Annotated in this window: 81 protein-coding genes and 1 pseudogene (1 of these 82 running past the window's edge); 67 read left to right on the plus strand and 15 right to left on the minus strand. The window is 70.2% G+C overall.

What is annotated here, in order from left to right; translation table 11 throughout:
- Positions 1–4 precede the first annotated feature (4 nt).
- Positions 5–1,021, minus strand: a complete 1,017-nt coding sequence (locus ABEB00_RS33180; RefSeq protein ID WP_345624543.1) for an EamA family transporter — start codon at positions 1,019–1,021, stop codon at positions 5–7.
- 51 nt (positions 1,022–1,072) lie between these two features.
- Here ABEB00_RS33180 and ABEB00_RS33185 point away from each other — a divergent pair, with 51 nt between their 5' ends.
- Positions 1,073–1,600 carry a MarR family winged helix-turn-helix transcriptional regulator gene (locus ABEB00_RS33185; RefSeq protein ID WP_345624410.1) on the plus strand — a complete coding sequence of 176 codons (528 nt, stop codon included), beginning with the start codon at positions 1,073–1,075 and terminating at the stop codon, positions 1,598–1,600.
- Between the two features lie 176 nt (positions 1,601–1,776).
- On the opposite strand, the gene ABEB00_RS33190 is transcribed toward ABEB00_RS33185, so the two are convergent.
- Together ABEB00_RS33190 and ABEB00_RS33195 are read right to left on the minus strand one after the other, a co-directional pair.
- Complete coding sequence (locus tag ABEB00_RS33190; protein WP_345624411.1) at positions 1,777–2,514, minus strand: dienelactone hydrolase family protein; 738 nt, start codon at positions 2,512–2,514, stop codon at positions 1,777–1,779.
- 276 nt (positions 2,515–2,790) lie between these two features.
- Entirely contained in the window at positions 2,791–3,324 is a 534-nt protein-coding gene (locus ABEB00_RS33195; RefSeq protein ID WP_345624412.1) for a DoxX family protein, read from the minus strand.
- 244 nt (positions 3,325–3,568) lie between these two features.
- Between ABEB00_RS33195 and ABEB00_RS33200 the strand changes: the two genes are divergently transcribed.
- The gene (locus tag ABEB00_RS33200; protein WP_345624413.1) at positions 3,569–6,592 is read left to right on the plus strand and encodes a glycosyl hydrolase; all 3,024 of its coding nucleotides are present in this window, start codon (positions 3,569–3,571) and stop codon (positions 6,590–6,592) included.
- A 165-nt stretch (positions 6,593–6,757) separates the two neighbouring features.
- On the plus strand, positions 6,758–7,462 hold the full coding sequence (locus ABEB00_RS33205; RefSeq protein ID WP_345624414.1) for a GNAT family N-acetyltransferase: 705 nt from the start codon (positions 6,758–6,760) through the stop codon (positions 7,460–7,462).
- Positions 7,463–7,477: 15 nt separating this feature from the next.
- Here ABEB00_RS33205 and ABEB00_RS33210 read toward each other — a convergent pair whose 3' ends face one another.
- From ABEB00_RS33210 to ABEB00_RS33220, 3 genes are read right to left on the minus strand one after another with little or no spacing between them, the layout of a single operon-like run.
- The gene (locus ABEB00_RS33210) at positions 7,478–8,206 is read right to left on the minus strand and encodes a metallophosphoesterase family protein (protein ID WP_345624415.1); all 729 of its coding nucleotides are present in this window, start codon (positions 8,204–8,206) and stop codon (positions 7,478–7,480) included.
- Positions 8,203–8,478: a hypothetical protein gene (locus ABEB00_RS33215; RefSeq protein ID WP_345624416.1), complete on the minus strand. Its 276-nt coding sequence runs from the start codon at positions 8,476–8,478 to the stop codon at positions 8,203–8,205. Before ABEB00_RS33215 ends, ABEB00_RS33210 begins: the two co-directional genes overlap by 4 nt.
- A gap of 22 nt (positions 8,479–8,500) precedes the next feature.
- Entirely contained in the window at positions 8,501–9,208 is a 708-nt protein-coding gene (locus tag ABEB00_RS33220) for a nucleotidyltransferase family protein (RefSeq protein WP_345624417.1), read from the minus strand.
- A 281-nt stretch (positions 9,209–9,489) separates the two neighbouring features.
- On the opposite strand from ABEB00_RS33220, the gene ABEB00_RS33225 reads away from it, so the two are divergent.
- From ABEB00_RS33225 to ABEB00_RS33235, 3 genes are all read left to right on the plus strand, one after another.
- Complete coding sequence (locus ABEB00_RS33225) at positions 9,490–10,107, plus strand: hypothetical protein (protein WP_345624418.1); 618 nt, start codon at positions 9,490–9,492, stop codon at positions 10,105–10,107.
- A 214-nt stretch (positions 10,108–10,321) separates the two neighbouring features.
- Positions 10,322–10,516 (plus strand): hypothetical protein, encoded by a 195-nt coding sequence (locus ABEB00_RS33230; RefSeq protein ID WP_345624419.1) that lies wholly within the window; start codon positions 10,322–10,324, stop codon positions 10,514–10,516.
- Positions 10,517–10,804: 288 nt separating this feature from the next.
- Positions 10,805–11,242, plus strand: coding sequence for a hypothetical protein (locus ABEB00_RS33235; RefSeq protein ID WP_345624420.1), 438 nt, complete (start codon positions 10,805–10,807; stop codon positions 11,240–11,242).
- Between the two features lie 207 nt (positions 11,243–11,449).
- Here ABEB00_RS33235 and ABEB00_RS33240 read toward each other — a convergent pair.
- The 3 genes and pseudogenes from ABEB00_RS33240 to ABEB00_RS33250 form a co-directional block, all read right to left on the minus strand.
- A pseudogene (locus tag ABEB00_RS33240) lies at positions 11,450–11,851 on the minus strand (S1 family peptidase); the annotation flags it as partial.
- Between the two features lie 101 nt (positions 11,852–11,952).
- Positions 11,953–13,242, minus strand: coding sequence for a tyrosine-type recombinase/integrase (locus ABEB00_RS33245; protein ID WP_345624421.1), 1,290 nt, complete (start codon positions 13,240–13,242; stop codon positions 11,953–11,955).
- Positions 13,243–13,685: 443 nt separating this feature from the next.
- Positions 13,686–14,114 (minus strand): hypothetical protein, encoded by a 429-nt coding sequence (locus ABEB00_RS33250; RefSeq protein ID WP_345624422.1) that lies wholly within the window; start codon positions 14,112–14,114, stop codon positions 13,686–13,688.
- Between the two features lie 177 nt (positions 14,115–14,291).
- Here ABEB00_RS33250 and ABEB00_RS33255 point away from each other — a divergent pair, with 177 nt between their 5' ends.
- The 19 genes from ABEB00_RS33255 to ABEB00_RS33345 all read left to right on the plus strand — a co-directional run bounded on the left by ABEB00_RS33255 (position 14,292) and on the right by ABEB00_RS33345 (position 24,125).
- Entirely contained in the window at positions 14,292–14,537 is a 246-nt protein-coding gene (locus tag ABEB00_RS33255; RefSeq protein WP_345624423.1) for a helix-turn-helix domain-containing protein, read from the plus strand.
- Between the two features lies 1 nt (position 14,538).
- On the plus strand, positions 14,539–14,817 hold the full coding sequence (locus ABEB00_RS33260; RefSeq protein ID WP_345624424.1) for a helix-turn-helix domain-containing protein: 279 nt from the start codon (positions 14,539–14,541) through the stop codon (positions 14,815–14,817).
- Between the two features lie 87 nt (positions 14,818–14,904).
- Positions 14,905–15,351, plus strand: a complete 447-nt coding sequence (locus ABEB00_RS33265) for a hypothetical protein (RefSeq protein ID WP_345624425.1) — start codon at positions 14,905–14,907, stop codon at positions 15,349–15,351.
- Positions 15,348–16,067 carry a hypothetical protein gene (locus ABEB00_RS33270; protein WP_345624426.1) on the plus strand — a complete coding sequence of 240 codons (720 nt, stop codon included), beginning with the start codon at positions 15,348–15,350 and terminating at the stop codon, positions 16,065–16,067. Before ABEB00_RS33265 ends, ABEB00_RS33270 begins: the two co-directional genes overlap by 4 nt.
- Positions 16,064–16,906 (plus strand): hypothetical protein, encoded by an 843-nt coding sequence (locus tag ABEB00_RS33275; protein ID WP_345624427.1) that lies wholly within the window; start codon positions 16,064–16,066, stop codon positions 16,904–16,906. The genes ABEB00_RS33270 and ABEB00_RS33275 overlap by 4 nt, the downstream gene beginning before the upstream one ends.
- Positions 16,906–17,127, plus strand: coding sequence for a hypothetical protein (locus ABEB00_RS33280; protein WP_345624428.1), 222 nt, complete (start codon positions 16,906–16,908; stop codon positions 17,125–17,127). Before ABEB00_RS33275 ends, ABEB00_RS33280 begins: the two co-directional genes overlap by 1 nt.
- Complete coding sequence (locus ABEB00_RS33285; protein WP_345624429.1) at positions 17,124–17,336, plus strand: hypothetical protein; 213 nt, start codon at positions 17,124–17,126, stop codon at positions 17,334–17,336. The genes ABEB00_RS33280 and ABEB00_RS33285 overlap by 4 nt, the downstream gene beginning before the upstream one ends.
- Positions 17,336–17,518, plus strand: coding sequence for a hypothetical protein (locus ABEB00_RS33290; RefSeq protein WP_345624430.1), 183 nt, complete (start codon positions 17,336–17,338; stop codon positions 17,516–17,518). The genes ABEB00_RS33285 and ABEB00_RS33290 overlap by 1 nt, the downstream gene beginning before the upstream one ends.
- On the plus strand, positions 17,515–17,967 hold the full coding sequence (locus ABEB00_RS33295; protein WP_345624431.1) for a hypothetical protein: 453 nt from the start codon (positions 17,515–17,517) through the stop codon (positions 17,965–17,967). The genes ABEB00_RS33290 and ABEB00_RS33295 overlap by 4 nt, the downstream gene beginning before the upstream one ends.
- 112 nt (positions 17,968–18,079) lie before the next feature.
- Positions 18,080–18,754, plus strand: coding sequence for a hypothetical protein (locus ABEB00_RS33300; protein ID WP_345624432.1), 675 nt, complete (start codon positions 18,080–18,082; stop codon positions 18,752–18,754).
- Between the two features lie 18 nt (positions 18,755–18,772).
- Positions 18,773–18,898 (plus strand): hypothetical protein, encoded by a 126-nt coding sequence (locus tag ABEB00_RS33305; protein WP_345624433.1) that lies wholly within the window; start codon positions 18,773–18,775, stop codon positions 18,896–18,898.
- Positions 18,898–20,025: a DNA polymerase III subunit beta gene (locus ABEB00_RS33310; protein ID WP_345624434.1), complete on the plus strand. Its 1,128-nt coding sequence runs from the start codon at positions 18,898–18,900 to the stop codon at positions 20,023–20,025. Before ABEB00_RS33305 ends, ABEB00_RS33310 begins: the two co-directional genes overlap by 1 nt.
- Before the next feature lie 60 nt (positions 20,026–20,085).
- Entirely contained in the window at positions 20,086–20,733 is a 648-nt protein-coding gene (locus ABEB00_RS33315) for a hypothetical protein (RefSeq protein WP_345624435.1), read from the plus strand.
- Between the two features lie 123 nt (positions 20,734–20,856).
- Positions 20,857–21,810 carry a YqaJ viral recombinase family nuclease gene (locus ABEB00_RS33320; RefSeq protein ID WP_345624436.1) on the plus strand — a complete coding sequence of 318 codons (954 nt, stop codon included), beginning with the start codon at positions 20,857–20,859 and terminating at the stop codon, positions 21,808–21,810.
- Positions 21,810–22,625, plus strand: a complete 816-nt coding sequence (locus tag ABEB00_RS33325) for a recombinase RecT (protein WP_345624437.1) — start codon at positions 21,810–21,812, stop codon at positions 22,623–22,625. Before ABEB00_RS33320 ends, ABEB00_RS33325 begins: the two co-directional genes overlap by 1 nt.
- 105 nt (positions 22,626–22,730) lie before the next feature.
- Complete coding sequence (locus ABEB00_RS33330) at positions 22,731–23,102, plus strand: hypothetical protein (RefSeq protein ID WP_345624438.1); 372 nt, start codon at positions 22,731–22,733, stop codon at positions 23,100–23,102.
- Positions 23,099–23,314 (plus strand): hypothetical protein, encoded by a 216-nt coding sequence (locus ABEB00_RS33335; RefSeq protein WP_345624439.1) that lies wholly within the window; start codon positions 23,099–23,101, stop codon positions 23,312–23,314. The genes ABEB00_RS33330 and ABEB00_RS33335 overlap by 4 nt, the downstream gene beginning before the upstream one ends.
- Positions 23,311–23,706: a WhiB family transcriptional regulator gene (locus ABEB00_RS33340; RefSeq protein WP_345624440.1), complete on the plus strand. Its 396-nt coding sequence runs from the start codon at positions 23,311–23,313 to the stop codon at positions 23,704–23,706. Before ABEB00_RS33335 ends, ABEB00_RS33340 begins: the two co-directional genes overlap by 4 nt.
- Positions 23,703–24,125, plus strand: coding sequence for a hypothetical protein (locus ABEB00_RS33345; protein ID WP_345624441.1), 423 nt, complete (start codon positions 23,703–23,705; stop codon positions 24,123–24,125). The genes ABEB00_RS33340 and ABEB00_RS33345 overlap by 4 nt, the downstream gene beginning before the upstream one ends.
- 229 nt (positions 24,126–24,354) lie before the next feature.
- On the opposite strand, the gene ABEB00_RS33350 is transcribed toward ABEB00_RS33345, so the two are convergent.
- The gene (locus ABEB00_RS33350; protein WP_345624442.1) at positions 24,355–24,690 is read right to left on the minus strand and encodes a type II toxin-antitoxin system Phd/YefM family antitoxin; all 336 of its coding nucleotides are present in this window, start codon (positions 24,688–24,690) and stop codon (positions 24,355–24,357) included.
- A gap of 125 nt (positions 24,691–24,815) precedes the next feature.
- Between ABEB00_RS33350 and ABEB00_RS33355 the strand changes: the two genes are divergently transcribed.
- From ABEB00_RS33355 to ABEB00_RS33480, 26 genes are all read left to right on the plus strand, one after another.
- A complete protein-coding gene (locus ABEB00_RS33355; protein WP_345624443.1) occupies positions 24,816–25,715 on the plus strand; it encodes a hypothetical protein in 900 nt (299 codons plus the stop codon).
- Positions 25,687–26,406, plus strand: a complete 720-nt coding sequence (locus ABEB00_RS33360; RefSeq protein WP_345624444.1) for an ATP-binding protein — start codon at positions 25,687–25,689, stop codon at positions 26,404–26,406. Before ABEB00_RS33355 ends, ABEB00_RS33360 begins: the two co-directional genes overlap by 29 nt.
- A 20-nt stretch (positions 26,407–26,426) precedes the next feature.
- On the plus strand, positions 26,427–26,699 hold the full coding sequence (locus ABEB00_RS33365) for a hypothetical protein (RefSeq protein WP_345624445.1): 273 nt from the start codon (positions 26,427–26,429) through the stop codon (positions 26,697–26,699).
- On the plus strand, positions 26,696–27,028 hold the full coding sequence (locus tag ABEB00_RS33370; protein ID WP_345624446.1) for a hypothetical protein: 333 nt from the start codon (positions 26,696–26,698) through the stop codon (positions 27,026–27,028). Before ABEB00_RS33365 ends, ABEB00_RS33370 begins: the two co-directional genes overlap by 4 nt.
- On the plus strand, positions 27,025–27,231 hold the full coding sequence (locus ABEB00_RS33375) for a hypothetical protein (RefSeq protein ID WP_345624447.1): 207 nt from the start codon (positions 27,025–27,027) through the stop codon (positions 27,229–27,231). Before ABEB00_RS33370 ends, ABEB00_RS33375 begins: the two co-directional genes overlap by 4 nt.
- Entirely contained in the window at positions 27,228–27,533 is a 306-nt protein-coding gene (locus tag ABEB00_RS33380) for a zinc finger domain-containing protein (RefSeq protein ID WP_345624448.1), read from the plus strand. Before ABEB00_RS33375 ends, ABEB00_RS33380 begins: the two co-directional genes overlap by 4 nt.
- Positions 27,530–27,826, plus strand: a complete 297-nt coding sequence (locus ABEB00_RS33385) for a hypothetical protein (RefSeq protein ID WP_345624449.1) — start codon at positions 27,530–27,532, stop codon at positions 27,824–27,826. The genes ABEB00_RS33380 and ABEB00_RS33385 overlap by 4 nt, the downstream gene beginning before the upstream one ends.
- On the plus strand, positions 27,823–28,863 hold the full coding sequence (locus tag ABEB00_RS33390) for a DNA cytosine methyltransferase (protein ID WP_345624450.1): 1,041 nt from the start codon (positions 27,823–27,825) through the stop codon (positions 28,861–28,863). The genes ABEB00_RS33385 and ABEB00_RS33390 overlap by 4 nt, the downstream gene beginning before the upstream one ends.
- Complete coding sequence (locus ABEB00_RS33395; protein WP_345624451.1) at positions 28,860–29,945, plus strand: DNA cytosine methyltransferase; 1,086 nt, start codon at positions 28,860–28,862, stop codon at positions 29,943–29,945. Before ABEB00_RS33390 ends, ABEB00_RS33395 begins: the two co-directional genes overlap by 4 nt.
- 241 nt (positions 29,946–30,186) lie before the next feature.
- A complete protein-coding gene (locus ABEB00_RS33400; RefSeq protein ID WP_345624452.1) occupies positions 30,187–30,468 on the plus strand; it encodes a hypothetical protein in 282 nt (93 codons plus the stop codon).
- A 142-nt stretch (positions 30,469–30,610) separates the two neighbouring features.
- Complete coding sequence (locus ABEB00_RS33405) at positions 30,611–30,889, plus strand: hypothetical protein (protein WP_345624453.1); 279 nt, start codon at positions 30,611–30,613, stop codon at positions 30,887–30,889.
- A gap of 146 nt (positions 30,890–31,035) precedes the next feature.
- Positions 31,036–31,506 (plus strand): VUT family protein, encoded by a 471-nt coding sequence (locus ABEB00_RS33410; protein ID WP_345624454.1) that lies wholly within the window; start codon positions 31,036–31,038, stop codon positions 31,504–31,506.
- Positions 31,503–32,306 carry a deazapurine DNA modification protein DpdA family protein gene (locus tag ABEB00_RS33415; RefSeq protein ID WP_345624455.1) on the plus strand — a complete coding sequence of 268 codons (804 nt, stop codon included), beginning with the start codon at positions 31,503–31,505 and terminating at the stop codon, positions 32,304–32,306. The genes ABEB00_RS33410 and ABEB00_RS33415 overlap by 4 nt, the downstream gene beginning before the upstream one ends.
- Before the next feature lie 79 nt (positions 32,307–32,385).
- Complete coding sequence (locus ABEB00_RS33420; RefSeq protein ID WP_345624456.1) at positions 32,386–33,393, plus strand: hypothetical protein; 1,008 nt, start codon at positions 32,386–32,388, stop codon at positions 33,391–33,393.
- A 143-nt stretch (positions 33,394–33,536) separates the two neighbouring features.
- Positions 33,537–33,758: a hypothetical protein gene (locus tag ABEB00_RS33425; RefSeq protein WP_345624457.1), complete on the plus strand. Its 222-nt coding sequence runs from the start codon at positions 33,537–33,539 to the stop codon at positions 33,756–33,758.
- Positions 33,758–34,162 carry a hypothetical protein gene (locus ABEB00_RS33430; protein ID WP_345624458.1) on the plus strand — a complete coding sequence of 135 codons (405 nt, stop codon included), beginning with the start codon at positions 33,758–33,760 and terminating at the stop codon, positions 34,160–34,162. The genes ABEB00_RS33425 and ABEB00_RS33430 overlap by 1 nt, the downstream gene beginning before the upstream one ends.
- Positions 34,159–34,422, plus strand: a complete 264-nt coding sequence (locus tag ABEB00_RS33435; protein ID WP_345624459.1) for a response regulator transcription factor — start codon at positions 34,159–34,161, stop codon at positions 34,420–34,422. Before ABEB00_RS33430 ends, ABEB00_RS33435 begins: the two co-directional genes overlap by 4 nt.
- Positions 34,419–34,562 (plus strand): hypothetical protein, encoded by a 144-nt coding sequence (locus ABEB00_RS33440; RefSeq protein WP_345624460.1) that lies wholly within the window; start codon positions 34,419–34,421, stop codon positions 34,560–34,562. The genes ABEB00_RS33435 and ABEB00_RS33440 overlap by 4 nt, the downstream gene beginning before the upstream one ends.
- Positions 34,563–34,641: 79 nt before the next feature.
- The gene (locus tag ABEB00_RS33445) at positions 34,642–34,848 is read left to right on the plus strand and encodes a hypothetical protein (protein ID WP_345624461.1); all 207 of its coding nucleotides are present in this window, start codon (positions 34,642–34,644) and stop codon (positions 34,846–34,848) included.
- A gap of 87 nt (positions 34,849–34,935) precedes the next feature.
- Complete coding sequence (locus tag ABEB00_RS33450) at positions 34,936–35,196, plus strand: hypothetical protein (protein ID WP_345624462.1); 261 nt, start codon at positions 34,936–34,938, stop codon at positions 35,194–35,196.
- A gap of 146 nt (positions 35,197–35,342) precedes the next feature.
- Positions 35,343–35,849, plus strand: coding sequence for a hypothetical protein (locus tag ABEB00_RS33455; protein WP_345624463.1), 507 nt, complete (start codon positions 35,343–35,345; stop codon positions 35,847–35,849).
- Between the two features lie 36 nt (positions 35,850–35,885).
- The gene (locus tag ABEB00_RS33460) at positions 35,886–36,458 is read left to right on the plus strand and encodes a hypothetical protein (RefSeq protein ID WP_345624464.1); all 573 of its coding nucleotides are present in this window, start codon (positions 35,886–35,888) and stop codon (positions 36,456–36,458) included.
- Between the two features lie 125 nt (positions 36,459–36,583).
- Positions 36,584–37,321 (plus strand): AcrVA2 family anti-CRISPR protein, encoded by a 738-nt coding sequence (locus ABEB00_RS33465; RefSeq protein WP_345624465.1) that lies wholly within the window; start codon positions 36,584–36,586, stop codon positions 37,319–37,321.
- 241 nt (positions 37,322–37,562) lie between these two features.
- Positions 37,563–38,144, plus strand: a complete 582-nt coding sequence (locus tag ABEB00_RS33470; RefSeq protein WP_345624466.1) for a hypothetical protein — start codon at positions 37,563–37,565, stop codon at positions 38,142–38,144.
- Between the two features lie 183 nt (positions 38,145–38,327).
- Complete coding sequence (locus ABEB00_RS33475; protein ID WP_345624467.1) at positions 38,328–38,612, plus strand: hypothetical protein; 285 nt, start codon at positions 38,328–38,330, stop codon at positions 38,610–38,612.
- 105 nt (positions 38,613–38,717) lie between these two features.
- A complete protein-coding gene (locus ABEB00_RS33480; RefSeq protein ID WP_345624468.1) occupies positions 38,718–38,966 on the plus strand; it encodes a hypothetical protein in 249 nt (82 codons plus the stop codon).
- A gap of 344 nt (positions 38,967–39,310) precedes the next feature.
- On the opposite strand, the gene ABEB00_RS33485 is transcribed toward ABEB00_RS33480, so the two are convergent.
- The 5 genes from ABEB00_RS33485 to ABEB00_RS33505 all read right to left on the minus strand — a co-directional run bounded on the left by ABEB00_RS33485 (position 39,311) and on the right by ABEB00_RS33505 (position 42,352).
- Positions 39,311–39,700, minus strand: a complete 390-nt coding sequence (locus tag ABEB00_RS33485) for a hypothetical protein (protein WP_345624469.1) — start codon at positions 39,698–39,700, stop codon at positions 39,311–39,313.
- Between the two features lie 146 nt (positions 39,701–39,846).
- Positions 39,847–40,137, minus strand: coding sequence for a hypothetical protein (locus ABEB00_RS33490; protein WP_345624470.1), 291 nt, complete (start codon positions 40,135–40,137; stop codon positions 39,847–39,849).
- Positions 40,138–40,609: 472 nt separating this feature from the next.
- Complete coding sequence (locus ABEB00_RS33495; RefSeq protein ID WP_345624471.1) at positions 40,610–40,924, minus strand: hypothetical protein; 315 nt, start codon at positions 40,922–40,924, stop codon at positions 40,610–40,612.
- Between the two features lie 134 nt (positions 40,925–41,058).
- Positions 41,059–41,820, minus strand: coding sequence for a GntR family transcriptional regulator (locus ABEB00_RS33500; RefSeq protein ID WP_345624472.1), 762 nt, complete (start codon positions 41,818–41,820; stop codon positions 41,059–41,061).
- Position 41,821: 1 nt separating this feature from the next.
- Complete coding sequence (locus ABEB00_RS33505) at positions 41,822–42,352, minus strand: UTRA domain-containing protein (protein ID WP_345624473.1); 531 nt, start codon at positions 42,350–42,352, stop codon at positions 41,822–41,824.
- A gap of 173 nt (positions 42,353–42,525) precedes the next feature.
- On the opposite strand from ABEB00_RS33505, the gene ABEB00_RS36165 reads away from it, so the two are divergent.
- The 16 genes from ABEB00_RS36165 to ABEB00_RS33580 form a co-directional block, all read left to right on the plus strand.
- Complete coding sequence (locus ABEB00_RS36165; protein WP_425586620.1) at positions 42,526–42,726, plus strand: helix-turn-helix domain-containing protein; 201 nt, start codon at positions 42,526–42,528, stop codon at positions 42,724–42,726.
- Positions 42,723–42,953, plus strand: coding sequence for a hypothetical protein (locus ABEB00_RS33510; protein WP_345624474.1), 231 nt, complete (start codon positions 42,723–42,725; stop codon positions 42,951–42,953). Before ABEB00_RS36165 ends, ABEB00_RS33510 begins: the two co-directional genes overlap by 4 nt.
- Complete coding sequence (locus ABEB00_RS33515; RefSeq protein WP_345624475.1) at positions 42,950–43,165, plus strand: hypothetical protein; 216 nt, start codon at positions 42,950–42,952, stop codon at positions 43,163–43,165. Before ABEB00_RS33510 ends, ABEB00_RS33515 begins: the two co-directional genes overlap by 4 nt.
- On the plus strand, positions 43,162–43,332 hold the full coding sequence (locus tag ABEB00_RS33520; protein WP_345624476.1) for a hypothetical protein: 171 nt from the start codon (positions 43,162–43,164) through the stop codon (positions 43,330–43,332). Before ABEB00_RS33515 ends, ABEB00_RS33520 begins: the two co-directional genes overlap by 4 nt.
- Positions 43,329–43,496, plus strand: coding sequence for a hypothetical protein (locus ABEB00_RS33525; protein ID WP_345624477.1), 168 nt, complete (start codon positions 43,329–43,331; stop codon positions 43,494–43,496). Before ABEB00_RS33520 ends, ABEB00_RS33525 begins: the two co-directional genes overlap by 4 nt.
- 261 nt (positions 43,497–43,757) lie before the next feature.
- The gene (locus ABEB00_RS33530; protein ID WP_345624478.1) at positions 43,758–43,931 is read left to right on the plus strand and encodes a hypothetical protein; all 174 of its coding nucleotides are present in this window, start codon (positions 43,758–43,760) and stop codon (positions 43,929–43,931) included.
- On the plus strand, positions 43,931–44,311 hold the full coding sequence (locus ABEB00_RS33535) for a RapZ C-terminal domain-containing protein (RefSeq protein ID WP_345624479.1): 381 nt from the start codon (positions 43,931–43,933) through the stop codon (positions 44,309–44,311). The genes ABEB00_RS33530 and ABEB00_RS33535 overlap by 1 nt, the downstream gene beginning before the upstream one ends.
- A 96-nt stretch (positions 44,312–44,407) precedes the next feature.
- Positions 44,408–44,620 carry a hypothetical protein gene (locus tag ABEB00_RS33540; RefSeq protein WP_345624480.1) on the plus strand — a complete coding sequence of 71 codons (213 nt, stop codon included), beginning with the start codon at positions 44,408–44,410 and terminating at the stop codon, positions 44,618–44,620.
- A 148-nt stretch (positions 44,621–44,768) separates the two neighbouring features.
- Positions 44,769–44,909: a hypothetical protein gene (locus tag ABEB00_RS33545; protein WP_345624481.1), complete on the plus strand. Its 141-nt coding sequence runs from the start codon at positions 44,769–44,771 to the stop codon at positions 44,907–44,909.
- Positions 44,910–44,911: 2 nt separating this feature from the next.
- Positions 44,912–45,364 (plus strand): hypothetical protein, encoded by a 453-nt coding sequence (locus ABEB00_RS33550; RefSeq protein WP_345624482.1) that lies wholly within the window; start codon positions 44,912–44,914, stop codon positions 45,362–45,364.
- A 55-nt stretch (positions 45,365–45,419) separates the two neighbouring features.
- Entirely contained in the window at positions 45,420–45,929 is a 510-nt protein-coding gene (locus ABEB00_RS33555) for a DUF6197 family protein (protein ID WP_345624483.1), read from the plus strand.
- 36 nt (positions 45,930–45,965) lie between these two features.
- Complete coding sequence (locus ABEB00_RS33560) at positions 45,966–46,277, plus strand: hypothetical protein (RefSeq protein WP_345624484.1); 312 nt, start codon at positions 45,966–45,968, stop codon at positions 46,275–46,277.
- Between the two features lie 2 nt (positions 46,278–46,279).
- On the plus strand, positions 46,280–46,684 hold the full coding sequence (locus ABEB00_RS33565; RefSeq protein ID WP_345624485.1) for a hypothetical protein: 405 nt from the start codon (positions 46,280–46,282) through the stop codon (positions 46,682–46,684).
- Between the two features lie 14 nt (positions 46,685–46,698).
- Positions 46,699–46,902 (plus strand): DUF4236 domain-containing protein, encoded by a 204-nt coding sequence (locus tag ABEB00_RS33570; RefSeq protein WP_345624486.1) that lies wholly within the window; start codon positions 46,699–46,701, stop codon positions 46,900–46,902.
- Positions 46,903–46,977: 75 nt separating this feature from the next.
- The gene (locus ABEB00_RS33575; RefSeq protein WP_345624487.1) at positions 46,978–48,414 is read left to right on the plus strand and encodes a hypothetical protein; all 1,437 of its coding nucleotides are present in this window, start codon (positions 46,978–46,980) and stop codon (positions 48,412–48,414) included.
- Between the two features lie 24 nt (positions 48,415–48,438).
- Positions 48,439–48,647, plus strand: the 5' portion of a protein-coding gene (locus tag ABEB00_RS33580) for a hypothetical protein (protein WP_345624488.1). The gene runs 70 nt beyond the window's last position; the window shows 209 of its 279 coding nt (coding positions 1–209); its start codon is at positions 48,439–48,441; the stop codon falls past the right edge of the window.

Here is a 48,647-nt window from a genome sequence, read left to right on the forward strand (position 1 = left end):
CCGGTCAGCACCCGCGGCCGCCCCGGGGGCAGTTCGGCCCGGCAGGCGCGGGCGCGCACCTCGTCGAACAGCCGGTCGACGGTGCCCCGCGGGCTGTTCGCGGTGGCTCCGCGGTCAGCCGCGCACGACCACTCACCAGGGCGGGTGCGGGCGGGAGAGGAGTCCGACCACCACCGCGCCGTCCCGCGCGGGCGGGGCGTCCCAGGACGACTCCGGCCAGGACGAGTGCCAGCCCGCACAACTGCTGGACTGTCAGTACATCTCCGGCCACCGCCGTACCGAGCAGCACGCCGGTGACAGGGTTGAGCAGTCCGACCAGGCCCACGGTCCCCGCGGGCAGGTGCCGTAGCCCGGTGAACCAGGCGGCGAAGGCCAGCGCGGTGGCGACGAGGGTGACGTAGCCGAACGCGAGGAGCGCCGGTGCGGAGAGTGCGGGCGGCGGGCCCTCCACGGCTGCGGCGACCGGCAGCAGGAACAGCCCGCCGGCGGTCAGTTGCCAGGCGGTCGAGGCGAGCACGTCAGTACCGCTGTCGTTCCACCGTTTGGTCAGGATGTGGCCGAAGGCCGACACGAGCATGGCCGCCGCCGAGGCGAGGACTCCCGGCACGCTCACTCCTTCCGTCCCGGTGAGCAGCATGAGGCAGACCCCGCCGAGCCCGGTCGCGGCGCCGGCCAGGTGCGCGATGCCCGGCCGCTCGGAGACGAGGGCCCAGGCGATGAGCATCATGGCCGGCGGGGACATCGCCATGACGGTCGAGGCGATGCTCGTCGGGAGGAGCTGTGAGGCGGCGTAGACGAGCACGAAGAACACGCTCACGTTGAGCAGCCCGAGCACCGCGGACCGCCACCACCACGCACCGCGCGGTCGCTGTCCGCACAGGCCCAGCAGGACGAGGCCGGCGGGCAGCGCCCGCAGAGCCGCTCCGTAGAGGGGGCTGTCGGGTGGCAGGAAGGCATGGGTGACGTAGTAGTTCGCGCCCCAGGCCACCGGTGCGACAGCGGTCAGGGCCACCCACCGTATATTAGCTTCCATGGAAGCTAATGTAGCTTCCCGGGAAGCTACCATGGAGGCATGGACGACGATCCGCGACCGCTGGACCGCGTGGCCCGCATCCAGGCCGACTGGCGCCGCGAGCGGCCCGACCTCGACATCTCCCCGCAGGGCGTGATCGGCCGGCTGCACCGCCTGGCCGACCACCTCACCGAAGAACTCTGCCTCGTCTACGGGCGCTACGGACTCAGCGAGGGAGAGTTCGACGTCCTGTGCGCACTGCGCCGCGCCGGTGAGCCCTATGAGCGCGCGCCCGGCGAACTCGCCGCGCACACCATGGTCACCACCGGCGCGATGACGAAGCGGATCGACCGCCTGGAGCGGGCCGGACTCGTCACCCGCCGCCGTTCCGACGACGATCAGCGCGGCCGGATCGTGGCCCTCACCCGGCCCGGTCGCGAACTGATCGACCAGGCGTTCACCGACCACATGCGCAACGAACGCCGCCTGCTGAGCCTGCTGACGCCCGCCGAGACCCAGGCACTTGAGGGACTGCTCACCACCTGGATCTCACACGTGGAAACCGTGCGCCCGTCCGACAGCAAGTGACCAGGCCGGCGCCGAGAGGCGGAGCGGGCCTCCCGCTCGGTTACCTCCAGGCCCTGCCCGCCGACACCCCTGCCATCAGCCGGGATTACCCCCGGATCTTCCCCGGCCGCCGCCCGAGCCGGCCGCTGAACCCCGGCACTCCGCTGAACCCCGGCACTCCGCACGACGCGCCGGGGTCATGCCCCCAGATCCTCCGTCACGGGCAGGCACTCGGCGAGCAGGTCGACGACGTCGCGCCAGGCTCGCCGCGCGTGCTGTGGGTGGTGGCCGACGCCGGGGACCGCGGGGTGGTCGACCGGCGGGTGGTGGAAGGCGTGCAAGGCGCCGCCGTAGACAGTGAGGCGCCAGTCGACGCCCGCGGCTTGCATCTCGGCGGTGAACGCGTTCCGTTGCGCGGGCGGCATGATCGGGTCTTGCGACCCGACCCCGGCCCACACCGGGCAGCGGATGCGCGCTGCCTCGCCCGGCCGGCCCGTGGTGGTGGCGTTGACGGTCCCGATCGCGCGCAGGTCGACCCCGTCGCGCCCGAGTTCCAGCGCGATGGCGCCCCCGGTGCCGTAGCCGACGGCGGCGATCCGCTCGGGGTCGGTCCGCGGCTCGGCGCGCAACACGTCGAGCGCCGCATGGCCGATGCCCCGCATTCGGTCGGGATCAGCGAGCAGGGGTAAGCAACGGGCCAGCATCTCCTCGGGGTCACCCAGATAGCGCCCCCCGTGCAGGTCGAAGGCCAGCGCCGCATATCCCAGCTCGGCGAGCGCATCGGCCCGGCGGCGCTCGACGTCGCTGAGCCCCATGCCCTCCGGTCCGAGCAGCACCGCGGGCCGGCGGTCGGCACCGGCCGGGAGCGCGAGGTGCCCGATCATCGTCAAACCGTCCGCCGGGTACTCGACCGTGCGCGTCGTGATCGTGGTCATGAGGCTGCACTGTAGTGAGCTTCGAGCCCGGTCCGGCCGCTGTTCTGCCGCCGGCAGAGCAGCGCGCGTGTTCCTTCGACACGCGAGGGCCGAGCGCTCAGGGCTTCAAGATCATCTCATTGGCCCTTCGGCGGGTGCCCCGGTCACACCCCGTGAGGGACACGGAAGCCGAAAGGCCGTCAGGCTCAGGAACGCCGACCACTCGATCAACGGCTCCTGCCGATCTCCACCCCCAAGCCGTACTTCTTCCCCGGCCGGGCCGTCCGGGGCCATCCGTCAGCGACTCAACTTCGCCCGCACGCCCCCCGCCATCGCGGCCGGCCCCGCCGTCCTGCGCACAGAACGCCGCACCAGACGCGCGTCCCGGCGCAGCCCCTTCGCCGCGTGCCGCCCACGCCACACCACCGAGGGCGCGCTCCCCGTGTCGTCGGCCGCGATCAGCAGCCCGCCCAGCATGGAGAGGTTCTTCAGGAACTCGATGCGCTGCTGGGCGCGGTCGGACGGGTCGTCCGTCTCCCAGAACCGGTGCGCCGCCAGCGTGGTCGGCACCAGCGTCGCGGCGAGGGCCAGCGCGGACAGCCGGGGGAAGCGCCCCAGCCCGAGCAGCACACCCCCGGCGACCTGGACCGCGGCGTTGAGCCGGACGAGCTGCTCGGTGCGGTCCGGCAGCGCGTCCACGTGCTCGGTCACCGGGCGGACGACGGGTTCCGCCAGGGGCGCCACGGCCCCGGGGTCACGCAGCGAGTTCACTCCGCCGGTGACGAACATGGCGGCCAGCAGCGGACGGCCGGCTACGCGCAGAAGACTCATCGGGTGCTCCAGGAAGGTGGGCGGCGAGTGGTGTCCTTCAGCCGTCGCCGGGTTCCCCGCCCGGCGCACGCCATGCGGTCCCGCGCGCCGAGCTGCGAAAACCCGGCGCAGAAAGCCACTGCACGGATCTTGACCCGGCGATAACCGGCCACTTAACGTTCCCGCACTGAAACATGATTGAAACGATTCATTCACGCACAAGCACACCTACGTGCGAGTTTCCGAGGGATCCGAGGGCGCACCCATGCAAGAACACATCGCGCGGCGCGACGGAATGCCGCGACGCCTCGTCCTGGCCGCCGGGCTCGGCGCGGGCGCCGTCGCGGCGGTCGGCGTCTCGGCGCCCGGCGCGTCGGCCCGCCCCGCCGCCGCCCTCCCGGCCTCGGCCGGCCAGGCCCCCGGTGCCGCCTGGTTCGCCGAGCCGCCGCGCTCGGTGCGCCCGAAGTTCCGCTGGTGGTGGCCGGACGGCCTGGTGGACCCCGACGAGATCGCCCGGGAGATCGACCAGATCGCCGACGCCGGCTTCGGCGGCGTCGAGATCGCCGCCGTGCACCACAGCATCAGCGACAAGTCGGTGCTGGACCCCGCCGGTCACGGCTGGGGCAGCAGACCCTGGCGGGACGGTGTCGAGGCGGCGCTGCGCCGGGCGGCCCGACGCGGGCTCACCGTCGACCTGACCCTCGGCCCGAGCTGGCCGACCGCCGTCCCCGGACTGTCCCCGGACGACCCGGCCGCCGTCCGTGAACTCGCGCACGGCCGCGCCCCGGTATCCGCCGGCGCCACCTACCGGGGTCCTGTCCCGCCCCCCGTGCACGCACCGGCCTCCGGCGTGACCGAGCAGACGCTCCTCGCCGTGCAGGCGGCCCGGGTGAACACCGCCAACTCCACCCGCAAGGAGACCGGACTGGACCTCGACAGCGTCCAGGACCTCACCGCCACCGTCACCGACTCCACGCTCACCTGGACCGCCCCCGCGGACGGCGAGTGGGTGCTGATCTCCTACTGGGAGCGCGGCTCGGGCCAGCAGCCCGAGTCCGGCCCGCACTCCTCGCCCGCCGCCCACGTCGTGGACCACTTCAGCCCGGCGGGCACGGCGGCGGTCACGGAGTACTGGGAGCGGAACCTGCTGACGCCCACCCTGCGGCGGCTGCTGAAGGCGGCGGGCGGCGCGTTCTTCGAGGACTCCGTCGAACTGGAGACCGACGCACTGGTCTGGACGCGCAAGCTGCCCGAGGCGTTCGAGGAACACACCGGACGCCCGCTGCTCCCGTACCTGCCGGCCCTCGTCCTCGACGACTCCAACCAGGTGTTCGCCTTCGAGGCCCAGGTCACCCGCCAGATCCGGCACGACTTCTGGGAGACCGTCTCCGGCCTGCTCAACCGCCACCACGTGGCGGCCCTGCGCGACTGGGCGCACGACCTGGGCATGCGGGTGCGCGCCCAGCCGTACGGACTGCAGACCGACGCCATCGCCTCGGCCGCGATCCTCGACATCGCCGAGGGCGAGTCGCTCGGCTTCAAGAACCTCGACGACTACCGGTGCCTGGCCGGCGGCCGGGACATGGCGGGCCACACGGTGCTCTCCTGCGAGGCGGGTGCCTACAACGGGTCGGCGTACAGCACCACCTGGGACCGGTTCCTGCGGACCATGGGCGGCGCCTACGCCGCCGGCGTCAACCAGACGGTCGTCCACGGCTTCTCCTACGCCAGTGCCCCGTCGGCCGGCTGGCCCGGCTTCGCCGCCTTCAGCCCGTACAACGGCGCCCCCGGCTACGGCGAGTCCTGGGGCCCGCGCCAGCCCACCTGGGACCACCTCCCGGACATCGCCGGCTATCTGGGCCGCGTGCACCGCGTCCTGCAGTCCGGCACCGCCCGCGCCGACGTGGCGATCTTCCGGCAGACCGGCTACACCGCCACCGGCATCGGCGCCTCCTGGTTCACCGCCACCGGCGTACCGCTCGGCTGGAGCCACCAGTTCGTCAGCGGCCCCCTCCTGGACCTGCGCAACGCCACCGTCCGCGGCGGCCGGCTCGCCCCGGACGGACCCGCCTACAAGGCGCTCTTCGTCGAGGGCGACTTCTTCTACTCCGCCACGCCCACCCTCGCCGCCGCCGACGCGAAGAAGCTGCTCGCCCTGGCCGAGAAGGGGCTGCCGGTGGTGCTGCTCGGCGCCTTCGACCAGGCGCAGACCCCGGGCGTGCCGGCCGACGGCGAGACGGAGCGGCTGCGCGAGACCCTGGACCGGCTGCTCGCCCTGCCGCACGTCGTCCGGGTCACCGACAAGACGGCCGTCGGGGACGCCCTCGCCGCCCTGGGCGTCACTCCCGACGTCACCCACGCCACCTCCTCCACACTGCTCAACGCGCACCGGGTCACCGCCGAGGCGGACTTCTACTACCTCTGCAACGGCAAGCACGCCGAGACCGTCAAGCCCGCGGTGGCCGCGATCGACCACGATGTGACCCTGCGCCGCACCCGGGGCCGCACCACCGTGCCGTATCTCCTCGACCCGTGGACCGGCGAGGCCGTGCGGCTCGCCCGGTACACCGAGGACGGCGACCTGGTCACCCTGCGCGTCACCCTTCAGCCCGGTCAGACCGCGATCGTGGCGCTGGGCCGCCCGGGGCTCTTCGGGGACCGTCACGGCAACCGCCCGCACGTGCTCACCACCGACGCGGACGAGGCGCTCTTCACCGCCGGGGGGCTGGCCGTGCGCACCACCCGGGCGGGCACCTTCACCACCCGCCCCTCGCGGGGCCGGGCCGTCACCACGAAGGTCCGTGCGGTGCCCGCGCCGATCACCCCCGGGCACTGGCGGCTGGAGGTGGAGGACCGCCTTCCCGGTTCCTCCGCGACCCGTACCGAGATCGTGCGCCGCACGGTCGAACTCGACACTCTCCAGCCCTGGTCGAAGATCGAGGAGCTGGCCGACTCGGCCGGCGTCGGCCGGTACCGCACCACGGTCACGCTGCCCGCCGACTGGAGCGCCTCGCACGGGGCGTATCTGGAACTCGGCCAGGTCAGCGACACCTTCCGCGTCACCGTCAACGGCCGCCGCACCCCGCCGGTGGACCGGCTGCGGCCGGTCGCCGACCTCGGCCCCTACCTGCGGCGGGGGAGCAACGTCATCGAGATCGAGGTCGCCACGCCGCTGGTGAACCGGCTGCGGGTGGCCCGTCCCGAGGTGTTCGGCACCACCGCCCGCCAGGACCACGGCCTGGTCGGCCCGGTCCGCCTGGTGCCGTACGTGCAGGCGCTCGTGGACTGACGGAAGCTGACGGAAGGCCCGGGGGCGGCTGGTGGATCGCGGAGACCTCGCGATCCAGCAGCCGCCCCCTCCCTCCCCCGAGCCACCCGCTGACCCTCCGGGATCCCCATGGGATCCCCATGAGTCCCTCTTGAGAGAGCGCTCCCAGCAGGGCACGATGCTGCGATGAACCCGCCCGCCGGCGTCACCGCCACCGCCGCCACGGCCGCCACCGCCGCCGTGCGTCCGTACCGCCCCGAGGACTACCCGGACCTGGACGACATCTGCGTGCGCACCGGGTACGAGGGCCAGGACAGCCGGCCCCACTACGCCGATCCGTCCGTCCTGACCGCGACCTTCGCCGCCCCCTACGTCCACCTGGAGCCCGAACTGGCCTTCGTGCTGGACGACGGGACCGGCCGGGCGGTCGGTTACGTCCTCGGCACGGCCGACACCGCACGGTTCGCCGCCGACTTCCGTACCGTTTGGCTGCCGCGGGTCGCCGGCCGTCATCCGGCGCCCGAGAGTCCGCCGGGGACCGGCACCGGCACCGGTACTCAGGACGAGGCGATCGCCCGCCTGCTGCACGACCCCGAGCGCATGATCGTGCCCGAACTGGCCGCCTACCCCGCCCACCTGCACATCGACCTGCTGCCCGAGTGGCAGGGCCGCGGGCACGGCCGCACGCTGATGCACACCTTCCTGCGCGCCCTGCGGGAGCGGGGCGTGCCCGCCGTCCACCTGGTGATGTCGACCGCCAACACCGGGGCCAGGGCCTTCTACGACCGGCTGGGCTTCCACGAGATCGAGGTGCCCGAGGCGGGCGCGAGCACCTGCCTCGGGCGGACCACCGAGGTCACCGAGGTCACCGGGAGCACCGGGACCTCCTGAGGGGCGGGCCCGCGGTCAGCCCGCGGCCAGGTGGTAGACGTGGAACGCCGCCTTGATCACCGGCTGGGCGACGTTGCGCACCCGCACGCCGCCCGCCGTCATCCCGTGCTCCGAGCCCAGATGGGCGTGCCCGTGGACGGCGAGGTCGGCGCCGGCCGTGTCGATGGCCTCGGCCAGCAGGTAGCTGCCGAGGAACGGGTGGATCTCCAGGGGTTCGCCCGCGAGGGTGTCGGCCACGGGGGAGAAGTGGGTCAGCGCGATGCGCACCGCGCACTCCCGGCCGTCCAGGTCCTTCAGCGCCGCGCACAGCGAGTCGGCGCTGCGCCGCGTGGTACGGACGAACTCCTTCATGACCGGCTCGCCGAACTCCCCGGCGCTGCGGCCGACGAACCCGCCGCCGAAACCCTTCGTCCCGGCGACGCCGACGCGGGTGCCGGCGCACTCCACGACCGTCCCCTCGCCCTCCAGGACCGTCACCCCGGCTTCCCGGAGGATCTCGGTCACCTTCTCGGGCTGCTCGTCGTGGTGGTCGTGGTTGCCGAGCACGGCGACCACCGGCAGCGGCAGGCCGGCCACCTCGCGGGCCACCACCCGCGCCTCCTGCGGTGTGCCGTGCCGGGTGAGGTCCCCGGCGAGCAGCAGCAGGTCGGCGCAGTCGGACAGGGTGTCGAAGGCGGGCCGCAGCAGGCCCTGGCTGTCCGGGCCCATGTGGATGTCCCCGACGGCGGCGACGCGGATCGTCACAGTTCCTCCGCCCGGTCCGGGCCGACGGTCTCGGCCACCATGATGTCGCTGTGCACGGTGAGTCCGTCCAGCTCCTCACCGACGACCCGCAGCAGGGTCTCCCGGCACCGGCCGGAGGGCACCGTGCCGGTGACCACGACCGCCCCCGCCCGGATCTCGGCGCGCACCCCCAGCTCGGCCAGTTCCTCGGCGGCCAGCCGGTCGTGCAGATGGGCGACGCGGTACTCGACGTTCTCGGCGTCGCCGGTGCTTCCGGTGCTCCCGGTGTTCATCGGTGGTCCTCCTCCGCGGTGTTCATCGGTGGTCCTCCGCCGCGGCGATGATCTCCAGCCGTTCCAGGATGAAGAAGAAGGCGGCGGGCATCGGCTCGTCCCCGCAGTCGCGCCTTACCCTCGCCCAGTCGATCTTCTCGCGCAGGGTGCGGGCGATCGGCAGGACCGCCCCGAAGTCGCAGTGGTGCTCGGAGAAGGCCGACAGCAGGCTCCACATCAGGTCGGTCGGCGACAGCACCGGCATCAGCACCGAGTCGACCGAGAGGTCCTCGGCCCGGCCCAGCAACTCCTTGGTGACGGGCTGGTGTGCCAGTTCGAAGATGAGGTCGACCTGCTGGCCGAGGCAGTCCGCCTTCAACAGCCAGTCCTCGGGCGGCGTGTAGACGTGCAGGCCCGCGCCGCGCAGCGCCTCGGCCACCGCCCCGGCGTCCTCGGGCCGGATGGCGAAGTCGACGTCGTGCTGGAGATTGGTGGTGCCGCCGTGCGCGTACACGGCGACGCTGCCCGCCACCGCGAACGGCAGGCCGGTCCGCTTCAGCAGCGCACCCACCTGCTTGGCCGCCTCCAGGATCGCCTGGTTGCGGTCGACGGGCAGGTTCTCCTCGCGCAGGCCCTCGCGCACCACGTCGGGCACGCCGCCGTACGGCACGGGCGCGGCCTCCCCGGCCACCCGTAGTCCGGACACACCGGCGCGCTGATCGAACGCGTTGTCGTCGGCGGGCTGCGTCATCACTGTCCCCTTTCCTCACCGGGCCGTCCTCCGGTCTCGCGGAGGGCCGGTCCCCCCGGGCCTCAAATGACCTGTCGGGTACCCGGCGCGTCCGCTTCGACACGGCCCGTTCCCCCGGGAAGACCGTTGCCTGAACATGACATTCCGCATGAACCCGTGACGCCTGTTCAGGGCAACGCATCCGGCTTCCCGCGGGTCATACGGGGTGTGCGGGCCGGGAACGCAGTGGGCGTTCCGACCGACCGGTCCGCCCGAGACCGACCGACCCACCTGGGGGAGACATGCGCATCCGTACCCGAGGGACCCGACTCGCCGTCACCGCGGCGGCCGCCGCGGCCGCCGTCGCCATGGCCGCCGTCCCGGCCCTCGCCGCCCCGTCCGCCGCCGGCCAGCCCCGGTTCCTGCGGCCCGCCGAACTGCCGCCGCACGCGTCCTCCGGCTGGTCGGCCGGGCCCGTCACCGCCGGGCAGCCCGACCCGCTGCCGATCTGCGTGGGCGACGCCCTGCCGTCCACCTCGGTCCACCGCCGCTACACCACCGAGTACGACACCGGCGCGCTCCAGGTCACGGTCGTGGAGCGGGACGCCGCGCGGGCCGAGCAGTTCGCGGCCCTGCTCCGCGAGGACCTCGCCGACTGCGCGCGCACGCTGACCGAGCAGGACCCCGACGTCACCGCCACGGGCAAGTACTACGGCCGCCTCGACGTCGAGGAGGGCGCCCACGTCTACGGCCTGCACACCGCCCACACCTGGGGCGCGTCCGACATCGCCCTCTTCTCGGTCGGCCGGGACGGCCGGACCGTGACCGTCGTGCAGTGGGCGCAGATGGGTGACTTCGCGCACGCCCAGGTGGCCGACTTCCGGACCACCACCGCTACGGCCGTACGCAAGCTGTACTGACGGCCCGTCGGGCGGTGGCCGCCCGGCCTTGGCCGGCAGGCCGAACACGTCGCGCCCACCGGCACTCTCCGCCCGGCCCGGCGGGTCGCGACGGGCCCGCCCGCGCGCCGACCGGTCACGGGCTCTCACCCGAATGGTCCCCGCACGGTTCAGGTGCGAGGCCGATCCGGTGTCTCCTTGAGGGTGACGGCGGCGTCCAGACCGGGAGGCCGAAATGTACGAGATGTGTGTAGGCCCGGAGAAGCCGGGCGGGACACTGGTGTGGCATGTGGTGGCCAAACAGGCCGCGGCCACGTTGTGCGGGCAACAGCTCCGCAGGCGCGACGCGGCGACCGACGGCGAACGGGCACGGCACTGCCCCGACTGCATGTCCTCGTTCGAGAAGCTGATGGCCACCACACCGTGCTGACGCACCGTCAGTCACGGCTGCCGGCCCGAGGGGACATGTGCCCGGTGATCCCCGCAAGGCGAAGACATCTTCCCCGTTCGAGTGCCGGCCCCGCCGCGACCCCGCGGCGGGGCCGGCACTCGTGCGGCGGGGGCCGTTTTCCGCCTCGGACCGGCCGGGGTCGGCCGTACCAGGGGCGTTATTCGGACTGACCGCCGTACGGCCCGGGGCGCGGTGGGACAATCTGCCCACAGGGCCGGTGGCCGACGCCGTGGTCGATGCCGCCCGGGAGCGGAAGGAGCCGTCAGCATGATCGAGTGGGTGCCCCTGGGCAGTGGTGCGAGACCCGTCCCCCGTCCCGTGGCCGCCCCGCTCGTGTGGGCGGCGGCCTTCGCCGGCGCCCTGGTCCTAGTGGCGTTCCTCAACACCACCGTGGGCATCGGCCGTCCGGGAGTGGCGCTGCCGGCGCTCTCCCTGCTCGCCGCGGTCCTCGGACTGTGCGCGCGGTTCACCGCCGCCCCGGGCACGGCCGTCCTGTGCTGGCTCTCCCTGAACGGCTTCGCCGTCCCGCCCGCGGGCGTCCTGACCTGGGCCGGCGCGCGGGACGCGGGCTGGCTGGCCTGCCTGCTCGCCGCGGCGCTCGTGGGCACGGCACTCGCCCGCGTGGTGCACGCCCGCGCCGCCTACCGCCGCCTGACCACGGCACAGGGCTTCGAGGCACGCGACCCGCGCTTCGGCGACGACTGACGGCAGCGGCGGAGCACCGGCGCAGTACCGGCGCAGTAGCGGGGGAGTACGGGCGGAGTGGCGGGGGAGTACGGGCGGAGTGCCGGCCGGGCACCGGCCGCGGGGCAGCCGAGCGGCGGTCGGCCCGCGGGTGAGGGGCCCGCCCTGAGTGACGGACCCCTGTCACAACAGACCCCTGCGGAGCGCGCGTGGTTCAGGCCGTGTGGTTCAGGCCGTGTGCAGGGTCAGCCCGTAGCGGTTCAGGATCTCGTTGACGGGCTGGAACCAGGTCTCACCGCCGCTGGAGCAGTTGCCCCAGCCGCCGGAGGTGACGCCCTGCGCCTGGTCGCCGCTGATGAAGGAGCCGCCCGAGTCGCCGGGCTCGGCGCAGACACTGGTCTTCGTCATCTGGTGGACGGCGCCCTGGCTGTAGTTGACCGTCTCGTTCTTGGCCAGCAGGGTGCCGCAGTGCCAGTGGGTGGTGGAGCCGGAGCGGCAGATCGAGGCGCCGACCGGGGCCTCCGCCGAACCGCGCACGAGCTGGTCGGGGACGGTGCCCCAGCCGAGCACCACCGGTACCGTCCACCAGCCGCTGCCCACGCTGACCCAGGCGTAGTCGTTGTCGGGGAAGTAACAAGATCACGCCTCCAGGGGGACCGGAGGGGACTCTGACCTGCGGCGCTGCCGAGGCGCTCGCCCTCACTGGGAAAGAAGTGGGAAACGCATCCGCGTCAGCCCTTCAGCCCGTTACCCCGGAAGGTTTCCCAGCGGCCCTGCAGTGCCTTCATGATGGCACGCTCCATCGCCACCGTCACGCTGCTGTAGGTGCCCTCCACACCCGGGACCTCGTGCCCCATGCGCGACTCCACCGCGAACCGGCTGTGCCCGTCCTCGTCCAGCCAAGCCTTGTGCCCGTGCCGGATCAAGTACATGCGCTTGCCGGCCCACGCCGGTACCGGCTCGATCACCGGGCGGATGCTGCCGTACCTTCCGTGCACCTGCGTCCTCGCCGCAGCACCCTTGGAGATTGGGGACCAGTAGCTCTTGGAGAACGGGGCGCTCTTGAGGTTGCCGCCCTCAACAGCCGGGAACACCCACTTGTTGCCGTGGCTCTCAAGCAGCTTCTCCAGCATGTCGGCCAGGAACTGCGGGATGACCAGCGTTCTGTAGGAGTAGTACTTGGGCGGCACTTCCACCACCGAGGTGCCCTCGTCCTGCTGCACCTGCTGCTGCACCCGGATAGCAGGCATGAGTCCCTCCCCCTTGCCGTACCGGAGCACGTCCTCCTCGTACCGCTCCTCCTCGTCGGGGTCTGGCCGCAGGTCGCTGCCGGGCCAGACCGGGTAGCAGTACTCACGGCGCAGGCCGAACAGCTCACCCGGGCGCATCCCGGTCATGGCCATCGTCCAGATCATGACGTAACCGGTGTAGCCGAAGACGATCTCGGCGTTGCGTGCCAGGTGATCGATCGACGTGATGTCCATGTCGCGCTTGCGTTCACGCTGCGTCTTCTTGACGAACCGGCCACGCGTCCGCTTTCGCTCCACAGGGGAGGCTTTGATGAGCCGGGGTACGGCGTCATCGAGGATCATCCCGAGAACGGTCATGACGTTTCCGGCACTCGACGCCGCCGGCAGCTTGCGGTGGATGTGCTTGCGGAAGGCCCGGTAGGCGATCACGTCGACCTCGCTGACAGTCGTGCCGGCGAAGTAGGGCCGAATGTGCCGATTGATGATCGATTTATAGTTTTTGCTCGTCGTGTAGGCATGGTCGGTCGCGGCGAACCAGTCGTCGATCCAGTCGGTCATCAGGGTCGCGCCATCACGGTTGGAGATGGCCGTGCCGTGCCGGATCTCCGACATCTTGTCGAGCCCGTGTTCGTAGGCGCTGTCCTCGTCGGTGAACCCGCCTTTGGACTCGAAGCGCTTGCGGCCGTCGTCGTGGTACTCGCCGGACCACCACTTCACGCGGCAGGTTCCGCCACGCCATTCGGTGTAGATGTCCTGTGCGCGCCTGGCCATGTCGCCCCCTTGTGCTGGTGGTGCGGCGCGGTAGCCCGGCAGGCACCCCTGCCGCCGCGGCTCCGCGTCGTCATGATCTCAGCCCTGCTGCCCCATGGGGCAGTTTGGGCAGTGACCACATTCACCACCGAGTTCCCGCACCATCTCCCGCATCGCGGCCTGGGCTTCAGGCCGTTCGCGGATCTGGCGTGGCACTACACAGACGATCCCTGTATCGGTACGGACCGCTGTCCCGTCAAACTTCGGCCCGTAGTCGACTATGAGCGCGTCTCTTTGCTGCATGGCTCCCCCTGTGTGTCGCCTGGAAGGGAAGCCCCCGAGGGTGTGTCACGACTGTGCCACGTCTACGACGTTTTGGGACTGGCTGGGACCGAGTGACGGGAGAGGGATATGTAACAGAATGGCAAAACGCAAAGGGTTGTACGCCAATAGGGTGAACTTGCCTAGAGGAGACCCTCTTCGCTCAGGTCCCGCACGATGCGCTCACTCATTTCCCGGATCTCTTCGGCCGGCGTTCCCTTTGCCGTGGCGATCAACGCCAACTGCACTGTGGCGAGGGCCTTCTTGTCGATGACATCCTGGGGGACAGGTGACTTCTGGACACCGGAAGCGCCGATCACGCCCTCGACCGTGATCGGGTCCCCACCGTCCAGCACCTCCAGGCAGCTACCGCCAGCCCACTGAAGCAACTTGTCGAACTTCCAATAGTTGGTCTTCCTGAGCGGAAGACCCTTCTCCACCCGCTGCCACGTCCCCTTGGAAGTGCCTGCGGACTGGGCGTTCGAGGCGTTGAGCGCCAAGCCGAGTTCGGCTCGGCGGCGCCTGGCGAACTTCGCCAGCCTCTCGTAGTCGTAGTTCTCGACGCTTGGCATGGGGCCATCTTGGCAGGACTGGTGGGGACCAGCCAGGACCAGGGGTCACTTAGGCCCGTTCTCGCTCCTTGATTTCCGCAGGTCAGGGTCCAACTAGGCGCGAGTGATGCCCACAGACGGCCAACTAGTGCCCACCAAAGCCTAGACAGCGCGACCAAGTAGGGCTAACTTTCAGGCATGGCGCAAACCCCAACCACCTACACGGTGGACGGGACGGCTATCTGCAGCAAGCGCATGTCAGCGGGGATGGAAGTCCAGCAGCTCGCCGACCTGGTCGGCATAACCGCCAACTACCTGCGAAAGGTGGAACGCGGCGACCGCCCCCGCATGAGACCTGGCCCCTACCAGGCACTCCGAGCCGCCCTGAACGCGAACAAGACCGAACTCCTCGCCCCCCACCCTCACCCCCCTGAAAGGAAGTGACGTGGCCACGAAGCAGTCCCTGCGGACCCCCACCCAGCCCCGGGACCTCAACGCACCCTTCTTCGACCTCCGCGAAGTCGCCTGGATTCTCAACCTCAGCGTCGACACCGTCCGCCGCCGCATCCGGGCCGGCTTGCTGCCCTGCAGCCAAGCCGTCGAAGGCGGAACGATCACCGTTTCTCGCGCCGACCTGGACGCGTACCACGAGGCGACCCGCCTCGTCGCCTTCCCCGGCCGGCGCCGCTCCACCACACGCCGACCGGCCCGCGCCGCCGCCTGACCGGCCACGCAAAGAGGCCACCCAAACGCCAGCCCGGGTGACCTCGACGCGATCAACCCTCACACCAGAGCGAAAGGAGGGAGCCGCGTGGCTCCCAGTATCTCATCAGCCCTGGAGGCCCCGAAGGTCTCCCTGGACGCCGAGTTGCGTAACGCGGCGGCGAAGCTCCGGAAGCATGTGAAGCACGCGACCGAGTCGCCGTGGGTCACCGGCTCCGTGTGGTCCCCGCGTGTCACGTCCACGTCCGCCGTTTACTCGCACGCCCACCCGGCCGGCACGGTCGCCTCCGAGGTCGTCGCCTCCGGGAAGATCCGGCCCGGGTACGGCGGGATCCGCGAGCCGTGGAACGCCGAGTACATCGCCCTCATGCAGCCGTCCGTCGGCGCCGCCCTGGCATCGCTGCTGGAGGTTGAAGCCGAGGTCGTCGCCTCCCGGATCGCCCAGGACGGTACGGCCGACTACGCCGCCGACTTCGGTACCGGCCACCTCGTCGACATCGCCCGCCTCATCAACGGTGAGGCGGTAGCCCGGTGACCGCCTCCGATCTCGACCCGTTTTGGGTCGAAGCCCGCGAGAACTTCCTCACCAAGGGCAGCACTAGCGCCGACCCGTCCGCCTGCGGCACCTGCCGCAGCCGCGCCCAAGCCGGGGAACCGGTCGAGCACGACGGCTGCGCGCAGCGCGCCACGCTCTTTCAGGCCCCCGACCACCCGCATTACGAGATCCTCGCCGGCTTCTCCCTGGAGGAGAACGCCAAGCTCCCGGCCCGCTTCCATGTCCCCGTCTTCGACGACTGCGGCGTGCCGAATGCCTGGCTGTGCGCAGTCTGCCAGGAGGAGGGCGTCGTCGCCGGATGGCCGTGCGCCACTGCCACCAAGTACGGCACGCAGGTATTCACGCCGCTGCACGAGGCGGAGACGGTGCACGAGAAGCAGACCGTCGAGCTGGCCGCGTACCGCGCCCTTGACCTCGGCGACCTGGACGGCCGCGTCTCCGCGTCCTGCGGTATCCCCGAGCACCCGACGTGGCTTCGCGCCCCGGACGACGACCGTGGCTGCCCCTGGTGCCGTATTGCCGAGCTGGAGCGCCCCGCCGTCGAGGCGAAGCGCGCGGAGATCCGCCAGTCCTACGTCGAACTGATCGCCCAGGCCGAGCAGGACCGCGACTTCGAGGGCGCCTTCAACGTCCAGTGCAGCCTCCGCGAACGCGAGGAGCAGTGGAAGGCCGAGGACGAGGAGGCGATCGCGTGAACGCCGAGACGTTCAACCGCCTCTACCCGGTCGGCACGCTGGTGTTCGCCTACCCGGGTGCCCGCCCGGAGGACATCCCGTCCGCCCGCCGGCTGGTGACCCGGACCCGCACCAAGGCGCAGGTGTCGGCCAGCGGCGACCCGGTGGTCTGGGTGGAGGGTGAGGGCGCCTACATCGCCCTCACCCACGTCGACCCGGTGGCGAAGGACGCCTGGGAGAAGGCGAAGACCGACGAAGCCGTGGCCGGCCAGGGAGCCCTGCCGATGCCGGTGGGAACCCAGGAGCGGGAGGCCGAGGCTGCCGCCCGCAGGAGGATCACGGACCTGCTGTGGTGGAGCGTCCCTTCCGGGGACAACGCCGAGGCGAAAGCCATCGCGCAGGGCATGCTCGACGTCTTCACGGACGCGGTACGCGCCACCCAGAACGCCGAGCTGGCCAAGCTGCGCGCCGACCAAGAGGCGAACGACCGCGAGTTCGAGAAGGTCACCGCCGACCTAGACGAGGCCCGGCAGCAGCTCGCCGACGCCCGCACGGCAACGCTCACCGAGGTCATCGACCTGATCGAACGGTTCGCCGCCGGGGCCTTGGAACGGGCCGCGTTCCGCGACCTCGTCACCGAACTCCGCCGGATCAGCGCAGTTGCCGCACCCCAGGAGGGCGACTCCGACCGGCGCCGCCGTATCTACATCGACGGCCACGGCGAAGCGTGGATCTCCCTCAGCCACGACTCCAACATCCGCTACATCGGCCGGCTCGCCGGCGCCTTCCACGGCGACGAGACAACCGACACGGTCCGCGAACACACCGGCAGTCTTCGCGAGATCGGCAGGTGCTGGTGATGACCCGACCGATCCGCGACCTGGACGTCCCAGCCGCCGCACTGGAGCGCCGACTACGGGTGGAGGCGTCGACGGCCCGCCTGCGCTGGCTCCTCGCCCACCCCGAGGTCGTATCCACCGACACCCCCGCCAGCCCCGGCGACCTCGCCGACATGCGGCACCTGCTCTACGACCCCGACCCCGACTTCGAACTCCCGCCCCTCGCCAAGGAGACGCCGTGACCCGAATCAGCCTGCTGGCCATCAAGGTCGACAGCCAGCCCAACGACATCCGGCTGAGCGCCGAAGATCACGGCCTCATCCTGCGCCTAGCGCCCGGTGTCCACCTCGACCTGTCCGACACGTCCGAGGAAAGCCTGCGGGTCATGGCCCAGCAGCTCATGACCGCCGCCCGTATCAAGGCGGCCCGGCAGCTCCCGGCGGTGGCGTGATGACCATCCTCGACCTGCCGCCCATGCCTGCGGACGCCGACCCGGTCATCCTGCCCGGCCTCCTGTCCGGCCTCGGCCTCGCCCCACGGACCGTCGACCCCGACTTCCAGGCATCGATCGACAGCGGCCTCACCGAGACCTTCGAGGACTTCTGCCAGCGCATCAGCAAGGCGGCGGCATGAGCATCGTCCCCGGCTTCCGCCGCACCCACGCCCGACACCGCGGCCTCACACCTACGCAGTTGAAACAGGAAATCGCCCGACTGCAGCGGGAAGCCGGCGAACTCACCTGCCAGCTCGTCGAGGTCGCTATCGAGAACGACCGTCTGCGGGCCGACCGCAACCGGGTTGCCGCCGAGCGCGAGCAGGAGGCCCTCGCCAACGGCAAGACCATCGACGACCTCGCCGACGAGCGCGACTACTGGATGACCGACGCCCGCCGGTTACGGGACCGGTTCTCCGCCCAGATCGCCGCCGACGCCAACGCCGTCCGGGTCGAGGTGCCGCCCATGGTGCGGGATACCAGCGACCCCGCCGATCAGGCCACCCAGCCCATTGCGGTCATCACCCTCGCCGAAGCCGCCGCGGCCGGCCGCCTCGGGCCCGTCACCGACCCGGGCCGCGTCGCCTGACTCGCCGCCCCGCCAGCGCCGAGACGGCCCGGCCGGGCGGAGGTCAACGCAGAAACCCCGAGCGCTCACGACGCCCGGGGGTTCCAACCACAGCATCCCATGGAGGGACCCCGTGACCACCACATCCGCCGCCGAACGCGCCGCCGCACTGCGCGCCGAATACGCCCGGCTCGGCGAGAACGTCGACCACCTGTCAGACCTCGACCTGCTCAACCGGGAGGTCGAGCGCGTGGCGTCCGAGTCCCGTCGCCACCAGAACGCCTACAGCGCTCTGCTGCAGGACCAGGTCAAGAAGGAGCAGTCATGCTGGGCCGCGGCTCGGCGGGCGTCCGCCGAGGACCGCTCGGCGTGGGCTGGCATGTACCTCGGACACCTCGTCCGCCTGAACGCCCACCAGATCAACGGGCTCATCCATCGCGCGGCCCAACTGCCCGACGGGCGTGTTCCCGTCGAAGTGGCCCGCGCACTGAAGGAAGCCGCCCAGCAGGCCAAGTGGTCGATGTCCGGCGTCATCGGCGGCACGCACAGCCAGCTCGACGGCGTCCGCCGCCAGAGCGAAGAGATCCGCCTGGTCGAGAAGCAGCGCGACGAGATCTGGCGCCTGCGCCAGTTCATCACCGAGCTGGGCCAGCGGCTGCACGTCCAGCATGGCGGCAAGGGCAGCCGCGAGAACGGCTGGCGCTGCGAGTGCTCCGGATGCGAACTGATCCGCGCCATGGACGACGTGCCCGTCGAGCGCGACGCCGAGATTGCCACCCCCACGACTTCCGCGGTCACCGCCGCCTGACCCCACCAGGAGACTTCCATGAACCAAATCGCCCTGTTTCCCCTGACCGCCCTGCAGACCAAGGGCTACGCCCAGCCCGAGCCCCACGACACCGAGACCGACATCGAAGTCGAGCAGGCCACCGACATCGAGGACGCGGCCTGATGAAGATCCGCATCGACCAGAAGCAGTTGGCGGGGGCAGCGCGCAGTGCCCACCGCCGGCTCCCCAACAATCCGCTGCAGCCCGTGCTTGGCGGGCTGCTGCTGGAAACCGGCGGCGACTCGGTCACCCTGTCCGGCTTCGACTACGAAACCAGCACCCGCGCCACCCTGCCCGCCGACGTTCTCGAAACAGGCAAGGTGCTCGTCTCGGGCCGGCTGCTCGCCGACGTGACCGCGGCCATGCCCGCCGGACCGATCGACGTCGTCGCCGACGACCGCGAACTGACCCTGACCGCGCCGGGCACCACCTTCACGCTGCCGACGATGAGCCGCCGCGACTACCCGGAGCTGCCGACCGCACCCGAGGCATCCGGCACCGTGGACGGCGACCTGCTCGCCCCAGCCGTCGTGCACGCCGCGCAGGCGTCCATGCCCGACAAGGAAGCCGCAGGCAACCTGGAGGGCTTCCGCGGCGTACACGTCGCCGCCGACGGCGACCACCTGACGGTGTCCGCCTCCGACCGCTACCGCATCGTGCGGCACCGCCTGCCCTGGACCCCGGACGGCGACAGCGCCGGCGAACTGCTGGTGCCCGCCGCCCACCTGGCCGCCACCTGTAAGCAGTTGGCTGGCAGCCCGGTCCGGATCTCGTTCACCGGCGCTGCCTCGGTGGCGGCGCTGGCTGGCGACACCCTGACCGTGACCAGCCGCACCGTCGCCACACCCTTCCCCGACATCGCCAGCTTCTTCCCCGACCCGGCGCAAGCCGCCGGGTGGATGCGCTGCGACGGCACCGAACTGCTGGAGGCGGTGAAGCGGGCCGCACTCGTCAACGACAAGGAAGAGCAGGCCATCACCCTCACCTTCGGGCACGGCCAGGTCACGGTGGCCGGTGGCGTCGAAGGATCGACGGGCGCCTCCCGCGTCGAAGCCGAAACCACGGACCTGGACGGGTTCACCGCCGGCTACCGGCCTGGCTTCCTCGGCTCCCTGCTGGCCCCGATCAGCGGCGCCGTCCAGGTCTGGTTCACCACCCCCAGCAAGCCGGTGCTGATCCAGCCCGTCGACGACAACGGCGCCGCCACCGACCACTACCGGGCCGTGTGCATGCCCGTCCGCCTCAAGTAGCCGAACGCCCCGCCGGGCGGAATCCGGCGGGGCACCCCACCAGCATCCCAGGAGCCAACCGTGATCACCATCGCTGACCACACCCTCAGTCGCCTCGTCTCCCAGACTCGCCCGCACGTCGGCAACCTGGTCGACGCCGAAGCTGTCCAGTGCATCACCTTCGAGTACGACAACGGCGTCCTGTACGCCATGGCCACCAACCGGTACACGCTCGCCGTGGCCCGCACTCAGGTCACCGCAGGCAGTGGCAAGCCGTGGCACGCCATCGTGCGCCGCACGCAGATCCCCGAGCTCGCCGCCGCGATCAAGCTGCTCGACTCCAAGCCCGTCAACCTGGAACGCAAGGGGGACCGGCTCATCCTGTCCGGCGACTCCGGCACCCGCATCGCCATCGAGCTGAGCCCGTTCGCGAAGAAGCCCCTCGACTGGCGCAAGATCCTGCTGCCCGCCCTGGAGCGCGGCGCCAGCGACCAGCAGATGGCGATGGAGCCGAAGTTCTTCGGCGCCTGGAAGAACCTTCCCGGCCCCGTCCAGATGTGGTCGACCGGCGAAGGCAAGCCCACGGTGATCGTTGCCGCCGACTTCCTGGGCGCGCAGATGCCGATCCGGATGCGGGACGGAGCCCACGACACCCTCCGCGCCGAACTGGACGCCTGGAAGGCCGCCACACGCGACGAGCCCGAGACCTCCGAGCCAGCCGCGGCCTGACCAGCAACCGAAGACCGCCGCGTCTGAGCCGCCCCCACGGTTCCGCGGCATCCCCGGGCGGCCCGCCCCCTCCCCCCCCCCAGGCGGGCCGCCCACCCGCCAGCACACCCCGAACGGAGTCACATGGGCACCGAAAGCACCACAAAACCCGCCAGCATCGTGCCGGATGGCATCCTGATCGGTCACCTCACGCCGGGCACCGCCGCCTGGGACGAGGCGCGCGCCGGCCTCACCATCACCGCCACCGAGATCGCCGCCGTCGTCAGCCTGTCGCCGTGGATGTCGCGCTTCACCCTCTGGCACAAGAAGTCCGGACTCGCCGCTGCACCGTTCGAAATGACCCCGGCGATCGAGTGGGGGACCCGCCTGGAGGACGCGGTCGCCAGCAAGTGGCAGGACGAGCACCCCGGCTACATCGCCGCACCCGCCGGGACGTGGCGACACCGCGAGCGTGAGTGGCAGCGCGCCACCCCCGACCGGCTGATCTACCCGCAGCCCGCCAGCGAGTTCGAGGTACCGGAGCAGGCCGAGGAACTGCTAGAGGTGAAGACTTCCCCGTTCGGCGACGACTGGGGACCGTCCGGCGCCGACGACGGCGTGCCCGTTTGGTACCGGTGCCAAGTCATCTGGCAGATGGACACCCTCGGCCTGCGCCGCACCCGCTTCGGCGTCCTCATCGGCGGCTGGGACTACCGCGAATACACCGTCGATTACGACGACACCGAAGCGAAGATCCTCCGCGACGCCGCCGAACACTTCCTCGACGAAGTCCGCGAAGGACGACGGCCCGCGATCGACGGCGCCGACGACACCTACCAGACCATCCGCGTTCAGCCCAGCCACTACGACGACGTCGACGTCGAGATCCCGCCCGTGGACGCCGCCCGCTACGAGCAAGCACAGGCCACATCCAAGGCCGCCGCCGCCGAACTCACCGCAGCTAAGGGCGTCGTCCTCGACCACATCGGCACCGGTCGGCGCGCCGTCGTCGGCGAGCGCCGCATCGCCTACCGCATCGCCAAACCCGACGGCACCACCAAGTCCCTCAACCCGTACAAGCAGAAGGAAGCAGCCTGATGAGCCAGGTCAGCAACGCCATCGCCACCCGCGACAACGGGCCCGCCGCCCAGATCGAGGTCTACCGCGACGAATACGCCGCCCTCGTCCCCTCGCATGTCAACGCCGACCAGTGGATCCGCCTCGCCGTCGGAGCCATCCGCGGCAACGCCGACCTCACCCAGGCCGCACAGAACGACGTCGGCGTCTTCCTCCGCGAACTGAAGATCGCCGCCCGCCTAGGCCTCGAACCCGGCACCGAGCAGTTCTACCTCGTCCCCCGCAAGAAGGGCGGACGCAAACTCATCCAGGGCATCGTCGGCTACCAGGGCATCGTCGAACTCATCTACAGGGCCGGCGCCGTCTCCACCGTCATCGTCGAAGCCGTCCGCGAACGCGACACCTTCCGCTACGTCCCCGGCCGCGACGACCGCCCCGTCCACGAGATCGACTGGTTCGGCGCCGACCGCGGCCCCCTCGTCGGCGTGTACGCCTACGCCGTCATGAAGGACCGCGCCGTCTCCAAGGTCGTCGTCCTCAACCACAGGCGCGTCATGGAGATCCGCGCCAAGTCCGACTCAAAGAACTCCGAGTACAGCCCGTGGAACACCAACGAGGAATCCATGTGGCTCAAGTCCGCAGTCCGCCAGCTCGCCAAGTGGGTGCCGACCTCCGCCGAGTACATGCGCGAGCAGCTCCGCGCGCAGGCCGAGGTCGCCGGTGAACTCGCCGCCCCGTCCACCGCTGGGGCCCCGGCGATGCCACAGCCGTCCGTCCTCGACAACGCCGATCCCGCAGACGACGCCGAGCCCGTCGAAGGCGAACTCGTCGACTGACCATCCCAACATTGCGGGCCCCGCGCCCCATAACCCAAGTAGGCCGGCCCGCGGGTATCGGGCCGGCCCCTCACCCAAGGACATCACAGTCGCAAGGAGCCCACCATGGTCCGCAAGCTCACACCCGCCGAACGCCTCGCCACCGCCGACAAAGATCTCCTGCTGGAGGAATTCGCCGACCAGTCCTCCTGGGACCAGTTCCTCGTCGAACAGGCCGTCTTCCACTTCGGACAGCGCCACGACGAGTGGTCCTGCAACGACCTGCGGGACGTGCTGCCCGAACTGGGGCACGGCTTCCTCGGCGCCGCCATCAACGCCCTCCGCTCCGGCGGCATCATCGCCCACACCAACCAGACGGTGCCGTCCACGCAGGCCAACACGCACGCCCACCGCATCGCCGTATGGCGGCTCACCGACAAGGGCCGGACCATCGCCGCCCAGCGCGCCGCCTGCGGCCAGCAGGGGAGGGCCGCGTGAGCCCCGCTGAGGTGTCGGTCGACGTCGCCCTCTGGTACGTCACCGCCGCATCCGGTGCCACCGCGGCCCTGGCCGCCCTCGTCGCCGCCCGGCTCACCCGGCAGCGGCGGGCACGGCGGAGCCAGCAGCGGGAGATCCAGCACGTCGAGGACTTCGCCAACCACCCCCACGCCCACACCCGCTACGGCCAAACCCGGAAGGAGACGCCGTGAGCCGCTTCGACTGGATGGAAGACGCCCGCTGCGCCCAAGTCGACCCCGAACTGTGGCACCCCGACGGAAGCGGAGTCGGCTACAGCGACGCCAAGAAAATCTGCGCCCGCTGCCCCGTGCAGCAGCAGTGCGCCGACTTCGCGCAAGAAACCGAAGGCGACCTCGCCCACAGCCACCGGCACGGCCTGTGGGCCGGACAACTCCCCAGGCGCCGGGCCAACCAGAGCAACAAGCCCGCCGGCTTCTACGTCAAACGCCGCCAGCAGATCATCCGGCTCGCCGCCGGCGGAGACATGGACTCGTACCAGATCGCCGAACACGTCGGAGTCGACGTCCGCACCGTGTGGCGCATCACCCGGCAGCACCGGCAGGACATGGGGAAAGCCGCATGAGCACCCAGACCGCCATCGAACTGCTACTGCGGGCCGGCTACTCCGACAAGGCCATCGAACGACAACTGAACGTGTCGCGGCGGCGCGCCCGCGACCTTCGCCAGCAGCTCGGCCTGCCCAACCGCAAACCCGGCCCGACCGCGGCGGCCACCGTCGAAGACCTGTTCTGGCGACGCGCCCAGCCCACCCGAGACGGGCACCTCATGTGGCCCGGCTACGACCCGCAGCACGGTGCTGGCATCCGGCACAACGGCCGTCGCCAATCCGCCTACCGGGTCGCCTTCCGCATCCGGTACGGCCGCGAACCCGTCGGCCGGGTCGAACCCGGCTGCGGCCAGGCCGGCTGCGTCCACCCGCGGCACGTCGAAGACCGGCCTATGCGCCAGCAGTACCGGGCGATCTTCGGGGAGGTGGCGTGAATTACCACCCCCCACCCCTCCACCACAACCCCCGCACGTACCCCACTTCGGCCCACTTCGAGCCCCGCACCCAAGGCGCGCAGCCCGGTGACCAGCGCAAACGAAGTGGGTCGAAGTGGGGGAGCGAAACCACTGACTCCACCACCGAACCACGTACAGCCTGATCAACCGCACACGACAAAGGCCCCGCCGTGGCGGGGCCGGAGGACGACCGAGAGGAGGAGGGATGTCACAACAGGATGTGAAAGGCGCCCTGATCGAGGATGTCGTGCAGATCGGGGTCCTTGTCAGCCAGCACTTCGGCGAACTTCGGATCTTCGGTGAGCCTCTCCAAGCGCTCTACCAACTGCCGGAACGCCTCCTCCTTCTCGGTCGGCCCCTTCGCCCGTTTGAACATGGCTGGCGTCACGACGTAGGCCCTGCGTTCGCCGCGTTCCGTGAAGGCGGCCGGCCGGCCGTCCTCGCGGACCCTGCGGATCAGGCGGGTCAACTGGGCGCGCGCCTCGGTCATGGAGACCTCAGCGACGCCGTCTTCTGCGATGCGAATGCCCTGGTCAGCAGCCATGACAAGAGTGTAAGTCATTTCCAATCCTTCCAATGTGGCCAATCTTTAAAGTAGTATGGCAGCGGAGGACCGGCCCTGCCAACACCGCCAGCCCTGCACGCAGTTACGACCGAGAGAAGACGCCCGTGGGAATCCGCCTGTTCGTCGAGGTTCTGGACCATGCGCCAGACACGTTGACCTGGCGCGAGCGGCACGCCCTGAGCGTCCTGGCGGAGAACGCCAACGACGCCACCAGGGAGTGCTGGCCCGGAATCGAAGACGACCCGGTCATCGCTCACCGCATGCGGCTGCCTGGTCGGTCAAGCCGGTACGAGGTCATGAAAGCCCTGCGGGAGAAGAAGGCTCTCGAAGGTGTCAGTGCGGGGCGCCGGGGACACCGTGCGGTCTACCGAATCCCCTCCCTCACCCCCGCAAAGGGTCCGGGAACTCCGGACGCTAACGGCTCAAAAGGGTCCGGGAACCCCGGACATGGCGTCCAGGAACCCCGGACCCAAACGAACGGACAGGGTCCGGAGACCTCGGACCCTAAGCCCGAGAAAGGGTCCGGGAACGACAGCGATTGGGTCCGGGAACCACATGTAAAGGGTCCGGGAAACCCGGACCCCTCCCCCTCAGTCCCCTCAGACCCCTCAGCTAGCAAGCAAGAGGAGCCGGTCGATCACACCTTCGGCATCCCCGAACCGGCACGACCACTCGTGGACGGCCTCACAGCAGCAGGCGTCATCGTCCGCTGGCCTTTCGAGGGCGACACCTGGTTCCCGATCCTGGCCATGATCAGCAAGAGCGGCGTCCCGGCCATGGTCGACCACGCCATGAAGGCCGCCACCCGAACGAACGTTGAGTCCGCGAACTATTTCCTCAAGGGCTGGCGTGAACTCCCACCTCTGCCTGGACCAGACGTCGTGCGGCCCAAGCTCCGCCCCGTCGGTGGCAGGAAGCACACCCCGTACCAGCCGCCCACCGACCACTCCGTCTACGAGAACGGATTCCACACCCATGCCCGACCCCAAGCCTCTGGCGAGTGAGGCCGTCATGCAGCGCCTCCAGCAGATGCTCGAAGCCCGCGGTCTCGGACACGTCACCGCCGGACCCATCGATGACACCCCGACCCCGGACGAGCCCGGCCACCCCGAGTACCACCGCCGCCAGCGCGCCACGATCGCCGTGAACCGCTGGACCACCGCCACCCCGTACCGCTACCAGGACGCCGCAGCCACCCACCCCCAGGTGACCGCCTGGGCCGACCGGGCCATCAACGACCCGCGCACCGCCGGAATCCTGTTCCTCACAGGCCCGTTCGGCACAGGCAAAACCCACCAGGCATACGGCGCCCTCCGCCGCATCGCCGAAGCCGGCCCGGACCGTTTCGAACTGATCGCCCTGACCGCCCCGGACATGTACGCCCTGATGCGGCCCGGAGGCAGCGAGCGCGGCTCGGAGCACGAGGTGAAGCGGCTGATGCGGATACCGCTGCTGCTGATCGATGACCTCGGCACCGAGAAGATCAGCGAGTTCACCGAGGAAGCCACCTACCGGATCTTGAACGAGCGGTACAACGAATGCCGCCCGCTGATCATCACCAGCAACCTGCCCGTCTCCGACCCCAAAGGCACCGACCTCCACGACCAGCTCGGCGCCCGCATCACCTCCCGCCTCGCCCAGACCACCACCGTCGTCGGCCTCGGCGGCGGCGACCGGCGACTCGGGGCCGCGTGATGGACGCCGACGACCCGCGCATGAGCAACGTCGACTGCGCCATCGCCCGAATCGGCTACGCGCACGGCCGGACCGGCATCCAAATCGCCGAACAGTGGATCGTCTCCCACGTCGACGCACTCATCGCCGTCCGCGAAGGCCGCGCAAAGAACCCGATGGCGTTTCCCGGCTACGGCGAAGGCACCTCCGAAGAAACCGCCCGCCGGATCGTGGCCCGCCTCCTCGACGCCGGATGGCGCCCACCGGACACCGAATGCCTCGACCTGCCGGATACCCCGGAGGTGGCGTCGTGAGCGACGCGCAGATCCCTGACGACGACGGCATTCAGGTTGCGGACATGCGGGCGGTGCGTGCTGCGGGTCGCGCCGAGCTGCGGGCGTTGATGCGGGCGCAGATCGATATCGGCCGGGCCCGCCGCGAAGCCCCGATGCCGCCGGCCGTACCTCGGCCGCCCGGTCACCGGCCCGGTGCCTGGCCCACCGGCTCCAGCCCTCCGGGCCGGCCACCCGAGTGGGACCTGCCGAAAGCCGCCTGGGACGCGGCGGTCCGGCACTACCGCAACACCGAGAACAACCCCGACCAGCCCTGCGACTGCGGCAACTGCCCCGAGGAGACCCGATGAGCCTCATCGATTTCTGCCAGACCTGCGGCGGTCACGGATGCCGGTTCCGTGAGGTCACCGAAGACGTCCCCGGCCTGACCGCCGTCATGCGCAAGCGCATCGCGCAGGGACGGGCAGCCTTGCTCGCCGTTCCGTGCCCGGACTGCGACGGCGCAGACCGCGTCACCCCGCATCTCGAATCGATTGCCGAGGAGTGCTCATGACGATCCGCCCCGCTGCCCCGATGCCCGAGTCGATCCGTCACGGTCTGCGCGCCAAGCAGCACCCGGCCCGGTCGGTGCCGTGTCCGCACTGCGGCGCCCACGCCCACCGGCCCTGCACCGTCCGCACCCGTAACCGGATCCTCACCGAGCCGCACCCGCAGCGGGTCTCCTCCTGGGCGCAGACCGTCGCCTGCTGCCCCGACTGCCAGGTCACCCCGACCGTGCCCTGCCACGAGAACGGCCGCAGCCTCCCTGCCGTCCACGCCCGCCGCCACCAGGAAGCCCAGGAGACGGCCGCGTGAGCGCCTACGAGCGCTTGATGGCGGAATCCCTCCCCACAGGCACGTTCGGCCGCTCACAGCCCGCCCAGAGCCGCTCCACGGCCCCCGCCCCGGCCTGGACACCCGAGGAACAGGCCGCCCACCGCGCCGAACTCGAAGCCGCCCTCGCCGAAACCCGCGGGCCCCGCCGGCCCCGGCTCCGGGTCATCGACGGAACCGCCGCCAACCCGTCCCCGAACACCTGCACCTGCGCCCGCTGCGGCAACCCCGCCAGCCGGGCCGTGCACCGGACCGAGGAAGGAACCGCCGCATGATCGTCGACCTTTTCGCGGGCCCCGGCGGCTGGGACATCGGCGCCACCCGCCTCGGCCTCGACGTAATCGGCATCGAACGCGACCACGCGGCCTGCGAGACCCGGCGGGCCGCCGGACTCCGCACCGTCGAAGGCGACGTCCGCGCCTACAGCCCGGCCGACTTCCCTGACGCCACCGACATCATCGGATCCCCGCCCTGCCAGCCGTTCTCCGTCGGCGGGAAAGGTCGCGGCCGGGTCGCACTGGACACGGTCCTCGACCTGGCGCAGCGGCTTGCCGCACGACAGGACATCGCCGCCGCCCTCGCCGGCTTCGACGACGAACGCACCGGTCTCGTCCTAGAGCCGCTGCGCTGGGTCTTTGCCGCAGCCGACGTCGGCCGCCCGTACCGGACCCTGCTCCTGGAGCAGGTGCCCACGGTGCTGCCCGTGTGGGAAGAGCTCGCCGTGCTGCTGCGCGCCGAGGGCTACAGCGTGGCCACCGGCCGGCTGTCCGCCGAGGAGTACGGCGTCCCGCAGACCAGGGTGCGGGCCATCCTCGCCGCCGCCCTGGACAGCGACGCCAAACTGCCGCAGCCCACCCACGAGAAGTACCGCAAAGGCCAGCAGGCACAGGGCGTGTTCGGGCTGAAGCCGTGGATCTCCATGGCCGACGGCATCGGCTGGGGCATGACCCACCGGCCCGCCCTCACCGTCGCCGTGGGCACAGCCGCAGGCGGCCCCGACCCGTCCTGCGTCGGCGGATCCGGCGCCCGCGCCACCCTGTACGGGGAACGCGACGCAGGCCGGTGGATCAACTGCACCCGCATCGTCGACGCCGACGACCTGCCCGCCTACCGCGGCGGCCGGCGCGACACCATCCGCCTCTCCGTCGAGGACGCCGCCCTTCTGCAGTCGTTCCCCGCCGGCTACCCGTTCCGCGGCAGCCGCACCAAGCAGTTCGAGCAGATCGGCAACGCCGTGCCCTGCCTGCTCGCCGAACACGTCATCGCCACCGCCTTCGGCATCCCCGCCCGCAACCTGGAGGTGGCCGCATGATCGTTGACCTGTTCTCCGGTCCCCGCGGATGGTCCGAGGGTCTGCGCATGCTCGACCTTGCCGATGTCGGCCTGGAGCTGGACACGTCGGCCTGCCGTACCGCCCAGGCTGCGGGTCACGCCACCGTGCAGTGCGACGTCACCCAGTACCCGACCGCCCCGTTCAAGGGCCGTATCACCGGCAAGATCTCGTCGCCGGTGTGCACGCCGTTCTCCACGGCGGGCAAGCAGGACGGCCTGACCGACTTGCCGCTGGTGCACCAGGCGGTCCACGACTTGGCCCACGGCCGCGACACGCGCGAGGTGATCAAGGCGGCCTGTAGGGATGGGAAGTCCGTGCTCGCCGCCGAGCCGATGCGCTGGCTGTACGACCTGCGACCCGAATGGGTGTGCATGGAGCAGGTGCCCGGAGTGCTGCCGCTGTGGCAGCAGTACGCCGGTGTCCTCCGCGGCTGGGGCTACAGCGTGTGGACCGGTGTCCTGAACGCCGCCGACTACGGGCTGCCGCAGACCCGGCGCCGCGCCATCCTCATCGCTTCCCGCACCCGTCGGGTCGCCGCACCCGATCCGACGCACGGCGAGAACACCGAGATGGACCTCTTCGGTGTGGCCAAGCTGCCGTGGCAGACCATGGCCGAGGCCCTCGGTCTGGAGCCCGGCCTGGAGGTCAACACCCGCGGGGCCCGCAGAACGTCGGGCGGCAACCACTTCCCGTGCGACAAGCCGTCCTGGACGCTCACCGAGAAGGCCCGCTCCTGGTGGGTGCTGCGGCAGGGCAAGCGAGCCAACGCCACCGTGCGCCGCCTGGACCAGCCCGCGGCCACCCTCGTCGCCGGCCATGCCCGCCACGACTACCAGTGGATCAAAGTCGACGGTGGCGCCGACTTGGAGAAGCGCCCGCTGCTGCTAACGGAGGCCGCAGTTCTCCAAGGTTTCCGGCCCGACCACCCATTCCACGGCAGCGAGTCCCGGCGCTTCCTGCAGATAGCCAACGCCGTCCCGCCGCCATTGGCCGCACACGTCGTCTCCGCTGCCACCGGCATCCCGATGCCCTCCGCGGAGCCCGTCGCGGAGGCGGCCTGATGCCGGGGGAGCGCCGCAAGTGCGCGGGCGGCTGCGGCCGGTGGCTGTCCGACCCGGCATCCCTGGCCCGCGGCTACGGCCGGCTCTGCGCCGAACGCCGCGGCATCCCCGTCCACACCCCGCGCCGACCCGTCAGACCCCGCCCGCCAGCCGTCCGCAGCCCCGACGCGCCATCCGAACCCATCCCCGGGCAGGAAGCCCTCCCCCTCCAGCCCATGCAACCCAGTCTCTGGAGCCTCTGATGACCGACCAGACCACCTACCGCATCGTCTTCGGCCCGGCCTGGCCCGTGCCGTCGATCAGCGTCGACTTCGCCGACCGCAACGCCGCGGCCCGCACTGTCGCCGAACACGCCATCCCGCACCTGAAGCCGGTCCTCGCTGCCAAGGGTCGCCCCGAACTCGCGGACTGCTTCTTCCAGACCGACCGGGCTCTGACCGTCGGCCAGTTCATGTGGCTCGACCTCGCGGGCGAAAAGGCCGCCCAGTTCTGCCCGGCTCGGCTCACCCCGGTCACCCCGTGACCACGGCGACCCCGAGGCGTCGCTACCGCCTCGGGGTCTGCCCGGACCCTACCGCCGGAGGGACCGGTTGATTCCGGCGACGCGCCCCTGACCTGCTTGATCTGCGGCAATGCCTCTGACTCGATGACGAAAGGAACTTCGTATGAGCCCCAGAAACGACCTGGCTGTCGGCCTCCGCAGTGACGGCTTCAGTCCCGGCGAGATCGCCAACATGCTCACCCCGGGCGCCACCCTCGCCGACGCCTCCGACCCCAGCCCGCTCCGCTGGGGCCTGGGCGACGTCCTCTGGGGCGATGACGGCTCCACGATCGTGATGCTCTCCGGCCCCGAGGGCGAGCCGTACTGGCTGGAGTTGGAAGCCGAACGGGCTGCCGCACTCCGTGACGACCTCGCCGGCCCCGACGGTCAACCCACCACCTGAGCGCCCGCTCATCCGGCAAGCCCCGCCCCGCGCGCACCCCGCGATCAACGCCACGCAACCCGAACCGTCAACTGGAGGAAGTCTTGATCACTCGTAGGTCTGTGTTCGTGGCGGTTGTCCTGGCCGCGTATGTCGCCACGGTCCCTATGGCGAACACGCTCGTCACCCGCTTCGGTACCGTCCCGGTCGGCTTCGGCTATGCGGCCCCGGCGGGCGTGTACGTCGTCGGTCTGGCTCTGGTGCTGCGGGATGTGGCCCGGGAGACGGCGGGCCGCACTGCGGTGGTGGCGGCGATCGTTGCCGGCACGGTGCTGTCGTGGTGGCTGGCCGACCCGGGCTTGGCGCTGGCGTCGGCGGTGGCGTTCGCGGTAGCGGAGTCGATGGATTTCGCCGTGTACGAGCCGCTGCGCCGGCGGGGCCTGTGGCTGGCGATGCTCGCGTCGAATGCGGTGGGCCTTCTCGCCGACTCGCTGATTTTTCTGTGGCTGGCGTTCCGGTCGTTCGAGTTCCTGCCGGGCCAACTGCTGGGGAAAGCGTGGATGACGCTGGCCGCAGTCACGGTGATCGTTTTGGTTCAGCGACGCCGGGACGCTCAGGTCGGGGCGGTGGCCGCGTGAGCCGCTTCCTGCTCGGCGCCCCGCCGGCGTTCATGAAGTACACCGACGTGCCGCTGTTCGTGTCGAACCGCCCCCTGTCGAAGATCAAGAACCTGTATCGGGCGCGTGGCCCGGTCGCGGTGGACTCCGGCGGTTTCTCCGAGTTGGACGACCATGGCTCGTGGGACCACGGCCCCACGCCCCGGCAGTACGCCGGGCAGGTTGCCCGCTACGTCGACGAGGTCGGGATCGAGTGGGCGGCGCCGCAGGACTGGATGTGCGAGCCGTGGATCGTCGCCAAGACGGGGCTGTCCGTTGCTGAGCATCAGCGTCGCACTGTCGGCAACTACCTGGATCTGAAATCCATCGATGCTGGCCTGCCCATTATTCCGGTGATCCAGGGCTGGACGGTCGCCGACTATGAGCGGTGCATAGCCCTGTACGACCGGGCCGGGGTTGACCTTCGCACCCTGCCGTTGGTCGGTATCGGCTCAGTGTGTCGGCGGCAGGGCACCGAGGAGGCCGCCCAGTTGATCGAGCGGATCGCCGGGCATGGCATCCGGCTGCACGGCTTCGGTTTCAAGATCGACGGGTTGCGGCGGGTCGCCCACTGCCTGCCGTCGTCGGACTCGATGGCTTGGGCTCTGGCCGGCCGCCGTGAAGAGCAGGGCTGCGACTTTCGATTCCCCAGGTCGCGTGGCCCGCACAAGAACGAAGCGAACTGTCTGAGGTACGCGCTGGCCTGGCGGGAGCGAGTGCTGGCCGCCGTAGAGGTCGGGCTGGCCCGGCCGGAACAGCTTGTGTTCCCGTTCGCCGCATGACCCGCAGCAGGCCGGCCGCCCGCGCTCGTATCGCGGGCGGCCGGTGCCCCGATCCCATCACACCGACTGGAGCCCGACCATGACCGAACCGACCTCCACCGCGCACGTCCTGCTGCGTGACGCCGAGAACTACCTGTCCGCGTTGCACGGGTCCGTCGCCCGGCATGATCACCTCGCCGCCAACCTGGGCTGTGCGGGGTGTGAGCTGCGGGACCGGATCGCCGCCGCCCTGCCGGGGCTCGCCGCCGTGTCGTCCCCGCCCGCCGACCAGACCACGTTGCGCGACCGCATCCGGCGCGCCGTCTGCGAGGCCGAGGGCTTCATGTGGAGCACCGACACCGACATGCTGGAGCCGGACGAGTACGGCGAGGTGGCTGACGCGGTGTTGGCCGTGCTGCCCGCGCCCGCCGACCGGGCCGCCATCGTCGGTGACGCCGTCACCGCCGTCCGCGACGGGGACCTTGGCCCTCGGGGCGGCATGAGTCGCGACTACGAGAACGGCTGGTGGGACTCGCGCGCTGCTGCTGAGGAACGCGTCCGCCGCCTGGCCGACGAGGCGCAGCCCGCCACACCGGACACCGAGACCGACGAGCAGCGCGCCGACCGCGAAGAAACCGAACGCGACCACGCCCGCGGCGACCACACGTACTGCGGGATCACCTGCGAGACGGAGATGCCGACCAAGCACCTGCGGAACTTCGTGATCGCCAAGGGCTACCCCGGCACCAAGGGCGCGCTGGACGAACTGCTCCGCCGGGCCCGCACCGCCGCCGTGCTGCCCGCGACATCGGACACGCTGCCCGCGTGGCTCTACCGCCGCTTCATGCCGGACGGCATCGGCTGGGACAACCTCGACGCCGACGATCGCTCGTACTGGGAGCACCAGGCCCGAGCCGTCCGCCGCGCGGTCGCCCGAGGCGGATTCAAACGGGCCGCCACGTCCGACACCGAGACGCCCGTACACCTCGGCGACCAGGCCAACGCCGAGAACTGCCCCGGCTGCAAGGCCGAGCGCAGGAACTTGCCGTACCCCTTCCTGTGCCCTGCTGTGTCCGGTGCTGCTGCCGCGCCCGCGAAGGAGGTGTGACCCGTGGCGCTCTGCCGTGACTGCGACACCGTGATCCCCTGCCACTGCCATCTCACCCCACCAGTCCAGACACGGCCCGGCGTGTACGAGGCGACACCCCCTCACGCGGGCGCCGCCGAGGTGCAGCAGGACAGGGCGGACCGGTGACCGCCTACCCGATCGGCGTCGAGGTGTCGTGCGACGGCCCCGACGAGCAGACCGACTGCCCCGACAGCGCGGCGATCCGCGCCGGCTTCGCATCGAGGACCGCCCGGCAGGTCCGCGCCGACGGGCGAGCCGACGGCTGGACTACCCGGCGCGCGCCCGGTCGACTGAGGGACGTCTGCCCAGGCTGCGGCAGGGCGCGGCAGGACGGGGCGCGGTGATGGCCGATGCGTTCGAGGCGATGCACGCGCTCGGCACCGCGTTCCTCTTCTGGCTGGGCCTCCTCGCCCTCACCACCACCCTCGCCCTGTACGAACACCTCGCCCCGCTGGAGGCGCCCAGCGCCCGCCTGGGCGCCTCCCACCCCTCCAGTGACCTCCTGGGCGCCGGAGGGTCCCCTAGGGCCTCTCAGGGCCCTTGTGGCGCTTCGCTCAATCATTCATCCGTGAACCCCGAAAGGAATCCCATGATCAGCACCGCCCAGTGGGTCACCATCCGTGACCTCGTCGCCTGGCTCGACCACGCAGCCGCCCAGCTCGCCGCGAACACCCACCCGACCTGGCAGGATGTGATCGGCCGTCACGCCCTCGCCGTCGCCCGCGCAATCAACGGGACCGCGTCGTGAGAAGCCCCAGCGTCCCAGGCCAGCCACTCACCATCGGGCAGCTCGCAGCGCTGCGTCTCGCCGCGTCCGGCTACACCAGCCGGCAGATCGCCACCCGCCTCGGCACCACCGAAGCCGGAGTCCACCGCCGCTTCAAGGAGATCACGATCCGGCTCGGCGCCCGCTCCCGCACCCACGCCGTCGTCATCGCCCTCCAGCACGGCCACATCCGCCTCGATGACCTCGACCTCACCCCACACCGTCAGGAGACCGCAGCATGACCGACCAGCAGGCCCCCAACCCCGAGCACTACGAGGCGTGCCCGCAGCACGACAACCCAGACGCCCCGCACTGCCACTGCGAGGGCATCACCCAAGCCGACGACAACTACTGGACCGAACCGCCCAACCTCAACGGCTGACCGCCAGGACAAGGAGAAGACCATCAAGAAGCACAGCGACGCCGACGCCCTAGACGCCATCGCGGCCTTCGCCACCCCCATGACCGTCCGCTACGCCGTCGGCGGCCACGCACACGCCGTCGACGTACTCACCGGCGGCTTCAGCCTCGCCGACCACCTCGAACGACTGGACCCCGCCAACAGGGCCGGGACGGAGTGGATCACGTTCATGCTCAAGGCCGGCGGCGAAATCGCCCTGCGGGACAGCAGCATCATCGCCATCGAAATGCCCGCAGTAGAGCCGTAAACCCAACCCAACCAGCGACACAGAAGCCCCGCCGCCCATCCAGGGCGGCGGGGCTTCGCCGTACCCCCAACAATCAAGGAGTTGACCATGACCAGCCGTCTCCCCGCCTTCCGTGTCGCCGACGTTCTCGCCGCCGCCGGCCACACCGACGCCACCCGCGGGCTGTCCTGGCGGCCCGGGTTCCGTGCCACCCAGGCCAGCCCCCGCACCGTCCGCATCTGGCACGACGGACAGAGCGAAGCCCAGCATCTCGCCCGGTATGTGGCGACGCTGCGCCCGCTCGGCTACTACGTCACCGCGGAGCGGCCCGCTGGCCTGCGGCCCCGCATCCGAGTCACACACCCGTAACCGGTGCCGCCGTGCCGGGCGGTGAAGCTGCCGCCCGGCACTCGGATCTCGCCCTTGACCTGGATCTTTCTGCTAGTTCGGGTTCACCGCTTGCAACCTCGGGATAGCTATGACATAGTTCTGACATCGAGAGGGAGGGGAACCCGATGAACACCACCGCAGCCGCCACCGAGGCCCACGTCACCGTCGCCACCATCCGCACCTGGTGCCGCCGAGGCGTCGTCACCGCCGTCAAGCAGGCCGGCCGCTGGATCATCGACACCACCTCCCTCGCCGCCCGCATCACCATCGGCAAAATGAAGCGCCCCGCCAAGAAGGCCGCCTTCACCACCGAGACCATGGTCGCCATCGGCGGACGCCGCTGGCAGAAGAACGGCATGGACCGCGTCTACCTCAACGACTTCCAGACCGTTCCCGGCCTTGAGCTGGACCACTACAAGACCGGGAACATCTCCGGTGCCAGCCTCGACGGCCAGGGCATCAGCAACGCCGAAGGCGGCCGGCTCGCCACCGCCGTCGACAAGGTCTACTTCGACGCTGCCGACGGCAAGGTCCACATCAAGTGGGGCTGGGGCAACCCGCGCAGCCTCGACCGCGACGAAATCGCAACCCGCGTCTTCGGCGCCGTCCGTACCGCTGTCGCCGCGCTCTGACCCACCATCCCGAACCAATCCGAGGGGGAACCTCCCATGCGCTACCGCACGACAACCAGCTACGGCACCTGGTGCAACCAGGTCGCCCCCTACTCCACCAGCCCCGACGACGACGTGACCGGCTACATCAGCGGCGGCGACAACGACTGGCAGCAGCTCCTCGACGCCTCCGGAGCCCTGGAACAGATCCGGTCCGAGTACCGCGACGCCATCAACGCCGCCCTCCCCGACAGCGTCAACCTGTGCGGCGACGAGTTCATCGGCCCCCACCAGCCCGACGACGGCGAGTGGGACGGCTACCCCACCGAGGAGGACGGTGGCCTCGACATCAAAGCGTGCGTCGAGGGCATCGACCTGGAGCCGATCCTCCGGCGCAACGACATCGTCACCCTCGCTGACATCGGCAGGTTCAATCTCGGCTCCAAGGCGAAGAACCCCTCCTCGGCCGCCTCCCAGGCGATGCGCCGGCTCGGCATCAAGCCGATCGCCCGCGTGCAGATCGACGGCGAGGGCCAGCCGATCGCCGTGTACAACGCCGCCGAGGTCGACAAGGCGCTCGCCGCCCGCCCTGGGCGTGGCACCCGTACCGACCTGAAGGACAGTAAGTGACCTTGCGCCCTTCTCAACTCCCGAAGGTGCGGCGGCAGACGCTGCGGCACCTTCGGGATTCGACTTCGTCACTTCGGTCCAAGACCAGCCCGGAAGTCGCTCCCGGACTCGATGCCCTCGCTTCCATGCTGGAGGTCGGAGAGCTGTTCTGGGTGCAGCAGGACATGGCCGCCCTCGCCATGCACGCCGGCCAGCAGCTCGCCGCCGCACGGTGGGCGACCGCTGACCGGCCCGCCCCGTGCGGGCTGCTGTACTGGCAGGACGGCATCGGTCACCTTGACGCCGAGGGCGTTCAGGTTCCGGTCGAGGCGTGTGCGTGGGGCCCGTACCAGGGCAAGCTGCTGGTGTGGCTGCTGATGTCCCGGGTCCGGCTGGTCGCGGAGGTGGCCCCGCTCACGCTGGATGAGTCCCGCGTACCGCCGCTGATGCCGATCTACGGCGGAGAGATTCCGGTCACGGATGAGCCGCTGTCGATGACCGAGATCGACCGCCAGCTTCCTCAGCCGGTAGTGGCGGCACTGGCGTCGGCGTGGCTGCTGATGCATCAGCCGCTGCTGATCGACCGTACTCGGGAGCGAGCCGACAAGCCGACCGCCCGCGCCTACGCCCGCGACGGCCTTCCCGTGCCGGAAGTGACGATCGTTGACCTGCGCCGCCAGTACACGCCCCAGGACCAGGAACCGGACGACGGGGCGGGCAGCCGGCGCTACCGGCACAGGTGGGTGGTGTCCGGGCACTGGCGGAACCAGGCACATGGCCCCGGCCAGTCACTGCGCCGCCAGACCTGGGTGCCGTCCTACGTGAAGGGGCCAGAGGGGGCGTCGCTGTTGTCAACGGAAAAGGTCAACGTGTGGCGGCGTTGACAGGCGTTGCGACTCGGCCGAAAGCATGATCTACCGGCGGCGGCAGGGTGAAGTCTGAGCACGGCACGCTTACCGCGCCCACCGGCGCCGCCAAGGTGAATCCGTGCCAACCGAAGACCACCCCACTGACGCGCTCACAGCAGGCCAGGCCACGCCCAGCCAGCAACACCGATCGGCGATCTGCCAAGCGCCCAGGTCGACGTGTGGGACACCATCCGGCTGGCGGGTCGGAGGGCGGTGCGTGCGCTGCCGTCTCGCCCACAACCAGGACACCAGCCGCGGTCGCGGCCTGGACCAAGCGGCCCGTCGCAGTTTCCTGGCGGTACTGAACGGCGGCGGGACGGTAGAAGACGCCGCCGAGATCGCCGGCGTCACGGTGCGGTCTCTGGCGCAGGCGGCCCGTCGAGATGGGGAGCTTCGGGCTGCCCTGGACGGTATGCCGGTCGATGTCCAGTTCGCTGCGCGCCGTGCTGAAGCGCTGGCTGCCTTGGTTCGCTGTGGTGGGAACCAGTCCATGGCTGAAGTCCAGGCAGGTCTTCGGGCTAGAGAGATCAGCATGTGGCGGCACAGTGATGCTGACTTCGATGCCGTGGTGGCGGCGCTGCAAGCATGGCTACGGGCCACGGCGGGGAAACTTCACCGCAGGCAGCGTAGGCAATATTTCCGCTTGCCGTCCGACAAGATCGACCGGTTCCGGGAGCTGTGGATGTCCGGCGTGTCCTGCTCGGAGATCAACGCGGAACTGGGTATCTCTCCGCAAACCATGTGGAGGTGGCGCAAGAAGATGAGGTTGCCGAGTCGTCGGGCCGGCGACCATGCATGACAACGTCCCCTGGAACAGCAACCGAGGCCGGGGCCCCGATCTGACGCGCAGGCGTGGGGATGACCGCCAGACGGCCGATCTCGGCTGGCGCCTCGGACAGCAGATCGCCGACCGCGTTTTTCGGAGGTGCCCGCAGATAGGCGCTAGCCTGAACTTTAGCCCGCTATAGATTGGGAGGCCGGGATGAGCGAGCAGCCCTGGACCATCGAGTCCATCCGTGACGCCCTCGGCAACCCCAACCTCGCCCAACGCTTCCTCGGCGAGATCAACCGGGCGCCGGCGCACGAACTGCTGAACGTCTTTGCGCGCTGGGAACGCATCGCCAAGGACACCCTGGCCTCCGTCCAGCGCGGTCGCGAGATCGCCGACGCTGAAGACCGCGGCGAAGATCCCACTGGCGAGTGGGGCGACGCCACGGACCGGGTCCTCGCCGAAGCCGAGCGCATCCACAGCCGCGGCGCCGCCTGACCCGAACAGTGCGCACCCTCTGTTCCGATCCTGCTACTGTCAGTCCGGCCGACCTCACCCGGACCGACAACTCGAAACGCAGGACAAGTTCGGATTGAGGAGCCCATGGCCGTGTACTGCCTGAAGTATGACCCCGCCGCGGAGGCCGTTCACGAGGCCATGCCCCAGGCGGCCAGCGAAGCCCTCACCTTGGCACTCGCCGATGCCTGCCGCGACCCGCTCGCCGTCACCCAACCCTACGGCGAAGACGACGGCGTCATGCGAATGGCCGTCACCGGACAAGCGTTCGCCGTACTCCTCGTCGGACAGCACACCAAGACGATCACCGTGCTCCAGGTGACCTACCTCGGCTGACGAACCCGCTCACCCGACGTCCGGCCACGCCCGCGGCGACCGTTCCGGGTCCCGCCGATCCGGAGGCAGAACGGCAGAAGCCCCAGCCGCAGACCGCGGCCGGGGCTTTGCTTCATCCTGCGGGCTGCCCACTACCCGGGCGCATTTCCCGACTGCCCTGCGCCTGATGCGCCGTCGTCGGCTCGCCTGGCTCCGAACCCACCCATGCCCCGCACGCCGGACATGAGCCCTCCACTCGCCCGGATCGAACCGCTGCTGTTGCCCCTGCTCGCCCATGCCTGCCCCCAAGCCCTCGACCAGATCGCATCACCACGATGCGCCCAGTACGGGGCAGCGGGAGGGGCTCACGCCAGGCGCAGGAAAGCGCGCTCCCCATTGTGGAAGAACACCGTCACACCCTTCGCGTCCTTGCCCTCACGCGTCGACCACACGTCCAGCCGCTCCACATCCGCCGGCTCCGCATTCCCGATCACTCCAGCCAGCCACACGTCCGGAGCGGCCGTCACCGGGGCAGCGGTGAACGCCGGCGGGCCACCATTCACCGGGGCCGTCACCGAGTCGTGCTTCGCGCCCTCCGCCAACTGACCGATCACCTGCCACCGCTGCTCCCTGCCCGCCACGGTGACGGCCAGGGCGTAAGGGTGCGGACCGTTGTCGAGCACCTCCACCCGCTGCACGTCAGCAGTGTTTTTCAGCACGTCAACCAGATAGTCACGGTAATCAGCGGGACGCATAGGGCAGGGTCCTTTCACGGGGGCGCGGGACAGCTTACGGGGCCACAGAGACAGAAGAAGAAGAACCCCAAGACACGACGGCGAGCCGCCGAAACGGGGTACAGAAGGGGGCGTCCCGCAGCCGCGAGACGCCCCTCCGGGAACGATCAGCCGCGCGAGACCGCCAGCTCCATCGGAACCGGCGGAGCCTCCAGGCCCAGCGCTTCCGCCAGCAGCATCCGGGCCATCGTGTCCCGTTCGAACGCAGTCCGACCCGTCGGCATGGCCAGGACCCGGGCGCCGTCGCGGCGCTCCACGAACGCCCCGAAAAAGCCGGAGTCCGTGACCGAAGAGTCATGCAGCTCCACGCCGAACTCTGCGAGAAGCCGGGGCAGCGGAGTATCGAGGATCTCGGCAGCCGTCGGACGACGCTCCGGAGTAGCGCACGCTACAGTCATGACAGACCTCATTCTTTGACTGGGATGGGTTGATTGATCGGCCGGCGAGGGTGATGCCTCCCGGTCGTACTGGCCGGGCGGTGTGATGACCGCCTGGCCAGCTTGCGTTCCGGCGTGTGAAGGGCGCCGGGTGACGCGGATCAGGACAGTAGTCGGTCGAAGGGCGGGCCGCTGACCTGCGGAATTTATCCAGCTAGCAGCCCCGCTATCGGCAAATTTTTCAGCCTCATGAATCAAGGCCCTTCGGTTCGGTATTTTCTACGGGCGCGCGTATGCTCTGACCTGCGTGTTCTGGCAGGGATATTCCATCGAAATGTGAAACTAGCGATGGGATAGAGCCCAAAGTTCCTTACGGAACTTTCTTGGCGATTTGCCCTGCTGCGCCTCATCTTGGGTTGATGTCGGCTTGCGGCTGCTGGATGACTGGAAGTGATCGATCAGGCTGGTTGAGCGTTCGCTGCGCCCCGCCGCTCTACTTTCTGGCGATCTCGGCAACGAGGGCTTGGGTGAGGGCGACCATGTCGGCGATGGACATGCGCATGGCCACTGCCTTCGCGGCCTGTGACGGCCGGTTCACGGGGATCTCGATAGTGAGAGTCGGCTCCGTGGTGAGGACGAACACGCCAGCTCCGGGACGCGACTCAGTGCGGGCCACTTCGGGCCGCCATGACTTGTCGGCGTGATTCTCGAAGCGGCGGGAGGGATCTTGGGAGATGTCGACATAGAGGAGTCGGTCGTCGGTGTCGTGCAGGCGGTAGAGCGCGGTGCGCTCGGAGGACGCAGGCATGACGCTCCTAACTGAGCGTGTGGCGTCAGCCACTCTCACGACAACGACCGTAACCCGTACTCATACTTGTATCAAGCCCCGTGTCGAGAAATGGAAAACCCCCGGTCCAGGCCGGGGGTGAGGGGCGGGCCACTTCACAGCTCGATGCGGTAGCCCATCTTGAAGCGGTGCGCCGGCTTCGTGAGGAGAGTGACCTCGATCGGCTTCTCGTTGTCGCTGTAGACGATGCGGAAGACTTCGATCACCGGCACGTCGCGGGGGATCTCCAGCGCCTCGTACTCCTCGGTTGTCGCAGGCCGTGCCGCCACGACGTCGTCCTGAGACCGTGTGGGGTAGCCCATCTGCTGGAGGAGAGCGGGGGATCCGCCGGGGATCAGACGGCGGTCGGCGAGGCGAGTGCCCTGCGCCAAGTCGATGGGGTAGTACGAGTGGACCAGCTCGGCCGGCTGGCCGTCCAGGAAGCCGATACGTGAGCGCAGAATCGCCGTGTCGCCTTCGCTCAGACGGAGGGCGCGAGAGACCTCGGCGGGGGGTACGACCTCGGCGACCTCCAGTATCCGATATTTGCCGGTCTGCTGCCGTTTCGTGGCTTCACTGAGCCACCGGTACGGCTGCCCCTCCTCTGCGGGTGCGAGGTAGTGCCCAGGGGTGATCGTTTGGGCGCGCTCGCTGCGCACGAAGACGCCGACTCCCGTCCTGCCTTCCAGGTACTTCTCATCCTTCAAGATCTGTAGGGCGCGTTGGATAGTGACGTTCGAGGTCTTGTGTTGCGTGCGCAGGGCTTCGTTGGTCGGCACCTTCTTGCCTGGTTCCCAGTCGCCCGCCATGATCAGCTTTCTGATCTCGGCGGCGATTCGCTCGGCGAGCGGGCGCTCGTCCTTATGCGGCTCCGGCATGTCAGTCGACCTCGATCTCGTAGTGGAGGCGGCGAGGCGCCTTCATGACCATGACCTGCACTTCGAATGGACTCCCGCCAGCGGTGGCGGTGGTGCGGAGCAGTGTGAGGACTGAGGCACCCTCGGGCAGCGCGAGGGCTTCGCGTTCGAAAGCGTCGGCGTCTCGGAACTCCAGGTCTTCGGAGACGTGCTTGGCTCGATATCCGAGACTGGCGAGCAGGGTTGGTGCACCGCCCTTGATCTTGCGTGTCTCGGCGAGTGCGGTGCCGCGCGCGATGGGGGACGGGTAGTAAGAGTCGGCGAGTTCGATCGGTTCGCCGTCCAGCAGGATCACGCGTCGACGCGCCACGGCGCTCTCGCCAGGGGAGAGGCGTAGCGCGGCGGCCACCTCTGGCGGCGGGATGACCTCGGCGACCTCCGTGATCTTTTGCCCTCCGCGCTGTCGCGACTCTTCGCTCCACGCGTCGGCGTGCCCGTGCGCCTGGGGCGTGACATAGGCGAGCGAGTCGTTCTGTCGCTGTTTATCGGCCATCTACTACGCCTCCTCTCCTGCTGGCTATCCGTTTGGTGACCTCCCAACCTTATGCCCTTGACGAATACACCTGCTGGTCCTTGGTTGGCCAAATCTGCGCCCAGGTGCTTGCTACGTTATTCAGTAAGCGTGTATACCTGTGGACAGATGCGAAGCACTCGATCGGAGGCGTAATGCTGCGAGTTCGGGACGTCGCGACGCACTTCCGAGTGCACCCCGCGACCGTCTACCGCTGGATCCACCAGGGCTTTCTCCCGGCCTACAGGAACGGCCAGCCCTTCAAGGCCGGAGACGGCGCCACCGGCGTCCTCCGTATCCCTGAATCCGTCTTGAAGTCGACGGCCCCCGCTCAGGCGCCCAAGGAGGCGGCATGACCACCCTCGCCCCTACTGCTCCGCTTCCGCTGGCTGCCGTGGAGGCGCTGGACCGTCTGGAGTTGCGGTTGACCGCCGTCCGCTACCTGGACGCCGCCGAGCACTGCCGGGCCTTGGCCGAGTCGGCTGACTTCGACGGTTGTTTGGCGGCGCAGGACGAGATGGCGATGTGCCGCTTTCACCTCGCGGCCGCCGGCCGTCTCGACTTGATCGGGGTGGCGTCGTGACCGCCTACGACCCGCTGCACGAGCCGGGCAAGACACCCGTCGGTCCGTTCGACTTGGACGTCGAGATCGCCGCCACCCGGCAGATCCTCGACGAGACGGCTGGCCTGAACATTCACGACGACAACGACATGCGGTCGGCCGCGTTCTCTCTGAACGTCCGTGTCCGTACTCTGCTGGCTGCGATTGTGGCCGAGCGGGGTGAGGGGCGGTGACCGCCCGGGAGGTCCTGGGGCGGTTTCCGGCGGGTGCGCCGCGCGGGTCGTGGCCGGCGGAGGAGTTCGCCGAAGCCCGCCGCGCCGAAGGCCAGGCCGTGACCGTCGTCCAGGACATCCGTACCGACGAGTTCCTCGTCGTCGTACCGGCCGGGGACCAGCGGTGACCGGCCCGGAGCCGTCGGCCGAGCTGGTCGCGGACATCGACGAGGTGTTCCTCGGCTACTGGCCCGAAGATCTGCAGGCCATCTTCCGCGAGCCGTACAGCCCCGGTGTCTTGCTCGGCTACGCGCACCGTGACGGCGGCATCCACCTGCCGGACGCGTCGTGAGCGCCGAGCACGGCAAGGTCAAGGACCCGCTGCCGACTCGGCCGCCGCGCCCGCATCCGCAGGGCTGACCCCCTAGACCGCCGCGGTGGCGGTCGACACGCCCCCGTCCCGCCGCCGCGGCACCCACCCCGCACCACCCCCACATCCACCCGAGACCCGAGAGGGCCTGTGATTCGCATGTCTCCGTTCATCTCTTCCGACGTTCTCGCTGATGCCGATCTGGCTGCGAGGACTCCGCTGGCGGCGAGGCGCCGGGCGGCTGTGACCGTGGCCGACGCGATGGCCGAACTGTTCGGTGACGAGTTTTCCCGCGCCCTGCACCGGGAGACCACCTACGCCGTTCCGGACTCGGAGCGCATGACCTGCCCGGTGCATCAGGACTGGCGGTCGCACTGCCTGCCCCTGCACGTCGCCCTCGGCCCGGCTGCTGCCTGATGGCCGCCGTCGAGATCGTCTCGTTCGGTTTCCTGCACGCCCCGGCTCCGGAAGCCGACATCGTCCTGGATCTGCGTCGGGCGTTCCGTGATCCGCACGTCGACCCACGGATGCGGGAGCTGACCGGACGAGACCGGCTCGTCCGGCGGACCGTGCTCCGCACGCGTGGAGTTCGCAGGCTGCTGCGGGCCACGGTCCGGCAGGTACAGGCATACGCCGAAGGGCCAGGGGCCGGGCAGATCGACCTCGGCTCCGGATGCGCGGGAGGCCGCCACCGTTCGGTCGTGGTCGCAGACAAGCTCGCTAGGCGTCTGCGCCGCCGCGGCCACACCATCACCGTCATCCATCGCGACCTGCATCGGCCCGTCGTCCAGCGCTAACCCCACCCAGCCTTCGTCGGCCGATTCCGGTCCCGTGCTTCGAAGCAGGCGAAGGCACTGCAACACAACCCGTTCACCGAATCGAAGGAGATCCCTGTGTCTTCGTCCCGGCACTTCTTCAGCTCGACGCCCAAGGACCAGGTGAAGGCCGAGATCGAGGCCGACCTCGCTGCGGCGCGTGGTGCGCAGCGCGACCTTACGGCGGCCGGCCAGCACGCGGTGGCTGCCCGCATGGGCGAAGCCGTCGACGAGCACCTGGACGAGCTGAACGCCGTCAAGAACGGCACCTGGAAGCCGAAGCACGCCTAACCCACCGACCGCCGGGCGGCGGAAAACCCCCTGCCGCCGCCCGGCCTCTGCCCCAGCGCTGGCCTCGCCCGAGACCGGCCCGCCACGCGGGACGGCGTCGAGCACGACCAGCGAACCAACCAACTCCGAATCGATTGAGGAGAGGCCCATGCCCTGCAACGAAGACTTCGAGCAGTGGATCACCGACAACGCGAAGGCGGCCTCGGCGATGCCGGCCGACGACCCGAGGCACGACCTGGCACACGCGGAGATCAACGAGATGCTGAACCAGCTCACCGGCGAGAAGTGACCGTGGGCGCCGCGATCGTCGCCGCCATGGCCGCCCTGGCAGGCGTCTTCCTCCAAGCTTTCATCGGCGACTGGCGGACGCGGTCGGAGCGCCGCCGCCGCGAACTGCGGGACGCGATCCTCAACGTGCTGGGCGCCTTCGTCCGGTTTCGGGAGAAGCAGTTCGAGAAGGTCGAAGCCTGCCGGACGGAGAACGAATCCGTCGTCGCGGCGCTGCGGCCGGCCCGCTGGGAAGCACGCTCCGCGCTCACCACAGCGATCGATGAACTCCATGCGACGACCGCCGACCAGCGTCTGCTGGACGTCGCCGAAACCGCGCGGCTGCTGGCAATCGAGATCGGGGATGCGGCAACGCCCGGCCGGGTCGACGACGCCAAGGTCGCCGAGGTCGGCCGCAGGGCCCGCGAGGTGCACACCGAGTTGCGGCAAGCCGCCCACCGAACCCTGAACCACTGAACACCAGCCCCAGCCACGCCGCGAGGGCCCGGCCACCGACCCGAGAGGACATCGCATGACCATCCAGACCCCGATCCGTAGCCCGTTCGCCACCGAGTACCTGACCCAGGCCGCCCTGAAGGTGACCGAGACGAACGCCAGCTTCTGGGTCGGCTACTCCGGCGAGACCATCACCGGCGCCGAAACCGCCGACTTCCTCGACGCCGCCCGGCAGATCCTGGAGAAGGCCGGCTGGACCCGCAGCTACGTGGACGACGACCCGGAGATGCCCGACCTCGACGAGTCCATGTCGATCAAGACGATGCTGCTCACACTGGGCCGGTACGCCCGCCAAGCACTCGGACGGCCGAGTGCCCTCACCCTCTTCTCCGCGATGCTTCGCGTCGACAACGACGACGCGCGAACCATCGCCCGCCGTGTTCTCGACGCGCTCGTCGCCGCCCACACCGGTACGCCGACCGCGCAGGCCACCGCCTGGGCCGAGCGGACCACCCGCACCTGGGACGAAGTCCGCGCCCTGCTGGAGGCGGGCACCGACTTCGCCCGCACCCACGGCCCCCGCTGACCGACCGCCCGCCACGCCCGTCCGAGAGGATTCCCGGTGCACGCCTATCTGATCACTGCGAAGCCTGGCCGGCTCAACCGTGCCGTCCGCTGGGCCGGTCGGTGGGCGCTCCGGGTCCTCGCCTTGACGGTCATGGCCGGTCTCGGCGCGGTCGTCCTGGCCGTGCGCTGTACCCGCCCGGTCATCAACTTCGTGGCGACGCGGGCGGCGTGGCTGGAGCTGTGGGCCGCTTCCGTCACCGGGATCGGCCCGGTCGGGGCTGCTGTCGGCTCCGGCCTGACCGACGAGTTCGTCAAGGAATTCCACAAGGCGCGCGCCAGTGCCGCCGCTGCTGGAGGTGCCCGATGATGTTGCCCCGTCCCGTTGCCGACTACCTCGCCATGTGGCGGGACCTGCCCTGGGCGCCCCGGCAGGTGCTGCTCAACCGCTCCCACCTTCGGGGGAGCAGCCTGGCCGTCCTGGCTGGTATGGCGGCGGATCTGCTGATTGCGCATCCGGCCGCCGAGGTTGTCGCCTACGTGCTTCTGGTCGTTTTGGGGCCGAGCAGTCTCGTTGCGGTCGCCGGGTCTGTCGCCCACCTGCTGTGGGACCGGGAGCGGATCTGGGCGGACTTGGACTGCCAGTTCTGCGGCGACGGCCCGGACGACGGCGGTGGTGGCGGCTGGGAGTCGGACGGGCCGGACGGCGGCGGGCTGGTCCGCGAGATCACCGACTACCTGCACGACCACCACGCGCGCACCAGCGTGCACGCCTGAAAGGACAGCCCGTCATGCCGATCACGTTCCGCAAGAGCTTCCGGGTCTTCCCCGGGGTTCGCCTCAACATCAACCGTCGGTCGTGGTCGATCACGTTGGGCGGCCGGTCCGGGCCCCGGCACACGATCAGCAGCACCGGACGCCGCACCACCTCCATGGACCTGCCCGGCCCGTTCGGCTGGCGCAGCACCCGCAACCGACGCGGGCGGGATCGCTGACCGTGCGCTTCGCCGCCACCCCCAGCATCACCCCCCGCCGTACCCGTACCTGAACCGAAAGGACACCGACCCGTCATGACCGCCACGCCCATCGAGAAGCAGGTCAACGGCACACCCGTTGCCTCACCCGACCTCGGGGAGGGGCGGCCCAAACCCGACCAGGAACAGCACACCCCCGATACGCCGGCCGCTTCGTCCCGGCGTGAAGAGAAGCGACGGGACCGCAGCGCCGACCGTGCCGAGGACCGCGAGGACCGGGCCCGTGAACGCGAGGAGGCCCGGCGGGACGCCGAGCACCAGCGTCAGATCAAGGAAGAAGCCAAGCGCGCCCAAGCCGAACGCAAGCAGCAGCGGCGTGCCGAGAAGGACAAGGCGCGCGCCCGCCGCCGTAAGGATCGACGTGCCGCCTGGCACAACACGCAGGTCAAGTTGGCCCACCACATGCCGCTGTGGGGGCTCCCGGTCGTCGCAGTCTCCCTCGTCATGGGCTGGTCCGGGCAGGCCCAGGCTGCCTCCTATCTCGGTATGGGATGGGCCGCTCCCGGCGTGCCCGTGCTGACCGAGGGCATGACGATGACCACTGCCGGACTGACCGGGCAGGCCATCGAGCAGGGCCGGCCGTACAAGTGGCTGCTGCGGATCACTTGGGCTAACGCCCTCGTGGCCGCTGCGGTGAACGCCCTCGGACACTTGATCGAGGACAGTTCGGCGGCTGGCGTGTACCGGGCGTCGGCCTACGCTGTCGCGTCACTGGCCGGACTGGTGTTGTTTGCCGTGGCGCTGCGGTCGCGGCGCGCGGCGAGGTCAGGGAAGACCGCCGAGGAGATCGCCCGCTGGAAGCGGCTCGGTCGCCGTCATCCGCTGCTTATGCGCCGCGCCCGACGGGTCGCCGACAACACCGGCAAGCCGCTGGCCGACGCTTGGGCGACGGTGTGGGAACGGGCGAACGGGGCGCGCCCGGGGGAACCGTCGATTCGTGAGATCCGCGCGTCCCGGCGGGCAGCGTACCGGCGTCGCCTGGCGCAGTCGTGGGACGGCCGACGTGGCCGGCGGAATCGGTCGGAGCGGGCTGCGGCAGTGCTTCCCGTCGTCCGGGCGGACGCGCCGACCGGGCGCGTGGGCGAGACACCCGGCGGGCCGCATACCCCCGTACAGGTCCCCTTCCTGCCCGTCGTCCTACTGGTCCCAGGGGGGCAAGGGGAATGGGCCGAGCATCGCGTGCCGGTGCTTCCCATGCAGTCACCGAAGCGGTTCCGGACGGGCCGTGACCGGAGCGCTACAACCCGCTTCCCGCAAGGGGAGGACACGAATTCGAGGCGCGTCCAGAAGACCGTCGCCGACGACCGGCTTACCGCCGTCCGCAAGCTCGTAACGGAAGCCGCCCGCAAGAACCAAGACCTCGAGAAGCACCCGTCGAACCGGGCTGTAGCCCGCGCCGTCGGATGCAGGCCCGCGACCGCACGCGACCTCCTGCGGACCGTGCTTGCAGAACGCGGAATCACCCGGAACTAGCTGGCCCTACGCCAAGGAGTAGCCGTGTACGGCTCCCGCCGCATGACCATCGTCCAGCGCGCAGTCGAAGCCGTTGAGGTGTCGGCCCATATCGCGCGCACCGCCCTCTCCCTCATCACCCGGCAGGCGTCCTGGTCGCTCACCGACCTGTACACGGCAGCCGCCACCGCGCGCTTCCTGGCCGCCCACTCCCTGATCGACCGAGCCGAGGAACAGGCTGGCGACGACCCCGA

Source organism: Streptomyces ziwulingensis (assembly GCF_039542605.1).
Classification (GTDB): domain Bacteria; phylum Actinomycetota; class Actinomycetes; order Streptomycetales; family Streptomycetaceae; genus Streptomyces; species Streptomyces ziwulingensis.

What these genes read in the sequence shown, in the direction of transcription:
- ABEB00_RS33455 (WP_345624463.1), top strand. Translation starts at nt 35,343, where the DNA reads ATGAACACCACCGCAGCCGCCACCGAGGCCCACGTCACCGTCGCCACC.
- ABEB00_RS33570 (WP_345624486.1), top strand. Translation starts at nt 46,699, where the DNA reads ATGCCGATCACGTTCCGCAAGAGCTTCCGGGTCTTCCCCGGGGTTCGC.
- ABEB00_RS33480 (WP_345624468.1), top strand. Translation starts at nt 38,718, where the DNA reads ATGGCCGTGTACTGCCTGAAGTATGACCCCGCCGCGGAGGCCGTTCAC.
- ABEB00_RS33460 (WP_345624464.1), top strand. Translation starts at nt 35,886, where the DNA reads ATGCGCTACCGCACGACAACCAGCTACGGCACCTGGTGCAACCAGGTC.
- ABEB00_RS33420 (WP_345624456.1), top strand. Translation starts at nt 32,386, where the DNA reads ATGACCGAACCGACCTCCACCGCGCACGTCCTGCTGCGTGACGCCGAG.
- ABEB00_RS33395 (WP_345624451.1), top strand. Translation starts at nt 28,860, where the DNA reads ATGATCGTTGACCTGTTCTCCGGTCCCCGCGGATGGTCCGAGGGTCTG.
- ABEB00_RS33255 (WP_345624423.1), top strand. Translation starts at nt 14,292, where the DNA reads ATGGCGCAAACCCCAACCACCTACACGGTGGACGGGACGGCTATCTGC.
- ABEB00_RS33450 (WP_345624462.1), top strand. Translation starts at nt 34,936, where the DNA reads ATGACCAGCCGTCTCCCCGCCTTCCGTGTCGCCGACGTTCTCGCCGCC.
- ABEB00_RS33305 (WP_345624433.1), top strand. Translation starts at nt 18,773, where the DNA reads ATGAACCAAATCGCCCTGTTTCCCCTGACCGCCCTGCAGACCAAGGGC.
- ABEB00_RS33400 (WP_345624452.1), top strand. Translation starts at nt 30,187, where the DNA reads ATGACCGACCAGACCACCTACCGCATCGTCTTCGGCCCGGCCTGGCCC.
- ABEB00_RS33360 (WP_345624444.1), top strand. Translation starts at nt 25,687, where the DNA reads ATGCCCGACCCCAAGCCTCTGGCGAGTGAGGCCGTCATGCAGCGCCTC.
- ABEB00_RS33235 (WP_345624420.1), top strand. Translation starts at nt 10,805, where the DNA reads ATGATCGAGTGGGTGCCCCTGGGCAGTGGTGCGAGACCCGTCCCCCGT.
- ABEB00_RS33545 (WP_345624481.1), top strand. Translation starts at nt 44,769, where the DNA reads ATGCCCTGCAACGAAGACTTCGAGCAGTGGATCACCGACAACGCGAAG.
- ABEB00_RS33205 (WP_345624414.1), top strand. Translation starts at nt 6,758, where the DNA reads ATGAACCCGCCCGCCGGCGTCACCGCCACCGCCGCCACGGCCGCCACC.
- ABEB00_RS36165 (WP_425586620.1), top strand. Translation starts at nt 42,526, where the DNA reads ATGCTGCGAGTTCGGGACGTCGCGACGCACTTCCGAGTGCACCCCGCG.
- ABEB00_RS33225 (WP_345624418.1), top strand. Translation starts at nt 9,490, where the DNA reads ATGCGCATCCGTACCCGAGGGACCCGACTCGCCGTCACCGCGGCGGCC.
- ABEB00_RS33215 (WP_345624416.1), bottom strand. Translation starts at nt 8,478, where the DNA reads ATGAACACCGGGAGCACCGGAAGCACCGGCGACGCCGAGAACGTCGAG.
- ABEB00_RS33465 (WP_345624465.1), top strand. Translation starts at nt 36,584, where the DNA reads ATGCTGGAGGTCGGAGAGCTGTTCTGGGTGCAGCAGGACATGGCCGCC.
- ABEB00_RS33200 (WP_345624413.1), top strand. Translation starts at nt 3,569, where the DNA reads ATGCAAGAACACATCGCGCGGCGCGACGGAATGCCGCGACGCCTCGTC.
- ABEB00_RS33375 (WP_345624447.1), top strand. Translation starts at nt 27,025, where the DNA reads ATGAGCCTCATCGATTTCTGCCAGACCTGCGGCGGTCACGGATGCCGG.
- ABEB00_RS33430 (WP_345624458.1), top strand. Translation starts at nt 33,758, where the DNA reads ATGGCCGATGCGTTCGAGGCGATGCACGCGCTCGGCACCGCGTTCCTC.
- ABEB00_RS33535 (WP_345624479.1), top strand. Translation starts at nt 43,931, where the DNA reads ATGGCCGCCGTCGAGATCGTCTCGTTCGGTTTCCTGCACGCCCCGGCT.
- ABEB00_RS33190 (WP_345624411.1), bottom strand. Translation starts at nt 2,514, where the DNA reads ATGACCACGATCACGACGCGCACGGTCGAGTACCCGGCGGACGGTTTG.
- ABEB00_RS33380 (WP_345624448.1), top strand. Translation starts at nt 27,228, where the DNA reads ATGACGATCCGCCCCGCTGCCCCGATGCCCGAGTCGATCCGTCACGGT.
- ABEB00_RS33505 (WP_345624473.1), bottom strand. Translation starts at nt 42,352, where the DNA reads ATGGCCGATAAACAGCGACAGAACGACTCGCTCGCCTATGTCACGCCC.
- ABEB00_RS33365 (WP_345624445.1), top strand. Translation starts at nt 26,427, where the DNA reads ATGAGCAACGTCGACTGCGCCATCGCCCGAATCGGCTACGCGCACGGC.
- ABEB00_RS33250 (WP_345624422.1), bottom strand. Translation starts at nt 14,114, where the DNA reads ATGCCAAGCGTCGAGAACTACGACTACGAGAGGCTGGCGAAGTTCGCC.
- ABEB00_RS33320 (WP_345624436.1), top strand. Translation starts at nt 20,857, where the DNA reads ATGGGCACCGAAAGCACCACAAAACCCGCCAGCATCGTGCCGGATGGC.
- ABEB00_RS33220 (WP_345624417.1), bottom strand. Translation starts at nt 9,208, where the DNA reads ATGACGCAGCCCGCCGACGACAACGCGTTCGATCAGCGCGCCGGTGTG.
- ABEB00_RS33280 (WP_345624428.1), top strand. Translation starts at nt 16,906, where the DNA reads ATGACCCGACCGATCCGCGACCTGGACGTCCCAGCCGCCGCACTGGAG.
- ABEB00_RS33475 (WP_345624467.1), top strand. Translation starts at nt 38,328, where the DNA reads ATGAGCGAGCAGCCCTGGACCATCGAGTCCATCCGTGACGCCCTCGGC.
- ABEB00_RS33345 (WP_345624441.1), top strand. Translation starts at nt 23,703, where the DNA reads ATGAGCACCCAGACCGCCATCGAACTGCTACTGCGGGCCGGCTACTCC.
- ABEB00_RS33390 (WP_345624450.1), top strand. Translation starts at nt 27,823, where the DNA reads ATGATCGTCGACCTTTTCGCGGGCCCCGGCGGCTGGGACATCGGCGCC.
- ABEB00_RS33495 (WP_345624471.1), bottom strand. Translation starts at nt 40,924, where the DNA reads ATGCCTGCGTCCTCCGAGCGCACCGCGCTCTACCGCCTGCACGACACC.
- ABEB00_RS33555 (WP_345624483.1), top strand. Translation starts at nt 45,420, where the DNA reads ATGACCATCCAGACCCCGATCCGTAGCCCGTTCGCCACCGAGTACCTG.
- ABEB00_RS33245 (WP_345624421.1), bottom strand. Translation starts at nt 13,242, where the DNA reads ATGGCCAGGCGCGCACAGGACATCTACACCGAATGGCGTGGCGGAACC.
- ABEB00_RS33405 (WP_345624453.1), top strand. Translation starts at nt 30,611, where the DNA reads ATGAGCCCCAGAAACGACCTGGCTGTCGGCCTCCGCAGTGACGGCTTC.
- ABEB00_RS33185 (WP_345624410.1), top strand. Translation starts at nt 1,073, where the DNA reads ATGGACGACGATCCGCGACCGCTGGACCGCGTGGCCCGCATCCAGGCC.
- ABEB00_RS33325 (WP_345624437.1), top strand. Translation starts at nt 21,810, where the DNA reads ATGAGCCAGGTCAGCAACGCCATCGCCACCCGCGACAACGGGCCCGCC.
- ABEB00_RS33490 (WP_345624470.1), bottom strand. Translation starts at nt 40,137, where the DNA reads ATGACTGTAGCGTGCGCTACTCCGGAGCGTCGTCCGACGGCTGCCGAG.
- ABEB00_RS33510 (WP_345624474.1), top strand. Translation starts at nt 42,723, where the DNA reads ATGACCACCCTCGCCCCTACTGCTCCGCTTCCGCTGGCTGCCGTGGAG.
- ABEB00_RS33410 (WP_345624454.1), top strand. Translation starts at nt 31,036, where the DNA reads ATGGCGAACACGCTCGTCACCCGCTTCGGTACCGTCCCGGTCGGCTTC.
- ABEB00_RS33310 (WP_345624434.1), top strand. Translation starts at nt 18,898, where the DNA reads ATGAAGATCCGCATCGACCAGAAGCAGTTGGCGGGGGCAGCGCGCAGT.
- ABEB00_RS33195 (WP_345624412.1), bottom strand. Translation starts at nt 3,324, where the DNA reads ATGAGTCTTCTGCGCGTAGCCGGCCGTCCGCTGCTGGCCGCCATGTTC.
- ABEB00_RS33440 (WP_345624460.1), top strand. Translation starts at nt 34,419, where the DNA reads ATGACCGACCAGCAGGCCCCCAACCCCGAGCACTACGAGGCGTGCCCG.
- ABEB00_RS33500 (WP_345624472.1), bottom strand. Translation starts at nt 41,820, where the DNA reads ATGCCGGAGCCGCATAAGGACGAGCGCCCGCTCGCCGAGCGAATCGCC.
- ABEB00_RS33575 (WP_345624487.1), top strand. Translation starts at nt 46,978, where the DNA reads ATGACCGCCACGCCCATCGAGAAGCAGGTCAACGGCACACCCGTTGCC.
- ABEB00_RS33445 (WP_345624461.1), top strand. Translation starts at nt 34,642, where the DNA reads ATGACCGTCCGCTACGCCGTCGGCGGCCACGCACACGCCGTCGACGTA.
- ABEB00_RS33330 (WP_345624438.1), top strand. Translation starts at nt 22,731, where the DNA reads ATGGTCCGCAAGCTCACACCCGCCGAACGCCTCGCCACCGCCGACAAA.
- ABEB00_RS33290 (WP_345624430.1), top strand. Translation starts at nt 17,336, where the DNA reads ATGACCATCCTCGACCTGCCGCCCATGCCTGCGGACGCCGACCCGGTC.
- ABEB00_RS33295 (WP_345624431.1), top strand. Translation starts at nt 17,515, where the DNA reads ATGAGCATCGTCCCCGGCTTCCGCCGCACCCACGCCCGACACCGCGGC.
- ABEB00_RS33230 (WP_345624419.1), top strand. Translation starts at nt 10,322, where the DNA reads ATGTACGAGATGTGTGTAGGCCCGGAGAAGCCGGGCGGGACACTGGTG.
- ABEB00_RS33350 (WP_345624442.1), bottom strand. Translation starts at nt 24,690, where the DNA reads ATGGCTGCTGACCAGGGCATTCGCATCGCAGAAGACGGCGTCGCTGAG.
- ABEB00_RS33485 (WP_345624469.1), bottom strand. Translation starts at nt 39,700, where the DNA reads ATGCGTCCCGCTGATTACCGTGACTATCTGGTTGACGTGCTGAAAAAC.